The sequence below is a fragment of the Enterobacter sp. CCUG 70166 genome, assembly GCF_020224095.1.
Lineage (GTDB): Bacteria > Pseudomonadota > Gammaproteobacteria > Enterobacterales > Enterobacteriaceae > Enterobacter > Enterobacter intestinihominis.
Map to the genome: position 1 here is coordinate 1 of NZ_NRIQ01000059.1, position 57,671 is coordinate 57,671.

The 57,671-nt window shown below is 44.5% G+C and carries 55 protein-coding genes (1 of these 55 running past the window's edge); 39 read left to right on the forward strand and 16 right to left on the reverse strand.

Translation table 11 applies throughout. The features are described 5' to 3' along the window. Positions 1–812: IS5 family transposase (locus CKK19_RS22325; RefSeq protein WP_225455228.1), on the reverse strand; the 812-nt coding region annotated here is incomplete at its 3' end. Between the two features lie 443 nt (positions 813–1,255). Between CKK19_RS22325 and hdtA the strand changes: the two genes are divergently transcribed. From hdtA to trhN, 8 genes are all read left to right on the forward strand, one after another. After that, on the forward strand, positions 1,256–1,708 hold the full coding sequence (gene hdtA / locus CKK19_RS22330; RefSeq protein WP_000952689.1) for a H transfer determinant A: 453 nt from the start codon (positions 1,256–1,258) through the stop codon (positions 1,706–1,708). Next, entirely contained in the window at positions 1,698–2,123 is a 426-nt protein-coding gene (locus tag CKK19_RS22335; protein ID WP_000836981.1) for a hypothetical protein, read from the forward strand. Before hdtA ends, CKK19_RS22335 begins: the two co-directional genes overlap by 11 nt. 8 nt (positions 2,124–2,131) lie before the next feature. Beyond that, on the forward strand, positions 2,132–2,686 hold the full coding sequence (locus CKK19_RS22340) for a plasmid transfer protein (RefSeq protein ID WP_000235773.1): 555 nt from the start codon (positions 2,132–2,134) through the stop codon (positions 2,684–2,686). 119 nt (positions 2,687–2,805) lie between these two features. Beyond that, positions 2,806–7,110 carry an IncHI-type conjugal transfer protein RSP gene (gene rsp, locus CKK19_RS22345; RefSeq protein ID WP_001232109.1) on the forward strand — a complete coding sequence of 1,435 codons (4,305 nt, stop codon included), beginning with the start codon at positions 2,806–2,808 and terminating at the stop codon, positions 7,108–7,110. Positions 7,111–7,387: 277 nt separating this feature from the next. Continuing rightward, a complete protein-coding gene (trhF, locus tag CKK19_RS22350) occupies positions 7,388–7,900 on the forward strand; it encodes an IncHI-type conjugal transfer protein TrhF (protein WP_001286760.1) in 513 nt (170 codons plus the stop codon). Continuing rightward, positions 7,887–9,398: a TrbC family F-type conjugative pilus assembly protein gene (locus CKK19_RS22355; protein WP_001256132.1), complete on the forward strand. Its 1,512-nt coding sequence runs from the start codon at positions 7,887–7,889 to the stop codon at positions 9,396–9,398. Before trhF ends, CKK19_RS22355 begins: the two co-directional genes overlap by 14 nt. A gap of 144 nt (positions 9,399–9,542) precedes the next feature. Continuing rightward, a complete protein-coding gene (gene trhU, locus CKK19_RS22360) occupies positions 9,543–10,598 on the forward strand; it encodes an IncHI-type conjugal transfer protein TrhU (RefSeq protein WP_181231580.1) in 1,056 nt (351 codons plus the stop codon). 18 nt (positions 10,599–10,616) lie between these two features. After that, on the forward strand, positions 10,617–13,805 hold the full coding sequence (trhN, locus tag CKK19_RS22365; protein WP_000776701.1) for an IncHI-type conjugal transfer protein TrhN: 3,189 nt from the start codon (positions 10,617–10,619) through the stop codon (positions 13,803–13,805). A gap of 28 nt (positions 13,806–13,833) precedes the next feature. On the opposite strand, the gene CKK19_RS22370 is transcribed toward trhN, so the two are convergent. After that, on the reverse strand, positions 13,834–14,706 hold the full coding sequence (locus CKK19_RS22370; protein ID WP_000771834.1) for a hypothetical protein: 873 nt from the start codon (positions 14,704–14,706) through the stop codon (positions 13,834–13,836). Between the two features lie 179 nt (positions 14,707–14,885). Between CKK19_RS22370 and trhI the strand changes: the two genes are divergently transcribed. The 23 genes from trhI to CKK19_RS22485 all read left to right on the forward strand — a co-directional run bounded on the left by trhI (position 14,886) and on the right by CKK19_RS22485 (position 36,100). Continuing rightward, entirely contained in the window at positions 14,886–16,670 is a 1,785-nt protein-coding gene (gene trhI, locus CKK19_RS22375) for an IncHI-type conjugal transfer helicase TrhI (RefSeq protein ID WP_044704554.1), read from the forward strand. Positions 16,671–17,064: 394 nt separating this feature from the next. Then, the gene (locus CKK19_RS22380) at positions 17,065–17,937 is read left to right on the forward strand and encodes a hypothetical protein (RefSeq protein WP_000041927.1); all 873 of its coding nucleotides are present in this window, start codon (positions 17,065–17,067) and stop codon (positions 17,935–17,937) included. Between the two features lie 57 nt (positions 17,938–17,994). Further along, positions 17,995–18,372, forward strand: a complete 378-nt coding sequence (locus CKK19_RS22385; protein ID WP_000120822.1) for a hypothetical protein — start codon at positions 17,995–17,997, stop codon at positions 18,370–18,372. A gap of 60 nt (positions 18,373–18,432) precedes the next feature. Further along, positions 18,433–19,410, forward strand: a complete 978-nt coding sequence (locus CKK19_RS22390) for a hypothetical protein (protein ID WP_000810361.1) — start codon at positions 18,433–18,435, stop codon at positions 19,408–19,410. A gap of 57 nt (positions 19,411–19,467) precedes the next feature. Then, positions 19,468–20,526 carry an ATP-binding protein gene (locus CKK19_RS22395; RefSeq protein WP_000063335.1) on the forward strand — a complete coding sequence of 353 codons (1,059 nt, stop codon included), beginning with the start codon at positions 19,468–19,470 and terminating at the stop codon, positions 20,524–20,526. Positions 20,527–20,657: 131 nt separating this feature from the next. Next, positions 20,658–20,831, forward strand: a complete 174-nt coding sequence (locus CKK19_RS22400; protein ID WP_001176645.1) for a hypothetical protein — start codon at positions 20,658–20,660, stop codon at positions 20,829–20,831. A gap of 63 nt (positions 20,832–20,894) precedes the next feature. After that, positions 20,895–22,022: a DUF3150 domain-containing protein gene (locus CKK19_RS22405; RefSeq protein WP_000174396.1), complete on the forward strand. Its 1,128-nt coding sequence runs from the start codon at positions 20,895–20,897 to the stop codon at positions 22,020–22,022. A 76-nt stretch (positions 22,023–22,098) separates the two neighbouring features. Then, complete coding sequence (locus tag CKK19_RS22410) at positions 22,099–24,105, forward strand: VWA domain-containing protein (RefSeq protein WP_000762700.1); 2,007 nt, start codon at positions 22,099–22,101, stop codon at positions 24,103–24,105. 72 nt (positions 24,106–24,177) lie between these two features. Continuing rightward, entirely contained in the window at positions 24,178–24,399 is a 222-nt protein-coding gene (locus tag CKK19_RS22415; protein ID WP_000192120.1) for a hypothetical protein, read from the forward strand. A gap of 113 nt (positions 24,400–24,512) precedes the next feature. Then, positions 24,513–25,745 (forward strand): toprim domain-containing protein, encoded by a 1,233-nt coding sequence (locus tag CKK19_RS22420; protein ID WP_000220379.1) that lies wholly within the window; start codon positions 24,513–24,515, stop codon positions 25,743–25,745. Between the two features lie 269 nt (positions 25,746–26,014). Beyond that, the gene (locus CKK19_RS22425; RefSeq protein ID WP_001011130.1) at positions 26,015–26,536 is read left to right on the forward strand and encodes a hypothetical protein; all 522 of its coding nucleotides are present in this window, start codon (positions 26,015–26,017) and stop codon (positions 26,534–26,536) included. 78 nt (positions 26,537–26,614) lie between these two features. Further along, the gene (locus CKK19_RS22430; protein ID WP_000762003.1) at positions 26,615–27,493 is read left to right on the forward strand and encodes a hypothetical protein; all 879 of its coding nucleotides are present in this window, start codon (positions 26,615–26,617) and stop codon (positions 27,491–27,493) included. 69 nt (positions 27,494–27,562) lie between these two features. Then, on the forward strand, positions 27,563–28,498 hold the full coding sequence (locus CKK19_RS22435) for a hypothetical protein (protein ID WP_000691119.1): 936 nt from the start codon (positions 27,563–27,565) through the stop codon (positions 28,496–28,498). A 68-nt stretch (positions 28,499–28,566) separates the two neighbouring features. After that, positions 28,567–29,487, forward strand: coding sequence for a hypothetical protein (locus CKK19_RS22440; RefSeq protein ID WP_044704555.1), 921 nt, complete (start codon positions 28,567–28,569; stop codon positions 29,485–29,487). 66 nt (positions 29,488–29,553) lie between these two features. Beyond that, a complete protein-coding gene (locus tag CKK19_RS22445) occupies positions 29,554–30,492 on the forward strand; it encodes a hypothetical protein (RefSeq protein ID WP_000472041.1) in 939 nt (312 codons plus the stop codon). Positions 30,493–30,663: 171 nt separating this feature from the next. Then, on the forward strand, positions 30,664–31,620 hold the full coding sequence (locus CKK19_RS22450; protein ID WP_000149830.1) for a hypothetical protein: 957 nt from the start codon (positions 30,664–30,666) through the stop codon (positions 31,618–31,620). A 263-nt stretch (positions 31,621–31,883) separates the two neighbouring features. After that, positions 31,884–32,159 carry a hypothetical protein gene (locus CKK19_RS22455; protein WP_001004200.1) on the forward strand — a complete coding sequence of 92 codons (276 nt, stop codon included), beginning with the start codon at positions 31,884–31,886 and terminating at the stop codon, positions 32,157–32,159. Positions 32,160–32,203: 44 nt separating this feature from the next. Next, complete coding sequence (locus tag CKK19_RS22460; protein ID WP_000578891.1) at positions 32,204–32,794, forward strand: hypothetical protein; 591 nt, start codon at positions 32,204–32,206, stop codon at positions 32,792–32,794. 7 nt (positions 32,795–32,801) lie between these two features. Further along, the gene (locus CKK19_RS22465; RefSeq protein ID WP_001371933.1) at positions 32,802–33,059 is read left to right on the forward strand and encodes a hypothetical protein; all 258 of its coding nucleotides are present in this window, start codon (positions 32,802–32,804) and stop codon (positions 33,057–33,059) included. Positions 33,060–33,132: 73 nt separating this feature from the next. Next, the gene (locus tag CKK19_RS22470) at positions 33,133–33,669 is read left to right on the forward strand and encodes a hypothetical protein (RefSeq protein ID WP_000107167.1); all 537 of its coding nucleotides are present in this window, start codon (positions 33,133–33,135) and stop codon (positions 33,667–33,669) included. Positions 33,670–33,685: 16 nt separating this feature from the next. Continuing rightward, positions 33,686–34,132 carry a hypothetical protein gene (locus CKK19_RS22475; RefSeq protein WP_000549069.1) on the forward strand — a complete coding sequence of 149 codons (447 nt, stop codon included), beginning with the start codon at positions 33,686–33,688 and terminating at the stop codon, positions 34,130–34,132. Between the two features lie 90 nt (positions 34,133–34,222). Further along, positions 34,223–35,185: a DNA replication terminus site-binding protein gene (locus CKK19_RS22480; RefSeq protein WP_000119428.1), complete on the forward strand. Its 963-nt coding sequence runs from the start codon at positions 34,223–34,225 to the stop codon at positions 35,183–35,185. A 9-nt stretch (positions 35,186–35,194) separates the two neighbouring features. Further along, a complete protein-coding gene (locus tag CKK19_RS22485) occupies positions 35,195–36,100 on the forward strand; it encodes a hypothetical protein (protein ID WP_001198595.1) in 906 nt (301 codons plus the stop codon). A gap of 301 nt (positions 36,101–36,401) precedes the next feature. Here CKK19_RS22485 and CKK19_RS22490 read toward each other — a convergent pair whose 3' ends face one another. Next, the gene (locus CKK19_RS22490; protein ID WP_000795949.1) at positions 36,402–37,577 is read right to left on the reverse strand and encodes a tyrosine-type recombinase/integrase; all 1,176 of its coding nucleotides are present in this window, start codon (positions 37,575–37,577) and stop codon (positions 36,402–36,404) included. A gap of 169 nt (positions 37,578–37,746) precedes the next feature. On the opposite strand from CKK19_RS22490, the gene CKK19_RS22495 reads away from it, so the two are divergent. Together CKK19_RS22495 and CKK19_RS22500 are read left to right on the forward strand one after the other, a co-directional pair. Further along, positions 37,747–37,959 (forward strand): Hha/YmoA family nucleoid-associated regulatory protein, encoded by a 213-nt coding sequence (locus tag CKK19_RS22495; RefSeq protein ID WP_001285422.1) that lies wholly within the window; start codon positions 37,747–37,749, stop codon positions 37,957–37,959. A 360-nt stretch (positions 37,960–38,319) separates the two neighbouring features. Next, positions 38,320–39,402, forward strand: coding sequence for a hypothetical protein (locus tag CKK19_RS22500; RefSeq protein ID WP_001232447.1), 1,083 nt, complete (start codon positions 38,320–38,322; stop codon positions 39,400–39,402). A 165-nt stretch (positions 39,403–39,567) separates the two neighbouring features. Here the strand turns inward: CKK19_RS22500 and CKK19_RS22505 are convergent, their stop codons facing one another. The 13 genes from CKK19_RS22505 to CKK19_RS22565 form a co-directional block, all read right to left on the reverse strand. Then, positions 39,568–41,067: a helix-hairpin-helix domain-containing protein gene (locus CKK19_RS22505; RefSeq protein WP_001284318.1), complete on the reverse strand. Its 1,500-nt coding sequence runs from the start codon at positions 41,065–41,067 to the stop codon at positions 39,568–39,570. Between the two features lie 25 nt (positions 41,068–41,092). Then, positions 41,093–42,730: a PP2C family serine/threonine-protein phosphatase gene (locus CKK19_RS22510; RefSeq protein WP_000081059.1), complete on the reverse strand. Its 1,638-nt coding sequence runs from the start codon at positions 42,728–42,730 to the stop codon at positions 41,093–41,095. Beyond that, complete coding sequence (locus tag CKK19_RS22515) at positions 42,730–43,770, reverse strand: TerY-C metal binding domain-containing protein (protein ID WP_001253656.1); 1,041 nt, start codon at positions 43,768–43,770, stop codon at positions 42,730–42,732. Before CKK19_RS22515 ends, CKK19_RS22510 begins: the two co-directional genes overlap by 1 nt. Positions 43,771–43,854: 84 nt before the next feature. After that, a complete protein-coding gene (locus CKK19_RS22520) occupies positions 43,855–44,493 on the reverse strand; it encodes a vWA domain-containing protein (protein ID WP_001253658.1) in 639 nt (212 codons plus the stop codon). Next, positions 44,493–45,134, reverse strand: coding sequence for a TerD family protein (locus tag CKK19_RS22525; RefSeq protein ID WP_000116681.1), 642 nt, complete (start codon positions 45,132–45,134; stop codon positions 44,493–44,495). Before CKK19_RS22525 ends, CKK19_RS22520 begins: the two co-directional genes overlap by 1 nt. A 22-nt stretch (positions 45,135–45,156) precedes the next feature. Beyond that, positions 45,157–45,795, reverse strand: a complete 639-nt coding sequence (locus CKK19_RS22530) for a vWA domain-containing protein (protein ID WP_001253657.1) — start codon at positions 45,793–45,795, stop codon at positions 45,157–45,159. Between the two features lie 462 nt (positions 45,796–46,257). Next, positions 46,258–46,725 carry a tellurium resistance protein TerW gene (terW, locus tag CKK19_RS22535; RefSeq protein WP_001176767.1) on the reverse strand — a complete coding sequence of 156 codons (468 nt, stop codon included), beginning with the start codon at positions 46,723–46,725 and terminating at the stop codon, positions 46,258–46,260. 17 nt (positions 46,726–46,742) lie between these two features. Beyond that, complete coding sequence (locus CKK19_RS22540; RefSeq protein ID WP_011152964.1) at positions 46,743–47,951, reverse strand: DUF4236 domain-containing protein; 1,209 nt, start codon at positions 47,949–47,951, stop codon at positions 46,743–46,745. Between the two features lie 10 nt (positions 47,952–47,961). Next, entirely contained in the window at positions 47,962–48,918 is a 957-nt protein-coding gene (locus CKK19_RS22545) for an HpcH/HpaI aldolase/citrate lyase family protein (protein WP_011152965.1), read from the reverse strand. Beyond that, complete coding sequence (locus CKK19_RS22550; RefSeq protein ID WP_001585166.1) at positions 48,918–49,997, reverse strand: cysteine protease StiP family protein; 1,080 nt, start codon at positions 49,995–49,997, stop codon at positions 48,918–48,920. The genes CKK19_RS22545 and CKK19_RS22550 overlap by 1 nt, the downstream gene beginning before the upstream one ends. A 1-nt stretch (position 49,998) precedes the next feature. Next, positions 49,999–50,772 carry a hypothetical protein gene (locus CKK19_RS22555; RefSeq protein WP_001040058.1) on the reverse strand — a complete coding sequence of 258 codons (774 nt, stop codon included), beginning with the start codon at positions 50,770–50,772 and terminating at the stop codon, positions 49,999–50,001. Further along, a complete protein-coding gene (locus CKK19_RS22560) occupies positions 50,765–51,907 on the reverse strand; it encodes a phosphoribosyltransferase domain-containing protein (RefSeq protein WP_001280115.1) in 1,143 nt (380 codons plus the stop codon). Before CKK19_RS22560 ends, CKK19_RS22555 begins: the two co-directional genes overlap by 8 nt. Before the next feature lie 9 nt (positions 51,908–51,916). After that, positions 51,917–52,975, reverse strand: a complete 1,059-nt coding sequence (locus tag CKK19_RS22565; protein ID WP_012695441.1) for an ATP-grasp domain-containing protein — start codon at positions 52,973–52,975, stop codon at positions 51,917–51,919. A gap of 320 nt (positions 52,976–53,295) precedes the next feature. Between CKK19_RS22565 and CKK19_RS22570 the strand changes: the two genes are divergently transcribed. The 6 genes from CKK19_RS22570 to CKK19_RS22595 all read left to right on the forward strand — a co-directional run. Then, complete coding sequence (locus CKK19_RS22570) at positions 53,296–53,877, forward strand: tellurium resistance-associated protein TerZ (protein WP_000254137.1); 582 nt, start codon at positions 53,296–53,298, stop codon at positions 53,875–53,877. Next, entirely contained in the window at positions 53,877–55,034 is a 1,158-nt protein-coding gene (locus tag CKK19_RS22575) for a TerD family protein (RefSeq protein ID WP_044704557.1), read from the forward strand. The genes CKK19_RS22570 and CKK19_RS22575 overlap by 1 nt, the downstream gene beginning before the upstream one ends. Positions 55,035–55,056: 22 nt before the next feature. Further along, complete coding sequence (locus tag CKK19_RS22580) at positions 55,057–55,512, forward strand: tellurite resistance TerB family protein (RefSeq protein ID WP_000007449.1); 456 nt, start codon at positions 55,057–55,059, stop codon at positions 55,510–55,512. A 22-nt stretch (positions 55,513–55,534) separates the two neighbouring features. After that, positions 55,535–56,575 carry a tellurium resistance membrane protein TerC gene (gene terC, locus CKK19_RS22585; protein WP_000255079.1) on the forward strand — a complete coding sequence of 347 codons (1,041 nt, stop codon included), beginning with the start codon at positions 55,535–55,537 and terminating at the stop codon, positions 56,573–56,575. A 48-nt stretch (positions 56,576–56,623) separates the two neighbouring features. Further along, positions 56,624–57,202, forward strand: coding sequence for a tellurium resistance membrane protein TerD (gene terD / locus CKK19_RS22590; RefSeq protein ID WP_000116680.1), 579 nt, complete (start codon positions 56,624–56,626; stop codon positions 57,200–57,202). 68 nt (positions 57,203–57,270) lie between these two features. Further along, positions 57,271–57,671 carry the 5' portion of a TerD family protein gene (locus CKK19_RS22595; RefSeq protein WP_000301247.1) on the forward strand. Its footprint extends 175 nt past the window's final position, so only the first 401 of its 576 coding nucleotides appear in the window; its start codon is at positions 57,271–57,273; the stop codon falls past the right edge of the window.

Genomic DNA, 57,671 nt, shown 5'->3' on the forward strand with positions numbered 1-57,671 from the left:
GAGCGACGATTGTAATCTGTTGTCCATTTCCACCGCGCATTACTCCCGGTCATTCGCTGATTAGCCACTGCACGGTTACGGTCTGCATATTCACCGGGCCAGTAACCCGCACCTTTTCGGGGAGGGATAAGCGCGCTGATTTTCTTACGCCGCAGTTCATCGTGACATAGCCGGGTATCGTAAGCGCCATCGGCGGCGGCTGACCTGATTTTCCGGTGGGTTTGCCGGATTAACCCGGGGAAGGCCTCTGAGTCCGTAACGTTGTTCAGCGACAGGTCTGCACAGATGATTTCATGTGTGTTGCTGTCAACTGCCAGATGCAACTTTCGCCATATACGACGGCGTTCCTGGCCATGCTTTTTGACTTTCCACTCGCCTTCACCGAAGACCTTCAGCCCGGTGGAATCAATTACCAGGTGTGCGATTTCACCCCGGGTGGGCGTTTTGAAACTGACATTAACCGACTTTGCCCGCCTGCTGACACAGCTGTAATCCGGGCAGCGTAGCGGAACGTTCATCAGAGAAAAAATGGAATCAATAAAGCCCTGCGCAGCGCGCAGGGTCAGCCTGAATACGCGTTTAATGACCAGCACAGTCGTGATGGCAAGGTCAGAATAGCGCTGAGGTCTGCCTCGTGAAGAAGGTGTTGCTGACTCATACCAGGCCTGAATAGCTTCATCATCCAGCCAGAAAGTTATGGAGCCACGGTTGATGAGGGCTTTATTGTAGGTGGGCCAGTTGGTGATTTTGAACTTTTGCTTTGCCACGGAACGGTCTGCGTTGTCGGGAAGATGCGTGATCTGATCCTTCAACTCAGCAAAAGTTCGATTTATTCAACAAAGCCGCAAGATAGGTGAGAGACAGTACAATCGACTTCTGAGTTCAACTTGTCTTACCAGGAAAGCCAGCATACTTGCTGGCCTTTTTTTTGTTATAATAAACTCAGGCTTCAGCTGAATCTGTAAAATTACTGTTAATGAAACGGTATTTTAGGTTAATTTGGATGCTGTTACAGGAAGTGCGGATTTTTCCTAAATTTGTAAAAAACCTAAGAATTATCTTAATAAATCTGGTACTTAATTATTATTTTACGTAAAAAGTCTTTGTGGTTTAATGGTTATGTAAGGATTTTTTGATACCCTTATACCCGATGGACCTAAGGTCACTGACAACGATGTTCATGTAGAATCTTCGTTTCTGTAATCCCTTTTGTCCTTGTCCCAAATGATTGATTATTATAATAAAGGCTGATCGAATGCTATCTCGCAACTCACTAATACATGGTTTACGCCGAGACCAGTTAATCGGAGTTCTGACTATTTCAGAGTTTCCGGTAGTTATGGTAGAAAGCCACTTCATTCAGTCTGAGGTTATGGGAATAAAACCCGTAATTTTTAATATTGATGAGCTTCTTGTTTCTATATCCCCAATTTCCTCTCTTAAGTTCGATTGGGAGTGGGCCCCAGTTGATACAATACTCATTGAAGTTATCATTCCACCTGTAGAGTCAGACCTTGTAAGTGCAGAAAATGACTTCCTCCGTGATTCTGGTATTGGCCATATCCAGTGCGAGCCTGGCGGAGCATCAATACGACGTACAGTTACCTTCGTTGGTGGAATAACCGCTGATAACTTACTGTATCAGTTGAGGCTTATGTGCGTAAGCGCGTTAAAACTTTTAGGAGAGGAACTGGGGGATGAAGTCTAAGATTAGATATGTTTTATCTGGTTTTGTTGTGTTATGTGCATTTGCTGGAGTTTATAAAATCCTAAACAATGTTCCGGTTAAACCTGACCTTTTGGACTTCACTGGAAACACATTTAAAAAGACATCACTCTTCCTGCCATGTGATAAAAGCTCGCCTTCTTTAAACATTAAAATTGCTGATAACGAGAAAATCGTGATCAACGGCATCGCTTCAAAAGTAACTTTTGTTGAAAAGGCTGACCCCGTCAAAAGCCCTGGTTTTTGTGATGATCTTGATCTAAACAATTCTCGCCTTGTACATACGGCATCTTACAGCCTGGTGATTTCTGAAACCAAAACAGGATTTACACTATCAAATTTCAAGCATCTTGCCGATGATGAATCATTAGGCGGTATGTGGTTTTATCAAAAGTGACTTTTTATATGGCAACTTCAGACTTCGCTCTTAAAAACCATAATGTTAAAGCATTTGGTCAGGATGCAGCCCTTGTCATTGAGATGAACAATGAAGATGTTAGCTCATCAAAACCTTCACCTTTTTCAAATGAGATTGATAATTATTATCTTACATTGCACGTCGCTCCAAGGAACGCAAAAAAAGATTATGACTGGGGCTCAAACCGTTCTGTACTTCTAAAATTGTCGACGAATGAAGTTATGCAGATGGCATCTGTATTTCTTAGAATCATGCATACTTTAAAGATTGATAAGAGGAAAACCTCACATCATGGCCACGTCGTATACAAAAATATAAGCGTTACCCCAAACGAGAGGGGCGGTTTGTTGTTATCCGCAGGGATAGTTCCAGTCGATAAAGATGGCTTAAAACCCTTCATGCACATGGTCCCCGTCTCACAAATGGATTGCGTTAAAATTGGCCTCTACATACTTGGATATCTTGCTCAAAAAACGCCCTGGGTAAGCTCCGAGTCTATAATTACCGCGCTTCGCTTATCTGAAGCCAAGAATTCAAAATAGCGCATTAACATACGGAATATACGGAAAAATACAGGTTTTTTTAAATGTTATACGAACGGATATTTCTGTTTTTCATCGTAAAGTGAGTTTAATTTTGCTCAGAAAAACAGGTATTCGTCATGAGAAAATCAGGTTTAGGTTTAGCCCTGTTGTTTTCTTTAATTGCTCCGATTAAAGCGGTCTATGCTGAAGCGATTATGATTTCAGGAAAGCTACAGGCTGATTTGCCAGCCGTATCCTTTGACCCGGGGCCGGGCGACTTTGTTGCATACGTTAATTCTAACACTATCACTGCCTCAGGTGCAGGCACAGCCTGTAATGTAACGGTTGATGATCGAGCGACTTCCTCTGTTGATAACCTCGTTTGTTTTTTTGAGTGGTTACCCAATACCTTGGGATTAACTTCTAACGGCTTCACTCTTTCAGGCGTTCCCAACACCACCGGTGATTTAAAACTACCTTACAAGATTTCTTACTTCTCTGGTTCTGAACGGAAAAAAGTTGAAATAGTAAAAGGTGAATATTCAATCAAAAGTGTGGCACCGGTAAAACCAACTATCACCGGTCTTAAATCATCCCTGAACGGATTAGTCTATGACGGCTTTTCTTTCAAATCGTATTTAAAGGATGAAGCGATCAAAGATATCGCTGTTTCTGTTGAACCCCGCAATTATATTCAATACATCTCAATAGGTTCAGGCTCCGCCTGTGAAGTACCTATTGGCGGAACTTCCTGTACCATTGAAGTTGGAAGCATTAAGGCCAGTGATACAGATGAACTTTTGGGTTCACGTGATATCACAATTACAGCAAACTCTAAGAATAATTATTTCGCACCTCCTGAATCCAAAAAGCTTGTTGTTAACTGGGATTATCGGCCTCCTGTAGTAGACCATACACTTTGGAATTTTACCGATGAGGCTAAAACAATCAAAGTAGGTGGCCAGGACATCTATACCGGAGCCAAAACCGTTGCTGTGGCCGTTAAGGTACCCCAGCAAGAAACAGAAGGTGAATGGTGGCTCCCAACAGCTATGTCGCTCACTATGACTCCGGATGGCGTGTTTAAGCCGACGACTAAAGTGACTTTAGATGATGGCACTGAGATTGATTTCAAACAGTCCTGGGCAACCCCTTTACGTAGAACTTTACAGCCGGTAAGTGGACCTCAAAAAGTCGGTGATGAGTACCTCTATATCTTTGACTTAACGGATCTTATAAACGGGTCCTACGCAGCGACTTTTACAGTAGAAAATACGAGCAAAAACTCTTCTACGTACACTGAGCCTGAAAGCAAACTGATGCTGTCTGATAACCCAACGCTTATGGTTCTCAAAGATGGGCAGGTATTAACTAAACGAGCACCCGTATACTTCCTGAACGAGATTATCGTTGCAGCTTTCCAGGGGCAGGCTGGGGTTGCTGACATAAAATCAGTAACAATAGACAACAAAGTAGTTTCGTTAACACCTACAAATTATAAAGGTATTTACTACCTGCCGGTTGGAGACGATTTAGCAGTTAATTCGGATCACGAGATTACTGTGGTGGCTGAAAACCTTTATGGAAAAAACGTAAATTTCAGTACCGTGTTCACTTATCAACCTACTGGATTCACTCTTAAGAATCTGGAAAAAAACGTAACTCTTTACTCGCGCGTACGTCAGTATACGGACCTGCTTAGTCAAACAGCTGGTGATAAATGCACTCTGTTTACCACAGAGGAAAATGCGAATGCTTACCTCGCCTGGTATGGGGAAAAATCAGATGTTACAGCATGCTACCCTCAGTGGAACAATGTCCCTGATGGGTTGGAGTTCTATTTTAAAGGACGTACCCCGGGTCTAACTGGATTCTTTAATAAAACAGGTGAGAATCTGCTCGACTATCAAGTCTATATGATTAACGGGAAGGGCTCTAAAGCGGTTTCCGCAAGGAATCGCCGTACTCTGACCACACAATTACCATACAACCCGATCATCTCTTACAAAAAGAATAAAGTCATAGCAGGCATCAATCCGAACACTGCTCTGGCTTATACGACCGGGGGGGAGGCCGCTCGAATATTAGCGAAGGTGGTACCAGCTGACGTTACGATGATCGTCTCTCAAAACGGCTCTGAGGCTGTCAAAACGTCATTTAAAAATCGTTCCTCAAACAACGATGCAACGACCTTTGTACAAAGGGTCAAGGTTGCTGCTGCACCATTGTGGACAAAGAACGTCTTTGACATAGCTGTAGAATACTCAAAGGATCCAGAATTAAGAACTACAGACACCCTCAACGTATATACGGTGCCTGATTTCAATATTCGAGCATCGATGGAAGTGGATGACAAAAAAACAGCCACATCTCTTGAAGTGCCCTTAAAGGTAACAGTGGGGCGTTATAACAACTCCACACGTAAAAGTGCATTTGACCGTAAAACAATGGGAGAATGGGACGTCACGATATACTCTCAAAAAAGTGTATACGGCAAAGATCCAGAAACAGGCCGTTATAAAACTACATACGAAAGAACTGCGCTGACTGAAGCATTGCCGGTCAATGATGCGGGCATTGTCGAAACCAAGATTAAAATTGAAAATATGGATCTGGGTAATATGCGTCTGGTTGGTGTGGCTAAGGTCAGATCGCCATTCTCTGATTTTGAAATGAAACGTGAGACCAGTGCTGTAGGCATTCGAATCTATAAAGGTGAGGAACTGGAGGGTAACCTGTCGAAAAGCCTTATTATCGGAAGGATCCCACTTAGTACTCTGGTAAGCTTCAAATCTGCCAGTACGGCTAACTCTGATGCACTCGCCCCCACCGAATGGCAGCAGTCCTCTGATAATGGTCAAACCTGGACCATGCTTTCCGACATGACCGGAAAGAGAAGTGTAAGTATCAAAAAGACAGAAGTAGGAAAGTGGCTTTATAGGGCAAAAATGACTAATAAATTCACATCCAAGATTTCCTACACAGATGCCTTAACGGTAGTTACCTACAAGCAGCCTAAGCTCAGTATAGATGTTACAGACATTCTTCAGGGCTCAGATATACCTGTAACCCTGCTTGATAACGATGAACCTATACCAGCAGGCACCGCTGAGGTTCTCTGGTCAGAGGATAAAGTCAACTGGGTGCAGGGAGATACAACTTACACTGTGGCTTCAGCTGATACCCTACCGTCTACGATTTATGCCCGGATGCGTTACCTTGATTCCGATGAACTGGCAGAGGAGTCTTCATGGAAGGAAACGTCTGCTCGGTTGGCAGCCGCAAAACCCAAGCGCCTTTCTGTCTCGGTAACGGGGGTTTCAAAGGTAGAGGTTGGTCAAAAAGTTACTTTGGAAGGTAAGTTCACGAACCCTAACAGTAAGTACCAGAATGGTAATAACGTAGTTGAAGAATGGAAAACACCGGATGGCCAGACATTTAAGGGCTCTTCACTGTCTGTTACCCTTACTGAGCAAATGTTGGATAAACAGGGATATGCTGCTTTTGAATACAGTGCATGGTTAGCGGACAATAAGGAGAATACGGTTTCTACCCGTAGAGTTTCTGTCAAATCGTGGGTTTATAAATTTCCCGAGATGAAAATAAGCTCCAAACTTAAATACGACATGGCACCGACCACCCTACGCGTTGCGTTGAGCGGTATTAAGGATGGAGACTATCCTGGTGTTACTTATTCCCGTGAATGGATCTACGACAAAGAGAATCTGGTAATCACTAAAGATGAAGGTGACACCAAAGAATTTACAATTGAAAATCCTGGCAAATATACATTGATGGTTGTTTTCAAAGATAACCGAAACAATGAACAGCGTATCGAAAATACCTTTGTTGTCGATGAACAAACGCCAATGAACGTTGAGATGACACCCAAGTTCTCTAACAAATATATGAGAGCTCCACTCGATGTAACCTTAAGGTCAAACATCAAGCTATCTCATTCGGCGGACTCGATAGATACGGTCACATACAAGGTGAACGGTGAAGTAATACCCAGCGGCAAAAATTATTGGGCTCAACTGATCTCGGGTTTAAAAGAAAAGAAATACGAGATTACAATTGATGTTGTTAGTAAACTTGGACAGAGAGGTTCAGCATCTGTTGAGTTTGATGTCGTTAAAAACGCAGTGCCTAATTGTACATTGAGCTACACGGAAACCAACCTAAGCTGGAGCTTTACCAATAAATGTGATGATACTGATGGAAAAATGGTTAGATATGAATGGTTCATCAACGGCGAATTAAGGAACGTTTTCGGTAGTACGGCTACACTTTCTAAAAACCTTAACCGTGGTAAGCAGGACATAAAAGTAATTGCTTATGATGATAGTGGAGACTTTGCAACACAGCACGTGACAGTTTTCGGACCGGCTGAAGAGGCAAGTAAGTCTGAAAACACTGTATCAATACCAAGCAGTGAGTAGTTAATTTTTAAATATAAAGCCGGGACATTATGTCCCGGCTTTTTTATACCCAATAATTGGACCTTTGAAAAATTAATGTCGGAAAGTAACTTTGCTCCAAAGGCATCTTTCATGGCCGCTAACAAAGCTGCGTATACATGCTGAGGAATTAACATTCTTATAGGTGAATATTAGGTTGGTTTGCAGACTTCCGAGCGTTGAAAAACATGGATAATAATTACTTGGATAGAGGTGCATCTGCCTAGTAAAAATATTCTTCAGTGCCAGTGAGAAAAATATGAGCGACTACATACCTAAAAAGAGAGGGCTGCTTATACTGGATTGGTATGTCCCCCTTAATATTTTATTGCTGATTCTCGTTATGTGTGTCTTTTTCACCCGTTATACATTTGGATACGGTTTATTGAATGGGTGCCTGCCTGCTGATTTTTATATGATTGATCATTCGGATAAAAGTATTAAAACTGGTGAACTCATAGCATTTAACATGCCGAAATCGGTACGTTTTATCCCAGAAAATGAACGAGTCATAAAAATTGTTGCCGGTGTGGGCGGTGACAAACTTAAAGTAACAATGGATGGGGTTTATAACGGGGACAAATTTTTTGAAGCTAATGCACGTCGTATTTCGAAGAAATACAATATTCCGTCCATTTTGATTGAAAAAGAATTGATAATTCCTGAAGGCGAAGTTTTCCTAATTGGGCAAACCGATCACTCATGGGATTCCCGTTTTTGGGGAACAGTAAAGCTGAATTCAGTAATTGGGAAAACATATGCGATCTTTTAATGTAAATAAAAAATATTTACCAATACTTCCTGGACTTGCGTTATGTGCAGTTTTAAGTAATACAAATGCAAGCACTGAGTATCAACATGATGCTGACCTAATCGCTCAGCAAGCAAAAGGGCTTGGGGCACAGGCTAAAGGTGCACAGCAGCCAGATGGGGCTCTTAGCCTTGATGCTACGCTAAAATCACCAGATGTGCAGAAGTACATAGCGCAAGCTGAAGCACTCCAAAAAAACCAGGACCTGAGCAAGCAAATAAACCGTGGTTACGTCCCCGGTATGAATGCGGATAGTGTTCAAGCAGTTATAGACCATACCCAGGCTATCAGGGCCCAAAGTAATAACTCTGAAGCTGTCAACGATATAATTAGAAGACGTGATGAAATTCAAGAAAACGCCAGCCTTAATGAAGCGGCTCTGAAAGCTGTGGAAAATAAGCCGGAAGTCATGCGAGGACAATCTAAAAATATCGAAAAATTGTTTGGTTCCTCGGGCATCACAGCTGCTGACTTCGAAAGAAAAATGGATAGCACACGTGAAGAAGCACTATCAACTGAAAATGGAATAACGATCTTTGCTTCATTTAGCTTGCCGGATTATGTACTGGAAGACCTTCTACGTACGGCCTCAGAGCATAAAGCTCGTGTAGTTTTCAATGGTCTAAAGAAAGGAACTACTCGGCTACCAGAGACACAGGCAGCAATAAACCAAATGATTGTCAAAGGAAAATTTGAATCTCCTTTGATTACAATTGATCCTGATAGCTTCAGTCAGTATCAAGTAACTCAAGTACCGACAATTATTTCTAGGGAGCAAGCTCGTTTTGCAAAAATGGTAGGCTCCTTCAACGTTGAGTTTTTTCAGCGAGAACTTGCTAAAAAACCCGATCAGGATATTTTCCCGGTTGCTGGTACCACTTATCCCGTTGAAGAAAAGAGCATCATTAAAGAACTGGAAGAACGTGCACAAAAATATGACTGGGAAGGTGCAAAAAAAAGGGCCGTTTCTGACACATGGAAAAATCAATGGATGGTCGACCTCCCTCCTGCCCAGGAACACAAAGAATTTTTAATTGACCCTACAGTGAGGGTCACTCAGGACGTAAAAGATAAGCAGGGCCGTGTAATAGCTTCCGCCGGTGAGTTGATTAATCCACTTTCGAGATTTCCTCAAAACCTGACGATGATAATTTTCGATCCACTCAATCCGGGCCAGCTGGTATGGGCTGAGCAGCAGTATCGACAACGTCTGGGTAGTGGAAAAGTAATGCCAATGTTTACCCGTATCCAAAAAGATAATGGATGGGATCACCTAAATGATTTACGTGAAAAATTTAACGGTAAGGTGTTTAAAGTTAACGAACAGATCATCTCACGCTTTCAGATTAAAAACACACCTGCGCTTATAACTACTGACCAAGATAAATTCCGGATCACCCTGTTTAGCGAGGCAGAAGTCCGTGGTATCGGAGCCCCAAATCTTTCAGAGGAAAAATAAGATGAAACTCGGATTTATTATAGGCGCTCTCTTTGCAACATGGCTGACGCTAAATTATCCGGACCAGATGAGAAGTTATTTTACCAAAGCCGTCGACTATATCGAAAGTGTTGCAACATTTATTACATCCAAGTGAGCATGATGGTGAAAAAATTCAAAAAGTTACTTTTAGAGTTCATTGTAGCAGTTATGCTTTCGCTTTCTATACCGGGTATGGCTATGGCAGCAGATGCTGGAGTCCCTGGGGCTATGTGTCAGTCAGCTGGAGTGTGGCAGGGCTTGATTAAGAATATCTGTTGGAGCTGCATTTTTCCCATGAGGATAATGGGCATAGGGGCAGCTCCAGAAGGCGCTGCTCCTTCACGTCCGGGTTGCTACTGCACAGATCAGAACGGCGTACCGGAAATAGGTTGGCAATTGAGCTTCTTTCAGCCGGTGAAGATTGTAGAAGTTGTAAAGAGCCCCTGGTGCAGCCCCTTTCTTGAAGGCACGATGCTTCAAAAATCGCAGTTTGATATTGGTAAAAGCAACACAAATCAGCCAATGACAGCAACTGAAGCCGGATTTTACGATGTTCATCTTTGGGAGTTCCCAATCATGACAATGCTCAAATTACTGATTATTGGCGAGTGCACTGCTGAACCCTATATAGATGCCAGCCTGACCTATATAAGCGAAGTGGACCCTATGTGGGAAAGTGATCTGCTTACACTCGTCCTGAATCCAGAGGCAGTAGTTTTTGCAAACCCAATTGCCTCAATGGTGTGCGCTGCTGACTGTGTAGCAGTAACAGCAGGAAAGGATAATCTCGCTGCATACTTTTGTGCCGGATGCGATGGCAACCTTTATCCATTAACCGGCCACATTTACGCAAATGATGACGCTGTAAGGACGAGTTCACTGATAACCCAGCGTCTTCTGACTAAACTACATCGCCAGGGAATGCTGATGCGAACGATGGGAGCAGACGCAATGTGTGAGAAAACGTGGGAATACTTTACACCTCGTTCCCAGTATCGGCTTTCAATGCTTTTCCCAACTCCTGAGGCGAAAGGGCCGGATTGCTGTCATCGTCTTGGTGATTCGGTACATGACTGGTCAACCCTTAAAGGTGGGCGCAAAAAAATAGGCAATGATAATTATGTCTATATGTTGTGGCGTTACAATGACTGTTGCGTCAGATATATACCAGGCGCTTGATTTCTAAGGGTAAAAATAATGAAACTTAGAAAAACGATAGCTTCAACTATTATTGCATCAATGATTGCCAATACTATGAGTTGGGCTTTTTATATCTCTCTCATAAATATGGTAATGACTCCTCGTATTTATGCGGCAGACGCTATATTTGACCAGCTCGAAAGTAACTTTAATCTTGCTAATCCTAACGCAAATCGCAATGCGACAACCAGTGCTCAGGACATTGTTGAGAAGTACAAGAATGCGGATTCAGGCGAGAATGTCAGTGGGAAGATCACCGAGAAATACGTGGGTAAAGCCGAATCCGCTAATCTTAATCTCGGAAAGTATGGGGCAGGGAACTCAAATGAAAGTGTCATGAAAAATGCCGCATCCGATGGAAAGTCCATTGGTAGCGCCGTACAACTGCCGAGTATGTCTGGAGGGACAATCAATTCAAACTATACCAAGGAAGGGGCAAAGCTGCTCTCTCGGGATGCTAATGGCAACATTGGTATAAGCAGTAATCCCAATACTACTCCTGGAACCAAAACAAATACCGGAGAGATTTTCAGCTCAGAGCAAAAGCACAGCGATATTAAGTTCAATGCCGCAGATCGTTATGGGGATGAGGATGGCTTTGTAAACGATATAAAGAATCGGAAAAGCCAGTTATTTGATGCTCAAAGTTATGATGGCGTTGCCTACCGCACCCTCGTAAATGCTAACAAGGACAACCCGGCATCATCTATAAAGCCTAACGATCCCATGTTTACTGCGGGGAGAAATGAGATAACAAATGCTGTTGCTGGTACTGGAAACTGGCTTCAGAACTGTAATGTTGAGACCTCTAAAAAAACAGTAACCACACACTATCCTGATTACAAAGAGTTCTACTGTAACTCGCCTAAGCAAGATAACTTCAGCAGCTGCACGATAACCCGTGATTTTTCAGTCCCTGTTTACATTTCAGGCGGAAACGGAGACATGTCGATGTGCGGCGATAATTGTGTGCGTATATGGTTTGGTCGCCGTGATGACAACTACTGGAGTGACGGGGTATATGATAACGAACTGACATTAAAATTCCATCCGGATGCAAAATTGGCCTCAGCAAAGATTGTTAACGCGGAGTGGGATGACCACATGCGGGTAACACTTGATGGCACGCAGATTTTTGCTCACATAGATGGTGCATATCGAGAAAGTGACTATCCGGCTCCTAAGGGATCTTGGGAGTTAAAAAAATCGTGGAAACTCGACAAGGTTTACGATGTGACTGATAAGGTCAGAAAATCGGTGTATGAGGAGCCTGATCGAGAAGTGACAATGGCATCCAGAGTATGGGTTGGTGGGAAGGGTGAAGGGTATTTTGAGGTTGAGCTGACTTTTGAAAATATGAAGCTCGAAGATAAGCACGTCCAGGAACCAGCTGGTTGTTACGATGCTGTACAAGCTCCGAATACATTCTGCCGTTTCGATCGGTTTAAAGATATGGATGTTGGCACAAAACGGCTTCCGGAAAGCGTGCTTTCATTGGCAAAGCCTCTGTATGAAGGTGATAAAGGATTTCTTACCTGGAAGACAAACCTTGAAGGCTACTTTTGTGATCCATTGGCCAAAGACAAAATTTGCTCTTATGACGCTAGTGGAAAAATTATGAAAGACGCTAATGGAAAGGACCTCTGTTACAACTATGAAGAAATAAAGAGTATGCCTGATGCATGTAGTGCTTATAAAAATGATGCAGCATGTGTACTCGATAAACAAACATGTGCAGAGGGTTGGTTCGATGAGGGCACTAACAGTTGCTACATGTATGAACAGAAATACACCTGTGACAGAGGGAAGGATGTAGTTCGGGAGGTTGAATCTTCTACAAATGCCTGTGTTGGCATGATCCCATGTTCAGGTGGAACATGCGAAACTGGGCCAAAGGAAGAGAACAACGATTTTGGAAAAGTTGCGGCTTATTCAAACATGGTTCAGTACATGCAGGGCGAAGCCAAATGCGAAGACCCTAACGATGCCAATTCATGTTCCGTCTTTGAAGGAAAACCTGAATGGTGTGGTCGTTCAGTAGGCTTTGTAAATGGCCTGGCAAAGACGGACTGCTGCGAAGCACCACAGGGAACCGCAGGAGCACTTGAAGGTATCATGCTTGCCGGATCTATGATCAGAAACACAAACTGGACCAGAGTTAATGCTCAGCTAATAAAATGGACCGGCGGTGATACAGGTACATGGGCTTCTATGTCTAATGCGGTCGGAGAGTGGACTGCATCAGCTGGTAAAACAGTAGGGCAAATGTGGAACAACGTCACGAGCTCCTTAACGAGCGTATATGAAAACGTCGCTGGTAATCTAAGCAGGGCAGTTGGGTCTTCCGCAACTTCTGGAGGGGCAGGAGGTGCTGGCCAGTTGGCACAGGAAACAATGTCCAGCTTCGGTATAGGTCAGCTTAAGCAGATGGCAATGAAGAAAGCCTACGAATTGCTACCAGATACAGTTCGTGACTTTGTCTTTAAGAACGTTGCTACTACCGGAGGAGAGGTTGTCTTCTCGGCTGCGGTTCAAAACTTTATGCTTGCATTAAACGTGATCGGTTGGATTTATACAGCCTATCAGGTCACTAAAATGCTTTTAGAAATGTTGGTAGCATGCGACCAGAAAGAGATGGAAGCTTCTATTCATAAGAATCAAAAATCCTGTTTTACATTAGATACGGAACGATGCGTCAAATATCTGAATGTTGGTTTCACAAAGAAATGCGTTAAAAAAGCAACAGACATGTGCTGTTATAATTCCATGTTGTCACGCGTTATTATGCAACAAGCTTATCCGCAATTAGGAATAGACCCTGTCGCCTCTAATTGCGTGGGGCTATCAATAAAGCAAATACAGCAACTGGATTTCGATAAAATTGATCTGACGGAGTGGATTAATGATGCAGTTCAGGTAGGAGAAGTTCCTGATCAATATTCAAAATTCTCCGAAGAATCAATTGTGGAAAACTTACCATTCCAGAATGAGAACTATCAACTTCCATCAGAACGTACCAAGGAAGCAATGGGCGGTGAAGAAAATATGATAAAGGCCAGACAAGAAAATGCTCAGGCTATAAAAGAGGAAAATGTAGATTGTAGCTATTTACCTCGACCGGCCATATGTGAGGTAGGTTCAACTACGCTGGATCCGGTTACGGGCAAGCAGTTGCCGAAATATTGAAGAAGGGGCCGTTAGGCCCCTTTTTTAATTACTTGGCTTTCAATGTTTTTTCTGGGAAGCCTTTTTTACCGTATTCACCGGTAAAGAGGTAATAATCTTTTCCGTTGATGGAGGCTGCAACACCCCCTGGAGTTGTTGTATTTGGGCTATCAGAACGGAAAATGATACCCGAAAAATCAGCGCTTGTTTCGTTTCCTTTAAATGGGATGAACACATAACGAATTACAGCGTAATCACCAGCGGGAAGGTTTAGCTCAGGAATTTCGGTTCCTGTTGCGGGGCGAATCGCCTGAAAGCTGTACATTGAATCTGTAGGGAAAACATCAGCATCAGGCTTAGAGGGCAGATCACAGGTACTCCATTTATTGACGACTGCCATATCAATTTTACATGTGGCCAGAGCTGCTTTCTGTTTTTCAGGGTTGTATCCAAATGAGGCCTGAGTTGCTTTTGTATGCTCAAAAACATACTTAGCTCCCTCACGTACCAAACTTTCATCATTGTAAGGCAATTTTTTTGGATTGGGGACGAACACTAGGTATTGATTGACCTGGATGTATTCGGCGTCAGAAGAACTGTACAAAGAGCTGAGGCTCATGATCCCAAAACCTTTTAGACCGCCTGTTACGTAGCCCATCGAACTATTGATGAGATACTTAGAAAGAAAGTTGTCGGCATCCCCTCCAGGAGTAACCTCTTGCTCCTTAAAATTAACGTCGAAACCAGCAAACGAATAGGCATTCTTGGCGACAGAATCATTTGCATTAGCATGCCAGTACTGGCCGTGACTGTACGCATTCAGAGCGGTGCCTGGCGTAGTGCCGGTGTCACCGGCACAACCCGATAGGGAAAAACCAATGACGACAGAAGAGACCAGAGATACTAAACGTAAAAGTTTCATTTAAAGCCCTTTTTGTAATGTCTTTTGGAGATGGAACCATTATTCCATAGTCACGCGTTTCACAAACAACCTGATTGCATAAAAAAGGAAAAAAAGTGATTTCCAGTAGAACCAGCAGTACACAAGAAAAGCGCTTTTATAAAAATGTATAATTATTAAAACGAAGTAATGAGGTTGAAATGGGTAAGCCAACAGAAGAGCAAAGACCTGTTATCGAGAATGCTAGCGCAAACAATATGGTGATAGCAGCGCCTGGATCAGGCAAATCGTTCACCATGATAGAAGCGGTTATATCGATTCTCAAAAAGTATCCATATGCAAGAATCGGGATGGTGACCTTTACTCGCGCTGCAACAAACGCACTTGCAGCAAAGTTACAAAAGCGATTGAGCAAGAAGGATCTTGACCGGGTGCTGGTGGATACTTTTCACGGACTCGTTAAGAAGCAACTGGACATGATTCGCTGGCCGGGAAAGATGTTGATAGGGCCAGCACAGAGATCTGTCATTCACCGGGCTTTGAAAGAATCCGGTGTAACGATGAAGTTTGCTGAAGCTGAATTCGTTATTGATGCTATCGGCAGAGAAATGGATACGGATGTGATTTCAGTTCGGCATAACAGACAACAGATCCATTTGTTTAATACCTATCAGGCGTTATGCCAGAAAGACCATGTGGCGGACCTCAATGCTCTTTCAAAATTTGTTGTCGGTCAAATGCATTCGGGAAAAATGCGCACGTTAGATTTGACACATTTGATAGTAGACGAAGTTCAGGATACTGACTCTATACAATTCTCATGGATAGCATTGCATACAAGAGCTGGAGTCTATACGAGTATAGTTGGAGACGATGATCAGGCCATCTACTCCTTCAGATCCTCAGGAGGAGTCAAAATATTTCAACAGTTTGAAAAACACTTCAGACCTAACATATTTTACTTAAACACATGCTTTAGGTGTGAACCTGAAATTTTAGAGGTGGCCGGAGCACTGATAGGAAAGAATGTTTACCGTTATGCCAAAGAGTTACGCTCGGCAAAAAAGGGAGGGGGAAAGGTCACTTTTCGTTCATATGTAGATATGGAGGAACAGATACAGGGTATTTTAAGCCTTATAAATCAGGATCCACATGGATGGGCAATTCTAAGCCGCAATAATGCTCACTTGGATGAGCTAGAAAGTTTGATCGAACAGCCAGTAATTCGTTACGGAGGTAAATCATTCTGGGATGAAAAAGAAACAAGCGATGTGTTAAGCCTTATGGCCTTTTTCCGACAATCAAATGATCCTCGCTTAATGAAGAGAGTATTGGCATTGTTTGGAGAACAGGAATCAGTTTTGGATGAAGTGGCATTGAGTATGAGAGGAAGAAAAGTTACTTTTGGCGACCTTGCCATCCCGGAGGACAGTTCTCTCGAAACAAAAACATTACATTCAAACTTCGTGCGCTTTACCCAGGAAAGTTCTGATAAAGTTGAGATAGCAAAACGTTTCGCCAACCTTACGAAATGGATGGAATCGTCGTCAATCAAGATGAGGAGTAATAAAGGTACAGCAACCTTAACAAAAATTGCTTTAGACACTTGTAAACAGTGGGCAGAAAAGACTGGTTGGATGAATATGATAAATCGTGCTGCTGCAATGTCATTAGGCCCTAGGAAGAAGGACGAGGAATACAGCCCAGAGAAAGTAGTCCTATCAACCTTGCATGGTTCAAAGGGTCTTGAGTGGAATAAAGTAATAATAATGAGTTGTAATGCGGATCAGATACCAAGTAAAAGATCAGTTGGGGAGGAGGCAATAGAAGAAGAAAGACGTTTGCTTTATGTTGGATTTACGCGTGCAGAAAAGCAACTTTTTGTAATGTGGTATGGTGATCCTTCTTTCTTTTTAAGAGAATGCAGTGAAGAAAAGATGAAAGAAGCAGCTAATATTCGAATTTCTCCACTTTATACAGAATAATTCGATATGGGCATTTACTTATGCTTAAAGCTATAGTATAAAAACAATGAGCTTAAATATCAGCTCCCAAATTTGAGTAACTTTGCTTAAAGTTACTTTCGCGTTAAGCGTTGATTTAGCCGTGAAAAGCGGCCAGCTTAAACAAGCTGTAAGACACCACCGGCAAAATGTCACCTTTGTCGCTGGTGCACTTCCCATGCCTGCAAAAGGCAATCTGAATTTACCAAACCGTAACTAATTTAGCTCCTCCTGGGGCTATTTTTGTTGCGTACTTCTAATGCCAGATAGTATAAATCAGGCGGTTCATAGCTTACGGGAGATGAATGACAGGCTTTGCCTTCGTGTTGAAACAAAAATTTGTTTCTTCCTTCTTACTATATATAGGTGACCCCAAATGTCTAAAAATAAAGCTCGCAGTAAAGCCCTTCATCAAACCTTTAGTGAAATTATTCCAGAGATGGATAAGGCGCTAAACAAACAGCTCTTAGAAGTTCTGATGAAATATACAGAACGTGATAATGAACTGATTGTTATTTTGAATGAGGACGGCCCAAATATCATTGAACTTAAGTCTCTTAAGCCTGTGTCTTTGTTGGCCGAAAAGCTTTCTGCTTATTCAAGCTATTATCATGTGGATGTTGTGGAGCTCGTGGTCAAGAAAATTGATTTCGAAGGAGCTTATAAGCTTCTTAAAGCTTCCCCAGATGTACCACTTTTTAAAAGCTTAACTGAACTGGATAAATATCTTGTTGAGGAGTTTGAAAAATACGGATTAAATTCATTTCTTGACGTGGATAATCTGGATTACTCACTTGAAAAAGCCAGTGAACTCAAAAATGAGCAGTTAATAAATTGGGTTTCGGACATCATTTGCAAACGTGAAAAATTAACTTTACGTAAGCGTTTTGATGTCGCAGTAAAGGCCCACTACGAAAATGTAGAAAAAATGTATGATACCATTCGTCCGTTAATGAAAAAACTGGGTTTCCCAGAAGATCTCATGACGCACACCTTTAGTGAGTTAAGCGTTTTTGAAACTAAAGGATGGGACCATGCAATAAAATCGAAAATTGAGACTCTCGCTAAGCGTGAAACTCAATATTTAGATGATGCGGCTAAAGCAGAGAATCGACGTCTTGTAACAGAGAAGTTGGAGAACTCTTTAGCGATTGCACCAACTAAACCAACAAGAAATTGGTTACATATTGCCGGAATTGCCTGTTTGGTAGTCTGCACGTTCATGTATGTAACTAATAAATTTATTTAATCCTGTTAAGGGGGAACCCTAACGGGGCTTCTCTTTGAACAAATCGAGGAGCGGAAAATGTCATATCTTGAATATATCAATGAAGTAAAAGTGTCCGGGATAGTTATCAGTGCTGTGGAGAAAAAAATGACTGACCAGAGTATAGGTTTGTTAATAAAGCTCAAAAATAGGATGAAGACAGAAGTTGATGGTGAAATCACTGAGAGAGAATTTTCAGTTCAAATCAAGGTGTCGCCTGAAATGTATTCAACCTGTTTCACTGGTATAAATCAGGGTGATGAGTTGATGGTCTCCGGTTATATTGTTGTCGATACTATTATGATTGAAGGGAGAGAACATCCTCTTGACTACATGAGAGTGGTAGCAACAAGTAAGTTGGCTCACATACCTAAACCTCTAAAAGGTTTTGGACAAAGTAGCTTTAATCAGATCTGACATTAAACCCACCCTAAAGGGGAGAAATCCCTTCATGGGATTTCTCCTTTTGGAGTCCCCATGAAACAAAAATTTAGGGCTACTGCAATAAGTAGTAATCAACTTAGTTTTTTTTCTATATTCGATATAGATGAAGATGAAATAACGCAAATAGTTGATTCACCCAAAGAGCATTTAAATGATGCATACACGTCCGGATTAAACTTTAAATCAGATGAAAGTAACATTTCTGAGATAAATTATGATTCTGAAAGGCGTGAAAATCACCTTTATGAAAAATCCAAATTACTTAAAAATCAGATTTTGCATACAATTAATTTTGCAGCAGAAACAGATTATCTATATTCGGTTGAAGAATATAACCCAGATTTGGGTGGTCTGGTAATAGAATGGACCCCTGAGGATGTGTATGTTGTTTTTCTATCCGCTATGGAAGAGTCTTTGGAAATCATTAAAGAACTAGTGTTGAGGAGAAAGTTATTCTTCAAAGATGACAATGGTAATATCACAGTGAATCCACTTTTAGAAGCTGAAACACGGTGGTATATGTCAAAATCATTTGAATACACTTGTTTATCTCATGGACTTGATGCATGTGAATTTAGAGCGGAATTAAAATCATGGCTCTATTATCATTCGCATCGTTCGATTAGTGAAAACACGAAATTAGCTGAATGCAGGAATGATGATGAAATCATTTTGCATGATTGCAATGACGATATGGGCTGGGACATCTTCTTTGATCAGGATTATTTAATGTCAGAAAAAAAACTGGCTGTTAAATGGACTGACAGGGAAATTATGGATGTTTACATAAAAGCTTTTAAATCCACATTAGAGTTGTTTGACGAGCTTGTTTCATGTGATCTGTTAACTAAACGAAACGCTTTTGGCAAGTTAGAAATAAATCCAATATTCGAAAATCATTTTGAATGGATCATGTCTGAAGCTTTTGAAATAGTGGGAAATCATCTTGGTTATAATGTGCCTCAAATCAGGAAACTGATGGCAACTATTTGCCAAATGAATCTCAAATAAAATGCCACTGGCAAACATCTGCCAGAGGGCGGTGTTTGCATTTTACCGGAGTTAAAAATGTCTAATGCCGCTATGAAGTTAAATGAAACATCTTCTGATGCTTATGAAAAATTAGAAGCTCTTCTTTCCCCGGATGTTATAAAGTTAAAACATTATGTGGATAAAGGTGAGTATCTTTTAGTTCTAGCAAAGGACCTTTTTGGTATTCCAGAAATGGATCCAAAGATGGCTGTGCCTGTTTTCAAAACTAAAACCTCGTATCGAGCTCCGCTGAACAAAGACTACATACCAAATCCCCGAATACTTGAACAAGTGGTTAAACTGCTTATCAGTCCGGATATAGATTTAAGTGTGTGTCTTAAAGGTGAGTCCGGTTCTGGCAAGACTGAAATGGTAATGTACATTAGCCACATGATGAATTGGCCGCTGACAATTAAGCAGATCAACAGCAATATTCGAGTTGATGAGCTTGAAGGTGAGCGCAGTCTTAATGGTGGTAATACAGGTTTTGTACACAGCGATTTGGTAACGGGATTTCGTAATGGTCACCTCATTCTTCTGGATGAAGTGGACAAAATCGATCCTGATACGGCAGCAAAACTTCACATGCCCATTGAACGTAAGCCCTGGTCACTCAGTGCTAATGGTGGTGAGGTTATAACTGCTAATGGCTACACGCGATTTATTGGTACTGCAAACACAAACATGAGTGGAGGCGCTCGCCGGTTCGTTTCTTCTCAACGTCAAGATGCAGCTTTTATAAAGCGGTTCTTGATAGTTGAAATGGAGAAGCCCGACAAAGTTGCTTTAACCAATGTGCTTACTAAACGATATAGCTCTTTGCCTTTTCAGGTCATTGAGAAGTTCGTAAGAGTAGCGATTGCAGTAAATGACTCTGGTACAGAAGACAGTGTGATGGATATTCGTCAATTAGTAGCTTGGGTTGGCACGTCGATGACGTTAAAAACCTTTAGTCTTCTTGACACTTTCAAAATAGCTTTTGCTTCTGCTTTACCTTTACATGTGGTCGATCTTGTTCTTCAAGCTATAGATCTTTCTCTTGGCGAAGACAAGGATAAATCGCTGGAGTATTTCACAGCAAAAAAGTCGAGTTAGATGGGATTTGTTATGAAACCTCTGATATTTGTATCTCAGAGTTATCCCATCTTGAATTTAGTGCGTTTTTAAGTACGGATGGTGCTGCTACCATTGCTATAGCAAAAAACGGAACTAATTTTACTGGACTTATGCAACTGAATAACGACTATTCTTTATTGTTTTATCATGATGGTAAAATAAATATGGAAGGTCTAATTAAAGAAATGGAATTAAAAGGTTATATGTATCAGGGAGCAATGGGCAATGATGATGTTGCCGCTGAGTTTCCCGGTATTCTTTTAATTGCACCAGAGAAGCTTTAATATCAACCCTATCGGGAAATCTTTCCCGTTGGGGAGGGTTTCCCCTTTTTTTTGGAGAAACCCATGACTTTAAATACTTCAATGCTTAACAAAGTATCTGCAAAACAAATCTCTGAGAATTTTGCAAAATCATATCCAGATTTACTGGAAGGTGCAGTTATAACAAAAATTGAAATAAGTGGCTGTCAAGGATCGCGTCGAACCGATAAAATCGATTTGTCTTATGATGGAGATGATATTACGGATCAAAAAAGCGTATCTAAAAGCGAAGTACGTTGGATTGACATAAAAGCCCTTAGCTTCAAAAGTACGATTACCAGCAGAATATCAACCCTTTGCTCACGCTTGTGCATCCGCTATAGCAATATGTGGATTTTACCAGTTTCCAGTATGGAAGAGTTTCTGGAAGGGGCCCAAGAGATTGAACGAGAGTTTCAGGCAGGTATTCAAAACGTTGTAGACAATTATGAGATGCATATTGAGGCTGAAAAAAATAGAAGCCCAAGAATGTCTTCTTTGATTGATCAGTTGAAATTAACTAAAGATGATTTCATAAAATCCTTTAGATTTAATATTGCTCACTTTATTCCTTTTACGCCTATTAGCGTTGAAGGTGATGAAACCCAGGACTACTATCAGGAACAATTGATAACAGATCTGGCAGAAGAAGCAATGAGGGTTTATGAAAAAATTAGTAAAAATAATAATTTGCGCTCAAGTACTATTGACCGACTGAAGCAAATGCAAAATAAGATCATTAGCTTCATGTTTATACATAAAGAGGCGGCAGTACTTGCAGAAGCTATAAAACACATAATGAATAATTTACCTAAAGGTGCCATTTCTGAACCTCGCGACGTTGCGGTGTTACAGCAGTGGTTTTATTTCATGAGTGATGCTTCAATGTTAAAGCGTATTATTTCAGGAGAGCAAAAGGTTACTGACTGGTTGGAATCTATTACCAGATCATTTAATCAAAGCTCACAAACAGAACCGAACGCGCTACAGAACACAGGTATTGAAGCTATTTTAGATTCAACAAATGTGTTTCAGGTTGAACCTGTCGTAGAGAACGATATAAAAAACAGCACGTTTTCAAACACTGATTCTGTAGCTGAACCTGAGAAATCAGTTTCGCAACAGGAAGACAATGCTGAAAATGGTTTTGATATCGAGCTCAAAGGCTGGTAACTGTTTGCTTTATTAAAAACCCCAGATGGGTACTTCACCATCTGGGTGAGTACCCCTTTTTATAAAGAGGTATTCTATGAAATTAGATCTTAAATCATCGCCGCGCCATATTAAGCGTTTACAGAATATAGCAAAAGTCATTAGCGGCTTAGGCGATGTAAGAGTTGTAATAGACGACAATACCAAAGGACCGTATTTTGATCCTGTCAATAAAGTTTGTGTTTTACCAAACGGCGATTATAGCGATGATGACTTTGTCAGTCTGATTGAAGGTTTTACCTGTCATGAAGCTGGTCATGGTCGCTATACCGTCAGTGAGGTTTACAGTGACGCCTTTAATAGTGTTCTCATGTCATCTGAAGGGTTTACACGCTTCGATGACGGAATGAATGCAGAGTTTGAGAGCCTCGCTGAGAAACGTAAAGCTTATAGCAGGGCAAAACGTCTTACCGGGCTTATAAATCTGTTCGATGATGTACAGATGGAAGAGAAGGTTGGTAACGATTATCCGGATGCAAAGCGGCGGCTTGCAGCCACTTACGCACTGATGGTTAAAGCCGGAAGGATGACTCCTGATATATCTTCTCGTCCGGAAAATCCTGTCCTATTTATTGAGTGGTATCTGCTTAACTCATTGCGAGTAAAAGTCCTTCAGCAGGTAGGTCACAAAGAAACCCTCGATCCGTTTTTTGACTATGCCCAAAAGATACTTTCTCCAGTAATTTCTGATGTTGAGGAAATTTTTCATGATGCTCTTGGTTGTGAAAATACTCAGGGCTGTGAATCCCTTGCTCGTAAGACCCTGGCTCTTTTAGAGAGACTGCGGGATGAGGCAAAGGAACAACAGCAGCAGACAGAGCAGGAGGAGCAGGAGGCATATGATGAATCCGAGACCGATACCGATACCGAATCAGAAGATAAATCGCTTACGTCGACTGATAGTCGTGAGGATGATTCTGAGGACGATAGTGAAGGTCAGGCAGATACTTCCGATAACGCTGATCTTGCTCAAGAGGGATGTTCTGAGCCTTCAGAACTTGCTGAAGATAACGAGGGAAATAATGAACCCACCGGTGGCAATCCCACGGGTGATAACATTATTGAAGACGATACTGATGCGATTAACCCTTCCGAGAGTGAATCAGATGAAGCCAGTTCGACTAACGTTGAAGATGAAAGTAACTTTTCATCGGCTCAATGGGAGATACTGGCAGATTTGTTGGATGCCTTTCTTAGCAGTGATGAGGATAGCGAAGATTATCACGATGCTTTGGCTAAAGAGATTGAAGGTATTGCATCAAAAGTATCCGATGACGTGAAAGCCGAATTCGGTGCTTCTGAATGGGATATCCCTGATCTCCTTATCGATTTGAATGTTTACAATGAGGCTTTGTCTCTGAGTCATTCAATCGGTAGCGACTTGTCTGTTTTACAGCAGGTTAAAATGCGTGGCCGAAACAAAACTCATGAGCGTGGAATTACCTTCGATGGAAATCGATTAATTCTGTCACAAATGGGAGTTCGTGATGTCTTCAGAGCTCAAAGCGAATCTAAAAATAGAGGGCATGTTGGCCTCGTATTAGTTCGTGATATTTCAGCGTCAATGGCTAATGATGAAAGATATATTCATGCCATTAAGTCAGATCTTGCTTTATCGATGGCCGCTGAAAGTTTGTCAAAAATGCATGTCTCCAATATAGTTTTTCCCTTCAAGGAAAGTGAATTTGAGATTATCAAAACGTTTGATCAAAGCGTTGAGGAATCTCTATCGAAATTCACTCTTGGATGTAAGGGTTATTATACCCCTACGGGATCTGCTTTAATGGCAGCTGTTGATCTGTTACTTGACAGCCAATTCGATAGGAAAATAATTTTTCTTATAACTGATGGTTATCCGAATAAATCGGAATTTACTATCGTCGAAGTTATGGAAAAGGCTAAATGTAATGGAATAGAAATCGTTGGTGTTGGTATTAAGACTGATGAAATAATTGGTTTTGAAACGGACACTTTCGTAACAGTTGATGATACTTCTTTATTGTCTATTGAAGTCAGTAAGCTAGTTCATCAAATACTTTCTTAATAAACTCTACCCAATCGGGGCAAAAAGGCCCCGGTGGGTCTTTTTGCTCCATGAAGGAATAAGGAGCAAAATATGACTCAGATAAAAACTTACCGTGTAGAACATGAAAAAGTCGGTGCGATGCATAAAGTCCGTATTTTCGGACGTGTTGGTGAAGTTATAAGCAATGATAGCCCTCAGGAAAGAATCTTCCGCGAAGTCACTATAGCGGAGGGTAATAGCCAGCAGGCTGCGTTACTTGTAGATAACTACATACAGCGTCTTGAGAATAATGGCTTCACGACTGAAGCATAAATGTTGAGGGCCCCCGGGCCCTCTTTCTTAAATTCTGCGTTGTGGGTTTCTCCCTGTCTTCTGCACCGCAGAAGGCATTGAGAAACTCACAATGCCAGATAAGAGAGATCATCATGACTTATGCATCCCCGGCTCTTCGTCGTAAACCACAGGAAGTATCTGAACACTTTATTAAACTCGTTCATGCTCGAATTGCTGAAGTGTCTGGCTGGAAGTATATATTCGAAAGAATACCTGCTTTCAAAGACGCTTGTGCAAAAGCCCCGAGCCAGGTTCCTTGCCCGTTTACTGGCGCAGGGAAATCGAAGTTTCGTTTCCGACAAAAAGACCTTTATACCGGATGTGCGATCCATAATGACTTTCCGGTAAATGAGTTTTGCGACGGAATTGATGTTCTGGCGAAATATTATGAATTAAGTAAAACGCAGACTTGCAAAAAGATTCTCTCAGATTTTTTCGGGATGGATCTGCATGCTCCGTTAACTGACGCCGACATTGAAAATGAACGACGCTATAAATCAGCAGTTCGTGCCACAGAAACTCTTGACCGAGAGGAAGTGGCAAAGCGAATGCGAAAACTTGATGTGATGTATCACTATACCGGTGAAATAAAGCCTAATACTCCTGTTGCTTTGTACCTCCGTAATCGTGGGATCTCCCGCTTACTGAGTCACTTACCAAAGGATTTAGGCTTTAATAACCGGATCTACTATTGGGATAAAGATAAGCAGAAATCGATTATCTATCCGGGAATGATTGCAATCTATCGTGACACCCGAGGTCGGCCTCTGACTATCCATAGAACATACGTAGACAAAAACGGTGATAAGGCACCTGTAGAAAATCCAAAGCTGATGATGAAGCCTCCTGCCGATATGACAGGTGGCTCAATTCAGTTGTTTGACCCTCACTATGATTCAGGTAGTTCGACCTGGACACTGGGAGTGGCTGAAGGGATCGAGAATGCGCTTTCTGTTGTAGAAGCGACTTCAACACCATGCTGGGCAGCCAGCTCCGCATGGTGCCTTGAAAACGTTACTGTTCCTGATTTTTTACTGCCTCCGCCGGATGTAAAATATATAAACTTTTATATCTGGGCGGATAAGGATATTGCTAACTCACAAGGCACTCGTGCCGGTATCGAAGCTGCTCAGCGACTTCAAAGCCGCATGGTTGAGTTTTTGGCTAAACGATATCCCGCATCAAAGCTGACAATTGAAGTCTTCGAACCAGCACAAGATATTCCTGATGGGAAAAAGGGTATCGACTGGAACGATGTTCTCCAGTTAACAGGGCAGGATGGATTCCCGATTCACTGGGCTCCTGAATGTCTTAATCAGCTGTAACAACGATAACTCCCCCGCATTTTGCGGGGGGGGTTATCTTATCAATATTATTTTTTAAATTGTATTGATAAGATAACCGCTTTCCTTCGTGATAATTACCTGCCTTTAAGGTCTTTTCACGGCTGAGATGCTTGCTCAGTTAAATAAATGTGCGGTACTACTGGCTATGGTCGGTTGTATGACATGGTTATTCCATAAACTATTAAAACCCATAACGGGAGTATTACCGTTATGGTGATGCTCGTCGTTTTACATCGGAGAGCATTTTAATGAATTTTCAAACTAACGAAGTTTTTAATAAATTTGCTGCTGTTATAAAATCGCGCATCGTCAATGAACCATCGTCATGCTATTTGCTGCATGATAATGAGATAGATATAACGATTTTGAAACATGGCATATTAGAAAATGACAGAAACCTGTTGTACGTAGTTCGTCCTTCAGGAACGTGTTTGTTGCGTTGTGACAAATATTTCTATCCGAAATATTATCTTCGTTGCCGTGGAGATTATAAGTCATTCATATATGTCCATCTTGATCTACATAGTGGTGAAGCTAAAGAAATCACATGGGAGCAAGCAGACGATATGCTGTCTAGTCCAGGAAAACCCCCATTAAAAGGAAATCTTGGACGATTTGAGTATATAAAAGTTGTGGTTGAGGACCTTCGTATTCGAGGTTACGCTGATTATCTTCCTGCGTATAATCTTGATGACCTTCGCCGTTTTGCCTTACAGGACGACCGCCCATCCCTTGTCAGATACATTGACAATGTAATGGCAACGGTCTGATTGGTTGCTAATTGATTTACATATTTTCCCTGATGGCCAACCTGCATCAGGGAGGCCTCAATAACGACTGGAGGCTGTATGAAGTTAGCTACGGACCTGGTAAAAGCTATTTTGATTAGAAATGGTGTTGAACCAGTAAATATAAGCGAATCATCTAAATTATCTTTGAAACAACCACTGACAGAACTTAAATTCAGTTTATATTTGCGAACTGAGCATTTATCTCACTTCCTACCCGGTTATGTTTATTCTATAAAAGAATGTCCACTGTCATATGACATCGGGATCGAAATTCAGAAAATCTTCGAAAGTTTACATTTGTTAAACGAAGAATTTGAATCCCTCGGTTTTGTTTCTGTATGGATAGAAATGCATCAAAGCATTTTTGAACAAAGTCGGTTTAAGAAAAGTAACTTTACTTTTCGGGAGGAAGAGGTCGAGCTTGCTAAAGGGCTTGTTTGTTCTCACAATTCACAAATAAGTAATGCGGCTTATTTCTGGCTTCAGCACTTTGAGGAGTTTATGATTTATGTTCGTAATAAGCTTATCGACCTCTTTCGAGAGGCCTATGACCTGATCCTTGGAATGCAGCAAGTATTTTTCATTCGGGAAAAGGAAGAGCTGTTGAAAACTATAAGTTATGGGGATGACCTGTATGAGGTGAAATTAATGGCGGCTGAGCTTTACTCTATCGAACAGAACTTAAAGTGTTCTGAATCGATAAGTACAAAATCTCAAGCTTCGGCATATATTAACCGCATCCGTGAGTTTGTGCGTTCGGGGTGGAGGCAGGGCTATATAGTCTGCCATCATAAGCGAAGTAATCAAATCTCATCATTGTCATTACCGATGTACTTGAAAGATACGTCAGGCCGAAGTGCTCGAAAGCGAGTAAAACGTCTTATATCTTCTACAGTTTGTGGTAGAAATAAAGATTTAGGTCTTACAGATTTTTAATTAAATTATACCCATGTGGGGATCACACCCCATATGGGAGTGATCCCTTTTTTATTGAGAGAGGATCACATGAAAATTATCGAAAAAATCATTAATGCCTTTTTGGTTGTTCAACATAAAAAAATACAGGTTAAAAACATTACATTTTTAGACAATGGGCAGGGCATGTTCTCTGGTATGTCTTTTGATGCTGATGTTTCACTGGAGTTTATGTATGAATCAGCAAAAGCATATAGTTCTTGTTTCTGTGATATTCCCTTTCCAGGTTTTGAAGATGCAAATCTGGAGGAAATTACGAAATTTCAATTAGATGCTTTGAAGCAAAGAAAGAATCATTCTTTCATTGTTAACCATTTGAGGTTTCCTATAGTTTTAAGGGAAGGGTGCAAAATCGAAAGAGGAGAAGTCTATTCAATTTCGAATTGCACTTATAATAAAGAAAGATTGCAGTATCTTTTTTCTCAGGATATTTACGGTAAGTTGTATAATTCCTTAGAGAAAGAATTAAGCTCGTTTTTCTCATTTATCAATGTTGAGGTGCACGAGTTGTTAAAAGATGCTGTATGCTTTGCATTAAAAATCCTGAATAAGATATCTTTGGATACACCTGAAAGACTTATTAAAGCTTTTAATTATCGTGACTGGTATTGTAGTTACGATGTTGAGCTTTTTAGGAAAGGCTTACCTGGTCATATTCTGGAAGAGCTCATTGCTCCAGATATCTTACTTTCAGACCTTAACGGTTGTAGAAAAATACTTAGAAATGCAAAACGATTTCTAAATGGACATACAAAAACCAATTGTGTTTATATTAAATATGAATGGTGGTTGGGGCCTGTGGATACCTCACACTCAGCTAAGTTGATGTCTGACAAAGAAATTAACAACCGAAGTGACTTGAAGAATTTTTCAAAGGTCTTTTTCAAAGAGTGTTTAAGTTCTGGTAAGTCGGAATATGAAAACCATCTTAGTGAAAAAGAACATGCGCTTCGCTACAATTATTAATTAAAATTATTTTCTCCCATAGGGATTTCTCCCTTTGGGAGAAATCCCTCTATTAAGAGGGTATTTAAATGAATGCGATACAAAAGTTAGTTGAATCTATTCTTGTTAAAATGGGTTTTGTTGGCGCTGTAGTGGAAAATATATATTTGGATTCAAAACCATTTCGGCATATTCGATTTGTGGCTGATATTCCAGTAATATCTTTTCTACCTCATTTGGTGAAATATCTTAAGGGCGCAGACCATCTTTACTGTGGTAACGATGATTTGCATCCTCTTTTCATTTATTTTTCCGAAGCGGCTACATTAAAAGCAGGCCCTGTAAATCTCGCGAACTTTCGTTTTGAAGTTTCTATAGCTTCAACTCATTTACGACTGGTCTCAGAGCAGCCTGATTTGCTTATCAAAGGATTTAACCGGGATAATCTAGAATACGTTTATTACCGCTCAGATTTGGCCTCTAAGGATCTTATACTAGGCCTTGTTGAACACGGTTCTCCTTTCATAAAACATCTACATGGACTTATACAAAAGCGAATTTTAAACGAGTTCTCTCTGATTTTTTCTGTTCTTGAAAAGATTTTAGAAAGCGCGAAGCCACAAATTCTTGCTTGCTTCCATAGTGTTGATTATGAAATGAACGTAAAAATAATAGCCGAAGCTATACCTGAAACTGTATCTAATCAGATAGTCACATCTGATTATATAGTTAATTCTATATCAGATGCGGACAAGTTTATAAATCATGTTCGTCGCTATTTAGCAGGCAGGGTAATGAAGAGGCGGATATACGCTGAATTAGATGTTTGTGAAGAAACATCAAATATTTCACTAGTGAACTTAGGATGCTTTACGTCTCCTCTGCTCGTTACGGAATATCAAATGTTTAAGCCACACTCTTCAGGGTTATATCGAAAAGCTATAAACAACTCCTTAAAACAGTTCAAACCAGAAATGCATTTACCTTCTGAAGAACTCTTTTATAATTAATCTAACCCATCCGGGAACTTGCTTCCCGGTGGGAAGCACTTCCTTTTTAGTCATGAGGTAGTGTAAATGTTTAAAGAATCTGACCACGTGGAATTTGTTAGTGCCTTTCTTTATCAAAATTTAGGCCTTAATGTTCCCGCTGACGATATAACCGTTCAATTATCTGATACTTCGTTCGACAAAGTAACCTTTGATTACGATGTAGATATCGATAATTTAAATTGTATGTTGGATCTCTACATATCTGAACTAATAAAGCACAACGCATCTTACTCCGATTCTATTCTTTTGAAACAAAAAATAATTTATTTTCTTGGAGTATTTAAGAATTTCGGATTTTTTACGTTTGATATTCGCGGATATAGTAATACTTTAAGCCCAGTTAAAGTTATTGATATTGTTTCAATGATTATTAATGACTGTGAAGAGTTATCTAAAGCTAATTCTTCTACTGATGCTATAAGAAATCTTTATCTCGATAAAATGAAGGTGGATGGGAAAGTGTTAGTTGCGAAATTTGCACTTAAACAGTTTTTTCATTCCGACTTTGGTGACTTTATCTCATTTGTCGAGAAAAGAATTACAGATTGTCTTAATGAAACTTTAAGGATTATCAAAGCTGTTGAACATGGCTTTGTACGTGTTGGGCAGCATAAGATTAATCGCCGTATTAATGATGACTTAAAGTTATGCATTGATTTCAATACTGATGATTATCCGGCAAATATGCCAGATATATATATTAAGTTTAACGATACATTTGATGGGAACGGGGCGTTATATTGTGACAATGATGCCCTCATATCCCTCTATACCGATGTTGCTTCAATTATCAATGTGCCGGTGATGATGGAAGTAAGATTGATCAATAAAAGAGGGCGTGTTGTCTGTGATTCTTCGCATTCAACTTACGTATCTCTCGAAAGTAATGACCGATACAGAGTAACTGATCGCACATTACTAATAACTGAAGCTTTTGACGATTTTCGTAACGCGTCTCAATGATCCTTTTGCTTCAGTCCAAAAAAGTAACTTTGGTTGGCTGAAGACACTTGTCTATGACAATGTAAAATCTGTCGCTGGCATCTTCTTTTAGCTTAACCAAACTTTTATCTAACCCAGTGGGGAAGTCGCTTCCCTTCTGGGGCACTTCCTCTCAAATTTGAGGTAGTGTATATGACACATTCATCTGATGATAAAAACTATGTCCGAGCAGTTCTGAGCTATCTTGGCATAGATTTTGATGAGGCGGATATAGTATTAAGTGTTTGCCATTGTCAAAGTGACGAGCTTTCTTTTACCTGTAATATCAAAGCTATTGAACTCAAGAATGCTGTTGATTTATATGTCGATAGTATCTCTGAGAATGAAATAGAAGCTTTAAACAGAGAATCTTTAAAATCTCGACTCTGTTACTTTCTTGAGGTGTTTGACGCAGTCTCTGGTCAGTACCTTGAGATTTCAGGAAAACACTTTGCAACTAGCCGTTTTGAATATGATGATGTTTGTAGTGAAGTTCTTAGCATGTCTAATGATGTTTCTCAGTCGAAAGGTTATGACCGGGATGAATATAACAGACTGATGCAGGTTGATGGTCAGGTTATGATTGCCCGTTTTGCTTTGCAACAGTTCTGGGATACTCATTTTATTGGACTAATAACATTTGTATCTGAGTCTATAACATCGAGCCTCTATAAAGCTTATGAAACTTTTAGTGATATAAGTTTGGCTTGCTATAAACTGAGTGAATATTCTTATTCACGCTCTATCAACAGTGAATTGACCCTTAATATTTCACTTAAAGAAAATGACTTCTGTGAGGACCTATCTGATTGCTATATGGAAGATGAGGCTTTACCTTCTGGTAGGGTAATTTCTCGACGCAACAATGACTCCATAATAAGTATTTATGAGAGCTATGCTGCGGCTTCTTATATTCCGATGATTGCATCTTTGGAAGTCGTTGATGAATACGGCGAAGTGGTTACTGACCTCTGCCATACCGTTTATGTTTCAGAGTTAACCGGTGGGCGGATTAAAATCCACGACCGTAATGACTTAGTATCTGAAGTTTTCGATAACCTAAGAAATTTAAATCTTGCAGTTGGAGATTCAGTTTCACAAGCTGCTTGATTCTTTCCCTGATTTTGATTTTTTCTCACATACTCTTATGGCACGGTTTCCGTGCCTTTTTTTTGCCTCGCTTACAAGCGTCTACTCCTCTTCTACCTATCCCACCTTACATCACCACTTAAAATCTATCTTTCTAATTCCATTATCCTTTTCGTAGCCTCTAATGCTCTGGTATGAACATACTCTTTAAACTCAAAAAAGTGCTATTAACGAAAAAAAATCCCTAAAGAGATTTGTATACTGTTCTCAACCAAGGAGAGCTCATGAATGAACTAAAATCCAAAAACGAGAACAGTACCAAAAGCAACTTTCCCCCGGTTGATAATCAGTTTTGCTTTTACCATGTTGATTTCAGCATAGAACGACTACTTTCAACGGCCGAGGATCTCCAGTTTGAGTACATCTTCCAGAAACCTGGAAGTGAAGTAAGAAAGGATTTGGTTGAGCGATTCGAACGTGGAGAGCGCTTTGTTACAGCTTCACACTGTGACAATTTCTGTGAAATCCTTGGTTGTCAAGGCCATCAGGAAAATGCATAAACCCATAAACCTACATTTCCACTTTTAAGGATGTTCACTAAAGAATGATTGGAGAAAGTATTTTTGACTGGGTAATTTACGGAATATCCATTTTGATATTTGCCTCAGCACTAATTGAAGGAAAGACAACTCGCTACCCAGCACTTTTTTTCTATGGGAGTTTAATTTTAATGTTAATCCTGATAGTTGCTGGAGGCCTTAACTGGTGGTTCTACAGGTCAAAATATGGCGCAGTAATCGTTATCTTCACAGTGGTCTCTTTACTGATGACTCGATTCCGCCTGGTCATATATAAATTAAGATTAAGAAAGTTAGTTTCAGAAATCAGATTTCGTATAAAAACGGGTTTTCGTATAATTCTTGTTTTGTCGGATAATGAGGATGAGCGTAATGTTCTGCTGTCTATGCTTAGCAACGTATTGCCAGAGCAAACGCTTATTCACACGCGTGATGCTCTCGGACCTCATTCAGAGCCTATCCTAAAAGCTCTTGAGCTACATCATCAACAGGGAACAGGTTACATACTCGTCTGTGAACAACAAATCTCAGCGCGTACGTGGTTGAGTATCGTAGAAAATGGGAAACCTGATACATCTATAGCTGTTAATTTTCATTCGATCCCAGAAATGGAGTGATTTTTCAATGAGTAGAACCGTTTCACAAAGTGTCACAGAAGATTGTCTTTTTGATACCCGCACACAAGTCAGATTACAACTAAGTCGAAGCGTTCATAAAACGCTGGCATCTGCTAAAGAAATTTTACAGGGAAGGGGGGTTGATTCGGTCTCTATTGAAGATCTTGTGCGAGCCTGTCTTGAAGAGAACCAGCCAATTGATCTAGCCTCACTTTACCTTGAAAATCTCTTAAAACAGAAAGGTACCAGCATTTGCGATTTTTAGTGTTTTCAAACCTATTAGATAAAATGCCGGTTGTGTTTATATAACATCAATAATTTCATGCAACAGGTAAAACATGAGTACTCAAAAGCAACTTTCCAGAACTACCGGCACTGAACGTATGTTTAAGGAAGAGCTGGCGTTATCCTTAATTTGTTGGGTTTTCACCAGTCCTTTTACCAACTGGACCGATAAAGTCTTCAGTGGTATTGAAGTTCCGTCTGAAGGACCGTCATCATTACGGGGTGAGACAGAAAAATTCTTTCGTTTTGTCGTTAATGAAGAAGGCTACGACGCAGGAAGGGCTGCTATTGGTCTTGACCTATGTTGTTTTTCACTTCCGTTGTGTTTGTTCCCGGACGCTGCCCTGTCTGAGGAAGAGGTTATGAGTAAGTTAACCGGAGAAGTTATCCATGGAATTCTTCTTTCCTTACCTGAGTTTATTGATATGCCAGAAGTGCTCGCTTACCAGGTCAGGGATGAAATTCTTGCTTTTAACACTCGCTGTGGAGACGGGATCTTTCATGGTTGGAACACGGCTTCAGAATTGTGGAAGTTTGAAATCTTTCCCCGCACCACCATCATGATGCAGCATACTTCGGCAATACATTAAAATTAGGCGGGGCAGAATGCATAAAAAACTTTTTCTTCTCGAATGGAAACCCTGTCAGAGCCGCGTATGGGCCGGTTGGATGGCCCTGTGGTTGACTATCAGTTTTCTGATGTTATCTGCCTTGCTTATGACAGATCATCTCCTGAACAAAGTCATCCTGCCGCCAACATGGTTGTTGATCTGGTTTTCGCCAATGCTGGGGTTTTTGATAAAAGTTCGCGTCGTCGAAACTCAACATTTCCTGGAGCATGACCTCTGTGTTGCAGGTTTCTCTTTTTACCGCTGGAAGAGGTTAGTTTCTCCCGGGCTTTGGTCAGTTGACTGTATAAATGGTCGTTTTCGCCTCAATCGGATCACCCAGGTGGGTAAGACTATCCACTATCCATGGCGTCTCCATTATCATCCTTTGTTCATGAGCCCTATCGAACATAAATCGCATGCTGTGAAAGCTGTTTCAAAATGACTTCTTTAGAGGTTTACATGACATTTATGTTCTGCAAGGTCAGCCTGGGCAGCAAAATTGATTGGAAATAACATGAGCCTGGAGAAACGTATGAGTTATGACGATTTGCCCTATTTTCGTGACCAGATTCTGGAACGCATCGACTCGCTCAAGTGTTTTCTTTCGAACACCCCCCCGATGATGGCAAACCTGATGACTGTCTCCACCGTATCTAGAACAGAAGAGCGCTTGAAGCAGGTTAAACCCATCAGGGTTAGTATTAAAGACGATGCTTCGGTTGAGGAAATTATTCAGGCACTTACTGACATCTGTGTGGATGACATAGAGTCATTAAGTCATGATTCCACCAAAGTAACCACTAAATACCCGGGTCTAATCATTGTCCCCGAAAGAGCAGATCTTCTCGAAAGCTTGATCACTTCTATAAACGAAGCAAAAAATGATTTTGCTGCGGCAATGAGGCGTATCGATAATAAAAAGAATGTCCGTTTTGATAAAGTGCACAAGAAGCTCCCGGGCCTTGTCGCTATGCACTCAACAAGAAATATCCTTTTCATCAAGTCCCAGCTTAAAAAAGTTACTTTTTCATGGCGGCTAAACCGAAACCAGGAAGTTAAAACAGCAGAGCAACTTGTGAGTTTGTTGGAGCGCAGGAGAGCCTCAGAAGTAAAAAATGTAGCAACTACCAATTTGAATGTCGTGTCTAATATCGATAAGGCTTTACACCGTCTTGAATTTCACCCACTGAAGCAGGGCGAATCTTATCGCCTTTGTCGAACTAACTCTTTCCCTGTTCCGATTGCTCACATTTTTGCATTTAGGCCTGAAGGGCAGGAACGAAACGGGAATAAATATGCTGAGACTGATTATTCAGTAGTAAAAGCATCCTTGCCCATTTTCGCAGCAGGCAACATACCTCAATTAAAAACGCTCTCTGACTGGGCTCCTGAAAACAGCCAGGGTCCGTCCAACCAACGGAAGCTGAGCCTGAAATATACAGAACTCGTGCCGGGGGCTGAGCTGGGCATTTTCATTGTCAGCCCCGAAAATTAAGGAACAACAATGCAATGGATTTCCACAGCCAGCCAGAAAATCGATGAGCGTCTCTATCGTGTCTGCGTCTGGGTAAAAAAATATCACGCTGATGCGATTAACCGCGTTGTGCTAACCGTTGATCTAAGTAAAGCCCGACATGACCCTGACGAGGACCAGGTAAGAGCAGAGCTGCTGTGCGGCCATTATTTTTTGCTTCGTAAGGAAAACGCTTCGAACTCTGCGCCTGACGATCAAAAGTTTGCTTTCCTGCCTGACGGGCGCAATCTGTGTTGGCAGACCGCAACCCCGGTGCTTCAGCATCTCCTACTCAATAAAAACGTTCCTGAGTCGCTGAGGTTGCTTACGGACTACATACATATGCGTCTGGCCAGGCTGACAATGGTACCTATGTCCGGAACCATCATGAACGAGGCTCTGCTGGACAGCATCAGCTGGGTTAAGGTGGATTTGACCTACTTCTGGCAGTACGAACAGCTCAGCTCTCATCTGGGACCCATCCAGATAACCCACAAGGCACTTGTACGCTTCGGGCACCTGGCAAAGAATGATGAAAACTCCAGTGCCATAAGAATTCTGCGTCAGCGTCTGTCTTCAGAATTCTTACAAGAATTTCAGATGGCTGAGGATGAGCTAAAGCGCAAACAGTCGTTGATGGGCACCATGGACGTGAAAATGCTGTTTCATGCTCATTACCCCAGCCAGAAGATGCTGGTGGCTCGATATAAAAATGGTTGGGTAATGGTGGATTGTTTTCTGTTTCACCATACCAAACCTAAGAAAAAAGCAAAAAACAAAACTACTGTGGCTAAGCCTCAACTTAAACAGACTAAAAGAGAAGGGAGTGAAAATGGAACTGGGCATTATGGTGTGCATCGTGTTGTTACTCTCAGTGGCGGCGGCGTGGATCAGTAATAAGACAGTTGATTTGCTCGAAAGATTCTATTTCAAGCGTCCGCTGAGCATGGAGTACGCGGCATGGCTACGTGTAATGTGTGCAGGCTTGTTATTAGTTTTTATTCAGGTTGCTCCCCAATTTACACTCCTGTATACCCTTAAACTTGTCACGCTTATTAATCTTGGAATCCAGACAATGAAATTAAATGGCGTGTACAAATATAAAAGGACGGGAATTTTGCCTCCGGGAGGGGCACTCTCTAATCTCACCAGACTTAACCCGTTCAAGAAAAAATAAAGTTATGCGCCCGTGAGGGCGCTATTCATCAAAGGCATTTCGCATAAGCTTGATCATGGCTTTTTTACCAGCTTCAATATTGCGAATGTAGCGCATAACCATTTCTTCATTCGACCAGTTCCCCATTTCCATAATCTGTGGTAGCGAGTAACCTTCAATATCCAGCTGTATCGCACCGCCTACACGAACGCTGTGCCCTGTCCAGTAACGGGTTTTAGTCTCATTTGGATAAAGCTCATTCCACATTTCTTTAAATGCCCGTAAAAGGGAATTTTTGCTGAGCATACCGGCATCGTCCACAGTGTCTTCCTCATCTTCATCGTTCAGAAGACTTTGTTTAGCACGGTAGGGCAGGTTATGCCGTTTAAGAAGCTCAGATAGCTCATTCCCTTTACTCCGAAGCTTCCAGCCGGGTGGCATATAGCCTGTATCATGGAAATTTACGGCCTGGAAAAGGTATTCATCCGGATGACTGTGCTGATCCATTTTCACAAGGTTCATCAATCTCAAGAGGCAGTTAGTTAACTGACGTGTCAGCCGGTAGGTAAGAAGTGTACTGATGTTCGTTTTTGTACGGTATACCGTCAGGTTAAATTCACCGGTCATACTATCCAGAGACAGATCTTTCAGACGTATACGGCGAATTTCGGATGAACGGAGCAGTGTTTCAAAGCCTGTCCAGATCAGGCACAGGTCACGAAGCTTACGAACTGAGTTTGTAGTACTGCGTAACTTTATCAGAGCCTTGAGATCGCCAATAAGAAAGGGAGTTGCCTGTTTAGTCGTCTTTCGCTTCCGGGCTTCCGATTGTTTTAAGGCTTCCAGCATGTACCATGCTTCAGACGTAATAATCCCGGGCAGGTTAAGCCCTTTTTTATGGATACTGTTTAAGGCCTGAAGACAGCTGTTTATGCTGCTTCGTGACAATTTGCCTTCAAGATGCCCCATAAACGCCAGCAGAGCTTCCTCAGACACGGGGAGCGAACTTACTGGCCAGTCTGTATGCAACCGGGCATTCGCCTGATACCATTCGTTCCATACTCGTAGCCAGTGCAGATAGGTTTTAGCTGTGTTGTATCTCAGATGGGAAAAGTAACGGATCAAGCGTGAAAGCTGTTTATCATGGTTGCCGAACGTTTCCAGCTGCTGATGCAATTCGCTTTCCGAAAACTGTCTGATCACTGATTGATTCTTCATCCTGCTCACCGGGATACACTGGTTTTATTTACAGTCATTTTAGCACTCATGTACCTGGTTATGAACAGGGTGGAAACAACGAAAAAGGTTGTGAAATCGTTAGGCTTAAGTGAAAAATGATATTAAGATTATCCCTGGCCAGTTGAGGCCTGTCTAAAGAAGGTTGATTATGTCTGACACAAAGCAGTCTTATTTAATGAAATTCCGTAAGTGTAGTTCGTTCGAAACGCTCGAAAAAGTATTTGAAAGGTTATGTGAAAAAAACTCGGGTGTCGCCTCTCTTGAAATTTCTGGTGCTTATGATCATCGTAAAGCTGAACTGACAATGAAAAAGTTATATGACAAAGTTCCTGCGAGTGTGTGGACCTTTGTTCGCGAGTAATTATTGATATTGGCACAACAAAAAGACTGTGTCTGGATTTGAAAATAGTTTATGCCCCTTTCGGGGCTAAAGGCACTGTAATAGCCTGTCTTTTTAACTTTCTTATTAAGTTCGGAGAAAGACTTTAATCATAAGCCAAGCCCACTGCTAAATACATCCGATATTCTCCTTAATTTTAGAAGTTGTGATAAAAGTTACTTTACCTAAACTTCTCTCTCCATATTTGTAAGGCTCTCATTTGATTCTTGTCAAACATTAATCTGGAAAACTAAAAAATCATTTCTTTTAATTCGTTTTACAGAAATCCTCCTCCGTTATTTCGGATATAGTTTGAATAATTATCAAAAACGGGGTGCAGCCATGCGTAAGAGTTACACATTTGGTATTCCATTTGGACTCCAGAGAGAATCAGGACTCTTTTTAGATATTACAGAGGTCAGCCGGGGTATCGACTGTAACTGCATCTGCCCCGCTTGCAAAACTGATCTGTTAGCAAAGCAGGGGGAGGTCAAGCTTTGGCATTTCTCACACAGTACTGCTGTAGCCGGTGACTGTGATGGTCTGATGGAAGCCATCCGGGGAAAAATTATTGAAGTCATCAACGAGCACCAGGTTCTTGGTTTCCCAAATCTTCTCGCTGGCGACGATGGTGGGCCGGTTTCACTGAATGAGGTTATTGGAAGCGGCAGTATGTTCGGAGGCACAGCTGATCTGTTCGTAAAGGTTAATGATTTATGTGTGGCCGTCTTTCTGGACAGGGATCGTAGCATTTCTGCGAAGTTAACCTTTGACCACCTTCATCCTTCCGAAAGAGTTGCCGCATTGCGTATCGATCTTCCAGATATTGAATATGAAATCAGTCAGGTGCAGCTCGGGCGACGTAAAACAACATACAGTGAGTGCATTGAAAGCCTGATCATTGATGAGACCAGTTCCCGGGAATGGCTATATCATCCATTAATGCATGAACTTGAATCTGAACCTCTTCAGGAGTATCGGGGACGGGAGCCTTCAGAGGAAGGGCCTCTTCTTCAGCGCCTTGCTGACTGTAAGATGAAATTGCCTGATATCCTTCCGGGCAGTCATAACGCGTTAGTCAGGTTACAGCAGGATACGATTGTATGTCTGTGTAGGTTAACGGTTCGGGCTTATGACATCGCTCAGACCGATGAATTTCCTTTGTTCCTTCGCTATTTCAGGTTGCACTGCCTGGAAAACAGCGAACATGTCAGTTACGAAAGACTGATCTGCTGGCAGGAAATGATTTCAAAAACCCAGGAAGGCCAGTCCTTGACACAAAACGAACTTGAATATCTTCATGAGATTGTCCGCATCGCCTTATACAATCACCGGCTTAACAATGTCAGTATTTCAGATGTTAAAAACCATGACACAGGAAAGGAGAGCGGCAGGGTAGAGCCACAAAACTATTCACTCTTATAAATAAATTGGGCTTTGCGCATTAAACCCTTGCCGCAGGAGGTGTACCGCATATCCGGCACAGACAGTCAGTTTTTCTGGCAGCTTAAATTTGACACAGCTTAATATAGTGATTCATTAAACAGGTTCAGTATGCTGCCAGAACGTTTTAGTCGTTATGGGCGTCCGTTAGTTTTCTACTAACTGAACGACGACCAGCCTGCCGCCTTCCTCCTTTGACAGAACAAACTGAGCGTTATTCGTCAGTTCAATTTTTTCCCCAATGGCAATCTGTCGTTTATCCGGTAATGACATAAGCCCATTTATGCCTTCATTTACTAACCACCACTGATCGTTATGGAAAACAAAATACCCAACTCGTTTCCTTTGCAAATCGGTTGTACGCTCATTTGGCGCAATGAGGCGATTCACATGCCACGCATAGATTGACTGCCCGCTCCACACCATCAACCGGTGGTCGTCAGGACGATAACTGCCTTCCTTTCGGGAAGAATATAAATTTAGAACCGGTAATTTACCCTTGTATGGCGTACCGCAGTAGGGACAAACCGGCTTTGTCTTACCCGAGAAAACGTACCATTTCTGTTCACACGCCTTGTTCTGGCAGGGCTGTATCAGATCGACTGTTTTAACCAGGGCGCTTTCCCACTCATCGGCGGTCGGGCGTTTAGTGGCATCGTGTAAGCCATCTATAAAGGCGCGCTCAAACAAAGGTGTCAGATAAGGGCCCATGATGGTGTAAGGAATTTTCTCCGGGTCAGCCCAGGGCAGTGAAAAGGACGATAGCTGACTGACTTTGACTGCATTGCTTTTGTCTGTCGGATGTTCAATGAAGAGTGCCTTCTCACCCATAGATAAGGTCTCATCACGTACTTCATCCGACATGTCATGTATTTTTCCGCCACGTAGCGGATGACGGAAGAACAGATACATGTAGATAAGCACCGACAGCGCATGACGGTCAGTAGTAATGCTTGGCAATACGCGGTTCGGATCCTCTTTGGAAAGATGACTGGTTTTCACCACTTCCGGAGCGATAAAATCCGGGGTGCCCACCACGTCGGGAGGATACTTTCCAGGGACAACCAGGCCGTCTACGTCAATGATGCAGGCATGTCCCATTTCTGGATCGATAAGCACGTTTTTATAGCTTAGATCGCTGTGACAGAGACCTGCCGCATGCATCCTTCTGACGGCTCTTGTCAGCAGCAGACAGACCTTGAGATAGGTAAGCGTATTGCCTCGTTCACGTGGGTCGAGAAATTTGTTCTGGTTGCTGGCGCTGGCAAACCATTTGCCTTCCTTTTCACGACCTTTTATGCCAAGAAAATCATCGTTTTTAGAGCCGTATTTAAAGAAAAAGTAGCTTTTGTAGGTTGGAACCACGATGCCGATTTTATGCCCATGCTCAACAACATGGGTCGGCCAGCAAAACAGGTCCTTCCAGTATTCACCTCCGGACTGGCCAAAAATGTTTTGCCTGTAGCGTCCGGTGATCATATCAATCCGATCCCGGGCCTGCTCGTTCTGCGGTTTATGATAAAAAGCGACGACGTATGATTTATCAGGCGAAAAGTAAACATCCTTCATCGAGCCCGAACCAATTACCTCGTCAACATACTGGACTGTTTCGCCGTCCTTTGTTTTGCACGTAACGATATTTGCCATATTGATCACCGAAAAAGCGTATCCCTTACCACAACACCGCAATAGTGCGGTCATCATGGTTCCCTGTGGAGAAAAAGTTAAGCCAGTCGCCTAACCTCTCAGGCGCAATACTGGCGTCTGTAAGGACAGGGTTGAGCTCATCAACGAGACGGGTCCATTTTTCGTCACTGCGAAGCCCATTATCCGTCTCAAACAGAGGGTCTGAGACGCCGTCTGTCATGAGGATCAAGTGAGATACATCATTCCATTTACCCACGCTGATGCGGCCGCTAAACGAGGGGTCTGCGATAATGCTCTGGTCAAGGAAACGGGTTTGTCCTGCGTATTCTCCGCTATCGGGATTTCCCAGTATCCTGACTTTACCGGAAGGGCTGTATGCACCTATCGCACCATCACCAAGCCAGAATGCAGCCGCAAACAGCTCGTTATCAGTTCGTAGCGCTACAGTTGCCAGAAGGGTTGTTGAATAGGATTTCACAGGTTGTTCTGCACAAATGGCTTCGTTCTGGATACTGTTGACCGCGAGCGTAGCTGCCTGTTTAAAATGATGAAGCATGGCGTTTATTGTTGCCTGCTGATCGCTCCCTTCCCACGCCGTGATGTGCTGCTTTAAATGGACGCCTTTCACACCACTGAGCTGATTTAAAAGGTAATCGCCAGCCGTTTTGACTGCAATCCGGGAGCCTTCCCGGGAATTTACCGCACTACCGGCTCCGTCTGCGACCAGCATGACAGACCATCCTGTTTCCTGGCAGTGGTTGATGTAGAAGTCGTCATCTCTGAAGCTTCCGGCATGCTCATGAGAGCGTCCCCGGCGACTGGCGGCAGCAATACGTATATCACCCCTGACCAGGCCAGCAGCGTCCAGATGGGACTTAGGGTAGGGAGCGTCTGCTGGTGGCTCTACCACCTTCCACAGGCTTCTCGGATCGGGATTGATTATAAATAGCTGTTTTGTTTCACATTCGTCGTGCGACGTGCATGACCAGATTACTGAAAGCTCTATATCGCCGCTTTCGGTGGGAGTACCTGTCAGCAACTCCTGTTCTTTGTCAAAAGACAGGCCAATGTTCCGGGGAAAGACAACGTCCCTGACAGTAGCCTGCTGGCCCTCACCCAGAACGATAGCAACCGGCGAAGAGAAACGTTCGCCTGCGCGGGCGTTGGGGATCGTTATTTTAGCTCTCGGGGGAACGGCAGGTGGCACAGCTAAGCTGGCCCGCTGCTGGCCTGTCGGTATCTGCCCGGGTTTTAATACCAGGGAAGACAGGTTTTCGTCTTCCCTCTGTGCTGGTTTATCAAATTCGTAATAAGGCATCAGCTTCCAGAACGGAGGATGAGGCTCATTTTCTGGCAGGGGTTGCAGTGCTGATGTATCGGTAGCGTCAATGCCCGGGTTATCAGCAACACTTACGACCGTTTGTTGCTGATCGGAAAGACTGGATGCTGACGAGGCGGCAATCTCTGCGTCGTTATCACCTTCGCTAACCCGCGCAGATAAACCCTGTGCAAGGCTCTCAATCCGCTCTTTAAGCCGCATAATTTCTTCGGTAAGGGATGGGTCCTGCGATAGAAGTAAAAGCCGCTCACCTTCAACAGGGTGGCCCAGCTCAGACAGAACTAAGCGGATAATCTTCTCTTCAAGTAAAGCATTTTGCGACATCAACCTCTCCCTCTGTTTACGTCGAAGTTAGTGTTTCCGCCATCATTGCTGAATGACAGGCCTGTTTCACACCACGGGCAGATCACGTCATCCGGGCCGTCAATACACAGCAACTTTCCGCATGAGCACAGGGCAAACGCACTGGCATTACCGCAGTGGGGGCAACCCGGTACGCCATGCAGTTCGCTGGTATTTACCTGCAAACCGGTAGCGGTGGCATCTGACCACGCAAAATAGTCCTCATCGATGGGATAGCATCCGGCAATATTAAAGCTGTTCAGGTTCAGACTGAAATCGAGCCCGGAAACCCTTGCTGGTGGCCGTTCATACTTCATCAGGTACGGACGACGGGTCTTGCTGCAACGGCCGGTAAGCGTAACGCAGTTTTCGTCGTACGCTTTTACTGGCTCGTCCTTGGCCAGCCGGACTATGTATTCAGTCTGGCTGAGCTCAGGTTGTTTGTCGTCCCCGACGCTGCGGCTGTGCGCCGTAACCGAGGCCGTGATCCATTTGATGAAGCGGGTAAAGTCCCCTTCCTGAGATTCGGTGAACAGCATGACATTCTCTGTCAGTTGCCGCAGGATATTCAGGTCCGCTGACGGCCCCAGGCCAACGGCAATGAGATTCACTTTACTCGCGTAGTGATCCTTCCAGCGCTTCACTTCTGCGGTTGTGTCGTCAGTCGGACGTCCGTCGGTAAGGAGATACACGACGGGTTTCCAGTCGCCTTTAGCCTCATGAGTGGTTTTTCTGACCTGGGTATCAATTTGCACGGTCAGCTCACGCAATGCAGCTCCAAGGCTCGTACCGCCGCCAACGGGAAGGCGGGGAGGGTAGAACGAGGCAATTTCGTGAAGAGGTACAATCGTACGGGCTACACCGGCAAATGCGATTACCGAGACCCAGGCTGTTTCAAGTGCGTGTGGATCCTTTCTTAAATCTCCGACGATCATTTGCAGACCATCAGTCATTTTTTTCAGGTTTTCACCAATCATGGACTCTGAACAGTCCAGGACAAAAAACACGGGAAGGCGTCTCATAATTTTCCTCGTACGGCTGGTACGGCCAGCAGAAAACGTTGCTGTACAGAAAGGTGCTGCCCGGAAACAGCACCTTTCTGTCTGTCAGAGCACCAGCTGGATTTCTGGTGGAGGAGGGGGAAGGGTATCAGTTCCGTTATTAATCCCCGCGCTTGTGCTGCCGGAAGACACGCTGGCCGATACCCATTTAAAGAAACCTGCAAACGCGGTTGAATCTAGCGTCTCCAGAGACACAACCTTATCGGTGAGCTGTTTTAAGTGCTCATGGCCTGCTTTAGGACCAACGGCGCAGGCAATGATGGATCCGAATCCCCGGCCGCGAATCGCTTTTACCGCTTCACCGTACGCCAGGGCATCAGAAGGGGTTCCATCAGTCATCAGGAATACCAGAGGACGCCAGTCTCCTTTGGTATCACCATCTGAGCGACGTACATCCCGTTCAACACACTGCATCAGACATTCAAGGGCAGCACCGGTGAACGTCCCGCCTGCGCTTGGCACAACGATGTCAGAAAACTGGAAGTCTTCCAGCGGCGTGAGAGGAATGAACTCACGCGCCTCATTGTCATAGGTGATAATGGAGATATGAACGCTTTCGAGGGCGTAGGGATCCTGGCGAAGAGCGCTAAGCATCGCCTGAATTCCAACGTTAACGGAATGGATTGACTCACCGCGCATCGAGCCGGATGTGTCGATAACAAGGTAAACAGGCAGGCGGCGCATCACATGTAATTCCTCAGGTGCGAGACAAACGAATCTGATTCTGAAGGCTCACCAATTGCCCTGAGTTTCCAGCCTGTAGCCTCGCGTATCAGCTCGGCAAAGACCATGGAGCGCTGGCTGGCGAAGGCGGGTCCGCCAGAAAGATCGAATCGTGCCATTTCAATATTACGGGCATCTACTGCCCGGATGAAGGCATTCTGAACTTTACCAAAGTGCTGCTGGAGCTTTTCACCATTGTAGATCTGAACGATGAACACAATTTTCTCGTACTGAGCGTCAAGGGAATTCAGGCGCACAATAATTTGCTCATCGTCACCGTCACCGGCTCCGGTTCGGTTATCGCCCGTCAGCCAGATATTGCCTGACTTATGGCGAAGGCTGTTGAAAAAGATGATATCGCCATTCACAAGCGTTGGTTTACCATTTTCCACATTGCCGAGATCGGTCACCTTTCCGGCTGAATTACACAGGAAAGCGATCACATCAAGGTCGTATTCTTCTTCTTTTTTACCAAAGATCCCGCCGAGAAAACCTTTCTTTTCCTCATTAATATCCCAACCGAGGCCGATAGTAACGGACGAGAGATCGTATTCATTTTTTTTCAGGCTTACGCCCTGGCCTTTGCTCAGACTGACAGACATGATATCCCCTTAATCAATAAAATTATAAGACCACATTTACTTCTGGCGGCGGCGGTGGCAGGTCTTCAAGACCGATCACTTCTTTTTTGCTGGACTCCACTTTCTGACTGCCTACCGAAATGCTCGCACTGACCCATTTAAAGAAAGCTTTAATCGTCGAACTGTCAGCTGTATCGAGCTGAACCACGATTTCAGTGATTTCTTTGAGGACGCTGGTATCGGCATCATGCCCGGCTGCACATGCCACAACAACGCCGGTTCTGGCCGCTTTAAAGTCATTCAGGCCTTTACGCCAGTCATCATTCGGACTTCCATCCGTCATCAGGAATACAAGGGGACGCCAGTCACCTTTAGTGTCAGCCGTCGTTTTCTGTACTTCTTTGGCAATGGAGCTGGCCGTGAGGGAAAGCGCTTCGCCAAGAGACGTGGTGCCGCTGGCTGTTAGTGCTGGCATCTGGAAACTCAGGAGGTCTGTCAGGGGGACTGCCTGTCGGGCTGAAGAATCAAAGGTGATCACTGACACGTGAGCCGTTTCGAGTGCATACGGATCCTGTTTCAGCGTGGTAAGCAGCGTCTGAACGCCATTTTTAACCGCTTCGATAGGCTCTCCGTGCATAGAGCCGGACGTGTCGAGTAGCAGATATACGGGTAAGCGTCTCAAATGTAATTCCTTCTTAAGAGATCGGAAGAGGAGAGTAGTTTCAGGAAGAGGCCAGGGTTTGTTGATTTGATAAAACGGCACGACATCTGTCGGGTGGAGATTAAATACTCAGAAGCGGCATTAAAGAAATAAGTTAACCACCATAGAATTACCGACATGTGAATGGCCTCTTATCAACAGAAAAATAATTCAGACCGGACTGGAATATAAGATTTCTGAAAAAACTCGGACAAATAAACTGTCTTATGTATGAAATTCATCATACATCACAGATCTGCATGAATGGAGTGTAAAACGCCCAAAGATTGATGTGTAGCACAAGAGGATGTCAAGACACCAGGTTTTGTAGTCAGTAAGGCGCTGCTGGCATTGCGGGAGGAGAATAGATCAAAACTACGTCACGCCAATACAGAGGTAAAATATGACAAAACCGGGGTTTTCACCCCGGTCTGAGATTTAGCGTCAGGACTTTTTAGCGCTGTATTCTTTTATCAGTTCGTCAACGGAGTGCAGAGCCAGCTTCTCTACCGCTTCACTTCGGGTCGAGCCACTCAGCGCAGCCAGACGGTCAATTTTTCTTAAGATCCGCATGCGTAGCGATAAGGACACGGCTGTTTTTTTATCCTTATCGAGTACGACCTTCCCTGTAGACTCACCGGTTTTCAGTTCAGCATTCTGTGCGAGCGCTTCATTCATCCGGCGAAGGGTCTTTTTATCCAGCTGGCCCGGATTAACGAGATGGTAGGAATGACCTGCCTTGCTGTATTTGATCTCCGCAGAATATGACTCGCGTAGCTCTTTGAGGGCCCGGGTTAATGTCGGCTCTGAGCATTCCAGACTGGTTATAATGTCGGCAGCGGAAACGGGCTTGCCGGTGCCCAGTAAGTTGGCAAGCTTAAAAATCCGGGCCTGTCTGGTATTTAATTGCATCGTAAGATTTAGCCTGCTTAAAGGGTTAGTGGTTCAATAGGCTGAAAAATGAAGGTACTGCTCATCTTTCGAATAACCGGGTGATCGCCTAACGCTTCAACCGGATCAATGTGTTCTATGCCTGCAAAATTTACTGACGACATCTGGCTGCGAGTGCATTTGCAGGACAGGATATACTCATCCTCCAGATAGCCGGTCCGCTTACTGACCCGTTGCGTAAAGCCTGACACAATCACGTTGTCGAAAGGTAGCGTATGTAAAACGATACCGACCAGGCGGAACAAGCAGCCATGGACGTGGCGGGCATAGTTTTCGCGTACGGCTTTTTGCGTCATGGCTTTTTCCGTCAGCTCCGTGCCCCGGGCATTAACGCCGTAAATCTTATCAGGGAAATCTTCAATCTCAGCTAAATCAACGTCCAGCAGGACTGCTGATAGCTCCGGCTTTACTTCAAATGCAACAATCGTTTCACGCGGCCATTCAGTTTCTGCCAGCACACCCGCCAGGTATGATTCGAAAAACGCGGCGTCTGTCCGGAACTGCTGCCGGGCATCTGCCTGAGCCGTGGCGAGCCGTTTTTCATGTTCTTCTGCTTCAAACTTCCAGTTTGCATACTGTTCGGCCCAGGCCGTCCGTTGTTGCTGGTACCGGTGCTGTCGAAGGGTATTCTCACGCTCCACATCAATCAGCTCCTGCTGCCACCGGCGAAGATTTTCGGCGTGGCGCTCAGCTTTAGCTGATTCCGATTCAAACCATTTACCCAGAAAACTAATGCCTTCGCTCTCGGCAGGCTTTTCCGGCAATGCAAGGTAGTCTGGCTTTTCTGGACGCACCGGTGCCGGAACCTGAAAAGGCGACGTTCTGTTATGCAGGTATACTGCTTCCAGCTCTGCCCAGCTGATGCCTGTTTTTGGATCCGGCGTCAGCTCGTGAATATTACGGATTGCGGTTACCGCTGACATGAGTTCAGCGGCTTCCTGCTCAAGCGCCTGTCTGAGCCCCGGGTCGGTTGCCGTCCGGTTTCCACCTCCGGAACGCGCGGCCCGGTCAAGCCGGGTACGGTAACTCAGCCCGGTACCGGGCAAGCCCAGATTGGCATAGGTCCCCCGGCTACCAAAAGAAACGGAAGCACCTCTCGGCCCGACACTCAGGCTCGGTGCACCGTTACTCAGGTTGAGGCGAACGCCAGGAATAATGTTGATCGACTTTCTGAACCTGAACCCCATTATGATTTCCTTAATGATGCTGGGTCACGGTAAGTAATCTGATTCCATCAGCGCTTTGCTCGTTCTGTAACCCATAAAAACGAGCTCTGTCCAGAATGCCAGCCGCCCAGCGGCGATGTGTGGCGGGTTCACACATTGCTCCCTGCGACTTAAACACGGCCTGGGTAGAGTTCAGGATCCGCAGAGCGTCAGAATACTCACCCTGAGTGACCATCAGCGCGTTTTGAATGACCTCTATCTGACCCGGGTGAATGGCCGTTTTCCCAACAAGCCCATGTGCCATATCAAGAGCCAGCTCTCTGGCCATAACGGCATGATCGTCAATATGCTCACATACGGGCGCGGTCAGGGCAAAATCACGCGGGCCGAAGACTGAAACGAGCATTTTGATGACGTAGCCCATCGGGCTGTCATACAGCGTCAGGTCCCGGGGGCGGCGAAGCGACACAACGTTCATAAGATCGTTGCCGCCGATTCGAAGCGCAATAATGCGGTCGTGGCAGGGATGTTCCACCAGGCGAGTGGCCAGCTCGCGCATCTGAACCACGTCAAAGACGTCTTCTGTTTCCAGCGTTGGCATCATGCACAGGTGAGTCCCGCCCATGATATCCCACCATTCAGCTAACGAACTGAGGGTAAATTTCGGCAACACAAACCCATCGACAGCGGAAAGATCATAATGCGCTTTTAACCATCTGCCCATTTCGGCATGCCGAGGGCGAATGAACACCAGAGGCCAGTCATTTTTACCCAGGCTACGCATGCTGTTACTGAGCTCGTGCAGCAGGTGCTCCAGATTTTTGAGGGCGATGGGGATGTCTGCTTCACTGACAGCATCCTCCAGGCAAATCACCAGAGAGCGCAAACCCGGGATTTTCCCGTGCAGGACGGCATCAGCAATATCTTCCCGTGTTGCAGGCATGTATAGCGTGGCTCCCAGATTCCAGGGAGAAAGACGATTTTTCATCAGAGTACCTTCTTGATAATGGTTACAGCCCGATACTGGCCGAGGGTTCCCCCCATTTCTGTAACAACTATTCCCTTTTCACGAGCAAGCCCTACAAGCAAGGCAACGTCCGGGTCGTCAATAGAACGCACAAATACATGGTCCGGTACCCGACGTAATACAGCCCGGGTTGCTTCAGCAATACCGGGTTTAATACGATTGACGCTGTCCACTTTAAATTCATCGGCCAGGAACGCGATAACGTCGCGACTTGTCTGCCATAAGACCCGGGCTGACTCCATATTCCAGCTCAGGGTAGCGAGGGATGACGGGGTTAACTTCTTACGGAAATGGGCGACGGTATCGACAAGCATCCGGCTGCATTCGAATTCACTGAGATGCTCGCAAACCATGCACCCATGTAATCCTTCAGAGGACCATACTGACCGGGAGATCAGGCCTGATACCGGCGCACCCATGATGCCAAAAGGAATGAGCCAGTCATCATCACTGGCTGCAAGCCAGGAGCAGCCACAGGGATCGGCCAGGACAACCAGTCGCGGCTGCTCAGGATAGCCCGGGCGATCTTTCAGTGCGCGTACAAGCTCTCCGGTAATTGCGCCTTTACCTGTCCATCCGTCAACAAAGACAATACCGCTGGTACCATGGCGCTCTTCAATGACGTCGAGGGCTGCACCGTCAATTCCACGATCCCGGATAATGCTGATACCGTAATGCCATGAGGTTTTCCCCATGTCACGCAGGGCCTGGTGCAGCATAACGCCGAGCGGCACGCCAGCTCTGACGAGACTGGCCAGTACAATGGGCTCATCACCGAAGCGTTCGGCCAGAGCAATAGCGAGCTGTGTGACTTCTTTTGCAAGTCTCTCTGCGCCCCGATCCAGCGCCCGGTGAAACAAATCAAGATGCCATTGTGTTGGCGCTGGCTCCTGACTGAGCATGTCCGAATAATGTTTCTTCCCTGACTGAATCAGCTCTTCTTTTTGCTCAACCGGCGTCATCTCAATGACTACCGGCTTTAGCAGAAATTCCACGTCACCGGGCTGGTATGAGCCGGTAAATGTGTCATGTGGCTGCATTTTAATTTTCTCCAAAAATTCGCTGTGAAATGGCATCTGCAAACTGACTCTGACGCGGGATGCCAAACCAGCTGCACAGTTTCATAAAACGATGATCGCTCAGGCTGTCGCCCAGACCAATTACGGGGAAGACTCCGCGTTCAGCCCGAAGTTTTTCAAGAAGCCATCTGACTGCCAGCCCTTTCTCAACCGCGGTGGGAAGCCAGGCCACGTTATTACTGTTGCGGTGGATGTAGAAGCCCTCGGTCGGAAACACCGTTTCTATCTCATCTGCAATGGCATTGAGCTCGTCAAGGCGGGTGCTGTCGCGGTGCTTCATCACCATATAAACCGCCGTTTCACCGTATTCGAAGTTCAGCCTTGCCCAGGCATTGATCCCTTTTGCGTCCATCATTTCAGTGATCAGACGCTGCATCGATGTCAGCTTTTCCTGATAGGGAGCCAGCTGGCCGAGCATATGGGCCTTCCACTCCTCGTCGGGTTTGCCTTCTGGCGTGAGAATGACGGCCCCGTGAGTGGTGATTGCCCAGGAGTGGAAAGGGATCCGTACGCGGCTGATTTCTTCAGTTCCCCGTGCGGTAACGGGTATGAGTTCAGCCTGCTCCAGGAGCCAGTCCACCAACATGGACTGTTCTTCCGTCATAAAGCTTCGTGGATTCAGGGTGCGATCAACGGCACCGGTACGGAATGGCTCCAGGGCCAGCTCGTCCACCATTTTACGACGGGTCTGAAAGAGCGTGTCGTCAAGGTCGCTCAGAACAACGGGTTTATTCATAGGTAACAATCTCCACGACGGCCGCAACCTCAGCCAGCGCTTTAAGAAGCTGCGTGTCAATACTTTCTGCGGGTGTCTCAGTACACACAAGAATGCGGTCAAACTGCTGGTGGGCGACGTTATAGACAAAATTGGGGATGCCCAGCCCGTAGTTATCCGTAAAGGAAATGGCGGACTCAATGGCATAACCAACGGCGATAGGGGAGCGGGTGGTCGATCCATAAAATGCCTGTGCTCCGGCAGCTTCGAGCCGTTCAGCAAGCAGGAACGGCTCCCAGACGAATTCCCCGGTCCCGAGAACCAGAATACGTTCCCCCTTGTGGACGGAGACCTCATGGCCGAGATCGGCCGCAGGTGCGAGCATCCCCAGTCGGCCCCAGGACTGTTTTCCCTGGATGTCCCATTCTCCTCGTGAAGTTACGTTGACTTTCGGCATGTCCGGGACAGGTGCATCAGGTAATGGGGTCCATCCCCACTTACCGCTTACAAGAGAAACCGAAGTGACTGGTAAGGTGCTGCGCTCGGACAAGGCTTTGCCACTCCAGTCGGTAAGCGTAACGGCTATAACCTGTTCAATATGTTGAAGCTTGCCGGTATTACGCAGGGCTGAAAGCAGGTTAATAAAGGTATTACCGGTGGTTGCCTCGTCATCAATCAAAACCAGCGTTCGTGCGTTGGTAACACGACGTCTTTTCTCTTCATCATCTGGCAGATAGATCAGATGATCGGTGGCGTGGCTGTGTTCTTCCTTGAACTCGCAAAGCAACGTGCCATCAACCGGGTGACGGGTAGAGGTCAGATAGACAGATTCAGGATGCTGGTGGCGCACTTCATCAAATACACCGGCCCCAAGCCCAACGGCGGTTTCAGCCATACCGATAAACAGTACGGGTCCTGTCAGTGTCGAGGGGAACTGGCTGGCAAGCTGTCTGTAGGCCTGCCGCATGACTGAGGGTGGCACGGGAATGTGCCTGCCGAGTACTTTGCTGACAAACAGAAAGGCGCGTTTCGGGTTACGTCTTTCAGCGATGTCAAACAGGTCATCGAGCGAAACTTCACCCTGGTCGCGGGTTACCTGAATCGTACCGCATGAGAGGGTACGGCGATAAATCATATCTTCGAGGATATCAGACATAAATACGCCTTAATTCAGAAGGTTAGAGAGTGATTCCGGGTATGCAATTACATCCGTAATGGATCTCACCGCAACCGGAGAAAAGGTGTTTTTAGCGCTCTGGCGCACCATATCTTCAGACATCAGACCGAGCTTAAAGGCAGCAAATAACCCAGGAAGGTTCACCCCGCTGTGAAGGGTATAACCCACCCCCCCTGACGGACGCATGTTGGTTTCAAGCAGCACCGGGTTGCCATTCACATCGTTTCGCGTCTGAACATTCACCAGCCCGTCGGCCTTCATAACCCTGGCGCAGTCACACGCCAGTTCCCAGGCGCTTCCTTCGTTTACCAGATACTGGATAACCCCTTCCTTACGGCGTCCCACGGCTGCGAGTATTTCGCCCTTATCCGCGAGGATATCGACGGAAAATTCCGGGCCTGGCAGGTACGGCATCAAAACAAGGGGTTTAAACGACTCAGCAGCTGATGCTGCTGCAATATACTGTTGCGGACTGACCAGACGATGTTCGGGATGATTAAAGACGGCCATAGGCGAAGCACTGTCATCAAAGCGCCAGAATCCCATGCCATAGATACCCGTCACCGGCTTCACGCATACCGGGCTGTCAGTGAACGGCGGGGCCGCGAGGTGTGTTTTTAATTCTGCCAGCGTATTCACCCGCCAGGATGGTACGACCGGGAGACCCTTTTGCTCCATAAACTGAGCAAAAGTAACTTTTTCGTCAGCCAGAGTTAACCAGTCGACGCCCGTTGCACCGGTAGTAAGGGTGGCACCGGTCGATTCAATGGCTGAACGGTGTTCTTCAAACCACTGGCTGTTACGGCCAGTATGAATATGGTGGATGCCGTAGGACTGAATGGTTTCCTGGATAAACTGAAGACGTTTTTGAGGATCTTCAGGTTCAGTCAAAGAATAGTCGGCAACGGAAAGGATTTCATTTCTTTCGTTACGGTGGGAGGCAAAAACGGTAATGGCAAAATTATTTTTTTTTGCAAATGATTTTACCCCCTGAATAATATCTCGCTGGGAGGATAAACCTTCCATAAACCAAATTTTCTTGTTCATTTTTTTTAATTATCCGGAACGCCATGCAAATTTATGATTGAGAAGTGAGTCTATGAGTGTCTAAGCTACATGTCAATCATAATATGATTAATAACTCCTGTGGTTATGGAGTGCGTCAGGTTTTTTGGATTCCTGATAACACATTGATATTTAAATTAAACTTAGAAAATTAACACCCTGAAAAGGATTTCTTTTTGTGTTTTTACAGAAAACTACCAAAATTTCCCTTGTCAGAGAACTTCATCATGATATGATTTTCTTCGTCAGTTACTAAATATACCTTTGATTGTCTCGGTCATTACCATTTTAAGGAATAAAACATGGTTTCATTAGTTAAGAACCAGACGGTATCACTCAGCAAAGAATCATCTGCATTAAGCCAGCTTCATTTCGGTCTCGGTTGGGATCCGGTTAAGAAAAAAGGTCTTCTTGGAGGATTGTTTGGAGGCAACGACTCAATCGATCTCGATGCTGGCTGCGTATTAATGGACAGCACCGGTAAAACAATTGACACCATCTGGTTCCGCAAACTGGAATCCACCTGCGGCGCTGTTGTGCACAGTGGCGATAACCTGACCGGTGAAGGTGACGGTGACGATGAGGTGATTAATGTCAACCTCTCCCGACTGCCTGCAAACGTTGAATACCTGGCGTTTACGGTAAACAGCTTCCGTGGTCAGTCGTTCAATGACGTCGAAAACGCGTTCTGCCGCGTTGTCGATCAAACCGGCAAAGAGCTGGCTCGCTACAAGCTGACTGAGCAGGGCTCACATACCGGGATCGTTATTTCTTCGCTGCGCCGTAATAACGGCAACTGGGACTTTACCGCCCTTGGCCATGCCTGTCGCGGCCGCACAATTGACGATATGCACTCCGATATCGTTTCAGCGGTTATTCGCTAATGAACCTGACGCCGGGGGGCAATGCCCCCGTTCCAGCCCAGGAGTTGCGGGTCCGGATCACCTCGGGCGGCCAGGTGGATGCTTCGGCGTTTCGCCTGTATGCCGACGGGAAGGTGCAGGGTGATGCGGACATGGTGTTTTATGGTCAGCCACGTAACGATGATGGTACCGTCAGCCTGGTCAGTGAAGGCCAGTACTCAACCTTTACTGTCGCGCTCAACCGGCTGAAACCTGATGTCCAGAAAATTGCGTTCACCGTGACCTGTGACGGTGGGCAGACGGCGTCCGGTCTTCGTAATCTTTCCATCGACGTGGAGCAAGGGGCTACCGGCCTGGTTAGCGGCAGTGTCGAACTGAGCGGCCGTCAGGAAGCAGCCTTAATTCTGGGTGAATTTTACCGTCGTAATAATGACTGGAAATTCCGCTTCGTTGCGCAGGGGTTCAACGGTGGACTTAAACCGCTGGCAGAGCATTTCGGCGTAAATATTGCCGACGAACCGGCTCCCGCAGCCCCGACTCCTCCGGTTGTAACCCCTCCGCCAGTTGAGACAAAAATCAGCCTGAGCAAGGTATCGCTGACAAAAGAGAAGCCTGCAATCAGCCTGACCAAACGGGATAACTTCGGTGAAATCCGGATCAACCTGAACTGGCACCGGGGCAGCGGCAAATCAGGCTTTGCAGGCATGTTCGGCTCCAAAGGAATCGACCTGGATCTGGGGGCCTTTGTTGAGCTTCAGGACGGGTATAAATCGGTCATTCAGGCGCTCGGTAATGCATTCGGTGATTATCGCGATGAACCGTATGTTCAGCTCAAGGGCGATGACCGGACGGGTGATGTATCAGACGGCGAGTGGCTGCATATCAATGGACGTGAATGGAAGCATATCCGCGAAGTGCTGATTTACGCCTTTATTTATGAAGGTGTTCCCAGCTGGGACAAGACTGATGGTGTGGTCACCATTCATGTGCCGGATCAACCGCCCATTGAGACCCGCCTGACCGAAGGTGAAAACCGTCGCACATTGTGCGCCATTGCCAGACTCGTAAACGAAAACGGCGCAATTAAAGTCGAGCGAATTAACCAGTACTTCAAAGGCCAGGACGAAATGGACCGGGCATTTGGCTGGGGATTTCGCTGGAGCGCCGGTTCTAAATAACACAGCAACAAAGGAAACAGGTATGAGCTTTTTCGACAAAGTTAAAGGTGCCATTAACTCAGGCCGTGACGAACTGACCCGCCAGGTTGGCCGTTTCAAAAACAAAAAATTCATGCAGGGCACCGTTGCTGTATGTGCCCGTATTGCCGTATCGAGTGACGGCGTAAGTTCGGAAGAAAAGCAGAAAATGATGGGCTTTCTGCGCTCTTCAGAAGAGCTGAAGGTCTTCGATACCAATGAGGTGATTGAGTTCTTCAATAAACTGGTTTCAAGCTTCGATTTCGATGTTGAAATCGGCAAGGGCGAAACCATGAAATACATCCTGGCGCTGAAAGATCAGCCTGAGGCCGCTCAGCTGGCCTTACGTGTTGGTATTGCCGTTGCGAAAAGTGACGGTAACTTCGATCAGGACGAGAAACTGGCCTCCCGCGAGATCGCTATCGCGTTGGGCTTCGACCCGGCTGAATTTGGCCTCTGATCCACATCCCTAAGGGTAAAATATGGTTTCCACACACATCGGCTTCCCGACTGAAACGGTCATTGTTTTTATTGCGCTTTCAGTCGGTGCCATCTTTATTGACCTGTTTATGCACCGTGATGACAAGCCTATTTCGCTGAAGAGTGCGGCGCTCTGGTCCGTATTCTGGGTTGTGGTTGCGATGGCATTTGCCGGTTTCCTCTATATCCACCACGGTGCTGAGGTTGCCAGTCTGTTTGTTACGGGTTATGCGCTGGAGAAAGTGCTGTCGGTCGATAACCTGTTCGTCATGATGGCCATCTTCTCCTGGTTCGCCGTTCCGGATCGTTATCGCCACCGTGTTCTCTACTGGGGGATCATTGGTGCCATTGTCTTCAGGGGCATCTTTGTCGCCATCGGTACGAGCCTGCTGAGTCTGGGGCCGTATGTTGAAGTTGTCTTCGCTATTATCGTTGCCTGGACAGCGGTCATGATGCTTAAAAGCGGTGATGACGATGATGAAATTGAGGATTACTCCCAGCATCTGGCTTACCGCATGGTTAAACGCTTCTTCCCTATCTGGCCGAAGCTCAGAGGGCATGCCTTCCTGCTTAACCAGAAGGAAGTGGATGCTGAACTGGCGAAACCAGAAAACAGCGATGTCACCATTGGCCGTGGTAAAAAAGCGGCGCTGTATGCGACCCCGCTGTTCCTGTGTGTGGCTGTGGTTGAACTCTCGGACGTAATGTTCGCGTTTGACTCGGTACCGGCAATCATTGCCGTCAGTCGTGAACCGCTTATCGTCTATAGTGCCATGATGTTTGCTATCCTGGGCCTGCGTACTCTGTACTTTGTCCTTGAGGCACTGAAACAGTACCTGGTTCATCTGGAGAAGGCCGTTATCGTGCTGCTGTTCTTCATCGCGGCAAAACTCGGCCTGAATGCGACCGATCACATCTGGCATCATGGTTACAGCATCGCGGCAACAACCAGCCTGTATGTTGTACTGGGTGTACTGGCGCTGGGCATTCTCGCAAGCGTCATGTTCCCGGGCAAACCTGAATCTGAGGAAAAGGGGAGTTAATCCCCTTAAGTGTTAACCTGAACAATTACTAATCGAAGAGGTTATTTTATGAGTGTTTCTCTTTCCAAAGGCGGGAACGTCTCCCTAAGTAAAGCAGCTCCGTCAATGAAAAACGTCCTGGTGGGCCTTGGCTGGGATGCGCGTTCAACAGACGGTCAGGACTTTGACCTGGATGCTTCAGCATTCCTGCTGGCCTCAAACGGCAAAGTGCGCGGCGATTCAGATTTCATCTTCTATAACAACCTGACGTCATCCGACGGTTCCGTAACGCACACCGGCGATAACCGCACCGGTGAGGGCGATGGTGATGATGAATCGCTGAAAATTAAACTGGACGCCGTCCCGTCTGAAGTTGACAAGATCATCTTCGTTGTGACCATCCACGATGCTCAGGCTCGTCGCCAGAGCTTTGGTCAGGTATCCGGTGCGTTTATTCGTCTGGTTAATGACGATAACCAGACTGAAGTTGCTCGCTACGATCTGACCGAAGATGCGTCCACTGAGACTGCCATGCTGTTCGGCGAGCTGTATCGCCACAATGGTGAGTGGAAATTCCGCGCAGTAGGTCAGGGTTATGCTGGTGGTCTGGCATCTGTATGTGCTCAGTACGGCATTAACGCGTCCTGATCAAAAAGTAACTTTTCTACCCGGGGCTGTTAATGCAGCCCTCATTCAACTGTTTGCAGGAGCTAAAAATGGCAGTTTCTCTCGTAAAAGGCGGCAATGTATCTCTGACCAAAGAAGCACCAACCATGAATGTTGCTATGGTTGGCCTAGGCTGGGATGCCCGTGTAACCGATGGTCAGGGTTTTGACCTGGACGCTTCCGTGTTCGCAGTAGGCGAAGACGGTAAAGTGTTGTCAGATGCGCATTTCATTTTCTTCAATAACAAAACCAGCCCTGATGGCGCGGTAGAGCACCAGGGCGACAACCGTACCGGTGAAGGCGACGGCGACGATGAGCAGGTCAAAATCGATCTGACCAAAGTCTCAGCAGATATCAAAAAACTGGTGTTTGCCGTTACCATCTATGATGCAGAAGCGCGTAAACAAAACTTCGGCATGGTGAGCAACAGCTTCATGCGCGTTTACAACAA

Bases quoted from the DNA above. Each gene is read 5' to 3' on its own strand.
- CKK19_RS22450 (WP_000149830.1), top strand. From the start codon at position 30,664: ATGACACATTCATCTGATGATAAAAACTATGTCCGAGCAGTTCTGAGC.
- CKK19_RS22395 (WP_000063335.1), top strand. From the start codon at position 19,468: ATGTCTAATGCCGCTATGAAGTTAAATGAAACATCTTCTGATGCTTAT.
- trhF (WP_001286760.1), top strand. From the start codon at position 7,388: ATGAGCGACTACATACCTAAAAAGAGAGGGCTGCTTATACTGGATTGG.
- CKK19_RS22405 (WP_000174396.1), top strand. From the start codon at position 20,895: ATGACTTTAAATACTTCAATGCTTAACAAAGTATCTGCAAAACAAATC.
- CKK19_RS22380 (WP_000041927.1), top strand. From the start codon at position 17,065: ATGTCTAAAAATAAAGCTCGCAGTAAAGCCCTTCATCAAACCTTTAGT.
- CKK19_RS22465 (WP_001371933.1), top strand. From the start codon at position 32,802: ATGAGTAGAACCGTTTCACAAAGTGTCACAGAAGATTGTCTTTTTGAT.
- CKK19_RS22545 (WP_011152965.1), bottom strand. From the start codon at position 48,918: ATGAAAAATCGTCTTTCTCCCTGGAATCTGGGAGCCACGCTATACATG.
- CKK19_RS22460 (WP_000578891.1), top strand. From the start codon at position 32,204: ATGATTGGAGAAAGTATTTTTGACTGGGTAATTTACGGAATATCCATT.
- CKK19_RS22555 (WP_001040058.1), bottom strand. From the start codon at position 50,772: ATGAATAAACCCGTTGTTCTGAGCGACCTTGACGACACGCTCTTTCAG.
- trhI (WP_044704554.1), top strand. From the start codon at position 14,886: ATGGGTAAGCCAACAGAAGAGCAAAGACCTGTTATCGAGAATGCTAGC.
- CKK19_RS22410 (WP_000762700.1), top strand. From the start codon at position 22,099: ATGAAATTAGATCTTAAATCATCGCCGCGCCATATTAAGCGTTTACAG.
- CKK19_RS22455 (WP_001004200.1), top strand. From the start codon at position 31,884: ATGAATGAACTAAAATCCAAAAACGAGAACAGTACCAAAAGCAACTTT.
- CKK19_RS22480 (WP_000119428.1), top strand. From the start codon at position 34,223: ATGAGTTATGACGATTTGCCCTATTTTCGTGACCAGATTCTGGAACGC.
- CKK19_RS22420 (WP_000220379.1), top strand. From the start codon at position 24,513: ATGACTTATGCATCCCCGGCTCTTCGTCGTAAACCACAGGAAGTATCT.
- CKK19_RS22550 (WP_001585166.1), bottom strand. From the start codon at position 49,997: ATGCAGCCACATGACACATTTACCGGCTCATACCAGCCCGGTGACGTG.
- CKK19_RS22520 (WP_001253658.1), bottom strand. From the start codon at position 44,493: ATGCGCCGCCTGCCTGTTTACCTTGTTATCGACACATCCGGCTCGATG.
- CKK19_RS22440 (WP_044704555.1), top strand. From the start codon at position 28,567: ATGAATGCGATACAAAAGTTAGTTGAATCTATTCTTGTTAAAATGGGT.
- CKK19_RS22540 (WP_011152964.1), bottom strand. From the start codon at position 47,951: ATGGGGTTCAGGTTCAGAAAGTCGATCAACATTATTCCTGGCGTTCGC.
- CKK19_RS22565 (WP_012695441.1), bottom strand. From the start codon at position 52,975: ATGAACAAGAAAATTTGGTTTATGGAAGGTTTATCCTCCCAGCGAGAT.
- CKK19_RS22415 (WP_000192120.1), top strand. From the start codon at position 24,178: ATGACTCAGATAAAAACTTACCGTGTAGAACATGAAAAAGTCGGTGCG.
- CKK19_RS22400 (WP_001176645.1), top strand. From the start codon at position 20,658: ATGCAACTGAATAACGACTATTCTTTATTGTTTTATCATGATGGTAAA.
- CKK19_RS22570 (WP_000254137.1), top strand. From the start codon at position 53,296: ATGGTTTCATTAGTTAAGAACCAGACGGTATCACTCAGCAAAGAATCA.
- CKK19_RS22580 (WP_000007449.1), top strand. From the start codon at position 55,057: ATGAGCTTTTTCGACAAAGTTAAAGGTGCCATTAACTCAGGCCGTGAC.
- terW (WP_001176767.1), bottom strand. From the start codon at position 46,725: ATGCAATTAAATACCAGACAGGCCCGGATTTTTAAGCTTGCCAACTTA.
- CKK19_RS22505 (WP_001284318.1), bottom strand. From the start codon at position 41,067: ATGGCAAATATCGTTACGTGCAAAACAAAGGACGGCGAAACAGTCCAG.
- CKK19_RS22430 (WP_000762003.1), top strand. From the start codon at position 26,615: ATGAAGTTAGCTACGGACCTGGTAAAAGCTATTTTGATTAGAAATGGT.
- CKK19_RS22495 (WP_001285422.1), top strand. From the start codon at position 37,747: ATGTCTGACACAAAGCAGTCTTATTTAATGAAATTCCGTAAGTGTAGT.
- CKK19_RS22385 (WP_000120822.1), top strand. From the start codon at position 17,995: ATGTCATATCTTGAATATATCAATGAAGTAAAAGTGTCCGGGATAGTT.
- CKK19_RS22355 (WP_001256132.1), top strand. From the start codon at position 7,887: ATGCGATCTTTTAATGTAAATAAAAAATATTTACCAATACTTCCTGGA.
- rsp (WP_001232109.1), top strand. From the start codon at position 2,806: ATGAGAAAATCAGGTTTAGGTTTAGCCCTGTTGTTTTCTTTAATTGCT.
- CKK19_RS22370 (WP_000771834.1), bottom strand. From the start codon at position 14,706: ATGAAACTTTTACGTTTAGTATCTCTGGTCTCTTCTGTCGTCATTGGT.
- CKK19_RS22510 (WP_000081059.1), bottom strand. From the start codon at position 42,730: ATGTCGCAAAATGCTTTACTTGAAGAGAAGATTATCCGCTTAGTTCTG.
- CKK19_RS22485 (WP_001198595.1), top strand. From the start codon at position 35,195: ATGCAATGGATTTCCACAGCCAGCCAGAAAATCGATGAGCGTCTCTAT.
- CKK19_RS22500 (WP_001232447.1), top strand. From the start codon at position 38,320: ATGCGTAAGAGTTACACATTTGGTATTCCATTTGGACTCCAGAGAGAA.
- terD (WP_000116680.1), top strand. From the start codon at position 56,624: ATGAGTGTTTCTCTTTCCAAAGGCGGGAACGTCTCCCTAAGTAAAGCA.
- CKK19_RS22490 (WP_000795949.1), bottom strand. From the start codon at position 37,577: ATGAAGAATCAATCAGTGATCAGACAGTTTTCGGAAAGCGAATTGCAT.
- CKK19_RS22470 (WP_000107167.1), top strand. From the start codon at position 33,133: ATGAGTACTCAAAAGCAACTTTCCAGAACTACCGGCACTGAACGTATG.
- terC (WP_000255079.1), top strand. From the start codon at position 55,535: ATGGTTTCCACACACATCGGCTTCCCGACTGAAACGGTCATTGTTTTT.
- CKK19_RS22335 (WP_000836981.1), top strand. From the start codon at position 1,698: ATGAAGTCTAAGATTAGATATGTTTTATCTGGTTTTGTTGTGTTATGT.
- CKK19_RS22575 (WP_044704557.1), top strand. From the start codon at position 53,877: ATGAACCTGACGCCGGGGGGCAATGCCCCCGTTCCAGCCCAGGAGTTG.
- CKK19_RS22435 (WP_000691119.1), top strand. From the start codon at position 27,563: ATGAAAATTATCGAAAAAATCATTAATGCCTTTTTGGTTGTTCAACAT.
- CKK19_RS22390 (WP_000810361.1), top strand. From the start codon at position 18,433: ATGAAACAAAAATTTAGGGCTACTGCAATAAGTAGTAATCAACTTAGT.
- hdtA (WP_000952689.1), top strand. From the start codon at position 1,256: ATGCTATCTCGCAACTCACTAATACATGGTTTACGCCGAGACCAGTTA.
- CKK19_RS22340 (WP_000235773.1), top strand. From the start codon at position 2,132: ATGGCAACTTCAGACTTCGCTCTTAAAAACCATAATGTTAAAGCATTT.
- CKK19_RS22515 (WP_001253656.1), bottom strand. From the start codon at position 43,770: ATGAGACGCCTTCCCGTGTTTTTTGTCCTGGACTGTTCAGAGTCCATG.
- trhN (WP_000776701.1), top strand. From the start codon at position 10,617: ATGAAACTTAGAAAAACGATAGCTTCAACTATTATTGCATCAATGATT.
- CKK19_RS22425 (WP_001011130.1), top strand. From the start codon at position 26,015: ATGAATTTTCAAACTAACGAAGTTTTTAATAAATTTGCTGCTGTTATA.
- CKK19_RS22475 (WP_000549069.1), top strand. From the start codon at position 33,686: ATGCATAAAAAACTTTTTCTTCTCGAATGGAAACCCTGTCAGAGCCGC.
- CKK19_RS22525 (WP_000116681.1), bottom strand. From the start codon at position 45,134: ATGTCTGTCAGTCTGAGCAAAGGCCAGGGCGTAAGCCTGAAAAAAAAT.
- CKK19_RS22445 (WP_000472041.1), top strand. From the start codon at position 29,554: ATGTTTAAAGAATCTGACCACGTGGAATTTGTTAGTGCCTTTCTTTAT.
- CKK19_RS22560 (WP_001280115.1), bottom strand. From the start codon at position 51,907: ATGTCTGATATCCTCGAAGATATGATTTATCGCCGTACCCTCTCATGC.